We start from the raw sequence: 45,156 nt of genomic DNA on the forward strand, positions 1-45,156 counted from the left end.
CACGGACCTCATAGCCCCTGTCCTTGGGCTTCAAGCCATCTGCTTTGCTCTCGTTCAGTCGGAGTTTCATTTTTTTGTGCGTATTTTGTGCATTTTGTGCGTTAGGCAGGAATACTTCTCTATATACCGGGTTACACTAACCCCGCAATTCCATAAGCATAGATATGAGAGCGTATCAGCGGATATTAAAGAGCAGCGGAATCATAATCCGCGTGTCGGGGGTTCAAGTCCCTCCTCCGCTACCAAAACTTCCCTCTATTGCACTATCGCGGCCTAAAAGCAGACCCAGGCTACGCTCTTTGATCAGAATTGGGATAGACCGGGCGAGTATCGCACACAGGTGGCGCTAATATTCATGATTGGGTTTGGTGAACAGACTTTCGCCGTGGTCGCCGATAACACCATGCAGTGGTTTAAGCGTGGACTTCCCGGCACAATGTTCAAACGCATGAAAGTCTCGAGCAAACTTGCAGGGAAACGACCTTCGTCAAACTCTGCTTATTCAATGAAACGTTGGCTGTTGTTCAACAAAACCTTCGACTTTTCGCCAGTTAAATCTTGAGTTTGCCCCCTTGGGTACCTGTGCTGATCAAGACCAAGCGATACCGAAGGTCTGATACTCGGCTAGGGAGAGCAGCGAAGGAAGCACCAAGAATTGGGTTTTGCATGAAGTAATCTCTGAATACCACCTAGAAACGCGACTACTTGGGCCTTTTGGTTTCTGGAGAGATGGACACCGACGTCGGAGATGCGGCGACCCCTGTGGCGGCTTCGGCGTGAGGGACGCTCTCGCGCATTTTGAGGCGGGCAACGGAAATCAGACCAGCCACCAGCATCAGCACCCAACACATCCATTGGACCGCCCTGTCACTGCCAAGAAGCGACCCGATCCCGCCGACAATGGGTCCGACCACGCTGCCCACAGTGTAGACGAACAGCAAGGTAACGGCTGTTGCCCCAACATAGACGGGCACTGTGCGGTCCATAGCATGTGCAACAAGGACCGAATATAGCGGCATGATCAATCCGCCCAAAACCACGGAACCGATGAGCATGACGGCTTGAAGGACAGGCCCGCTATCCCCCGCGATTGTGAACCCCTCGTTACGCGAGGCAATGGACAGGATCATGATGGTCACGGCGGCGCTCAGTGACATAACCGCGATCATATAGCGGCGGTCCATTCGGTCCGACGCTTGGCCGATCGGGAATTGAAACAGGATGCGACCCAAGTAGAAGGCAGCGACGACAAAAGCGATCAAATTTGCGCTCATCCCGGCGACCGAGGCCTGATAAGGCAGAACGGTCAATAGCAGCGCCAACACGAAACCATTCACAAACACCCCGATGAACGCCGTCGGGGATTCCCGGAAGGACGCGATTAGGCGCAACTGAGCGTGTGCGGGCACACTAGGTGGCGAGGTTCGGGTCGGCACCAGAACGATGATCGCAACGGAATAAAGCGCAGACATCATCACAAACGCTTCGGACAGATCGCCCGAAAACAGAATGATGAAGGCTTGGCTTGCAACAGATGTCACCCCCAAAACGATATAATAGATGGACAGGATGCGCCCTCTGGCATTTGCGGGCGCAGAATCGTTAATCCACGCATCCCCAATGGAATACAGGCTTGCCGTCGCCAACCCGGTCGCAAATCGCGCGGCCGTCAGGACATAGGTGTTTTCTGTGATGGACAACAAAAGGGCGCACAGGCTGCAAAGCGCAGCCGACGCTGCAAAGGCCCGTATGTGACCGATCCGCGCCAAGGGTCGGAAGATGAAAAAACACCCAAGCAGGAACCCAAGCGAATAGCTTGCAGCGATGAAAGACGCGGCTTCTTGGCTGCCGCCGGTGTCCGCAATGCGCAACGACACAAGCGTGCCTAAAGCCGCCGTCGACAAGTGGATCATTCCAACGGACACAAACAACGAACGGAGTGATACAACGGATATTGTCACGGCAGCCTCCTATTGGTTTGCAACCATGATCCCAACGAAACTGGCCGCCGTCTACAGCTTGAATTTCACGCCAAGTAGCAAACCGTGCTGTTCAACATCATAGACGAACCCGTCTCCATCCTCGCGGTCGACAGAAAAGTACCGGTATCCGCCGACCACATCCACGGTGTCACTGATCTGGTAGCCGAAACCGCCGAACACATCCGAGGCGAAATCTGATCCCCCACCACCGACAAACGCCCAACCCGTCACATACCAGTCTTCTGAAACGTAGGATTGACCACGAAGACCAATGATGCCGTCAAACCAATCGTCCCCTCCGCTGACGTCACGGCTCGGCAGAGTTCCGGCGCGGAGCGAGCCATCAATCGATACGTCATAATACCGAAGGCCGGCCGCCAACCTCAATTCGGATGTTGGGGTCGCGCGCACCACATATTCCGGGCCAAGCGTTGCAATCAGAATATCGGTGTCAACAACGGCGGAACCAAAGGCCGGGCCCGGTGTTGAGGCCCCCGAATTAAAGTCGAAATACTGAAGATCGCCGAATATCCCGAACTGGTCCTTTGTCGCTGATCCTGCGATCAGGAAACCGATGTCCAACTCATCCAACAAGTCGCTGAAGGACGCATCGACCCCCAATGTCGGCGCCCGCGGCCCGGGAGACACATCGCCGTTAAGGCTCGGTGCCCAAAGATATGGGGTCAAAACGAAATCCCAGTCGGAAGCCGCCTCCTGAGCATGTACGGAATAAGGTACCAACGTAAGACCTAAGGCAACAGCGGACATGAACCCTGCGAATTTGATCCGTTTTCCCTGAGGGCAATTCCGGTCTGTCCCGGGCAAATGTTTTCGATGCATGTTTCTATATCTCCTGAACCTTAGCCGGTTTTTTGCGATTGACGGACTATTTGCGCCGTGGGCCGTCAGCGCCGCGTGCAGGTCGGGTTTGCGGCCTGTCGGGGCGCGCTTGCACCTGCGGTTTGCGTCCCTCAACCGGGCTGGCATTGTCGCGATTGGGCGCGCTGCCGCGCTCTGGCCCCTCGGGGGCGCGTATCTGATCAAGCGTGCCGCTGTTTTCCGGCCGCGTGATATCGGCAGCACCTGTACGAGCGGTCAGATCCCGGCGCAGTTCATCCCCTCGGTTGGGGCTGCGCGCAGGCAGGGTGGACGCGCCGCCCGGTGCACGCCGATCCTGAATGGTCTGGCGGGCCTGGGCCTGACTGCCGGGATCAGGTTGCCAACCGATATTCACATCGCCGGTATTGACCACCACGTTACGGTCATTGTCGATCACAACGCGATTTGGGTCGTGATGGATTGGGCGTCCGTTCCAGCCGCAACAGTTCCGACACCCCCAGTATCCGTACCAGTCATCGTCATCGTCAAATATTGCGTCTATCGCGATCGCGGTTCCAAAGAACAGCAATCCTGCGGCGACAACATCCCCAGCGCTGCTACTGGATTCGGTGGTTTCTTCTGTGACATAAACCGTCTCGGTGTTGTATTGGGGCACGTAGACGACCTGAGGGTCTGCAGGTTCGATGATGATTGTCTGATCACCATTGTCTTCCTGCGTGACGACAACGTTCTGCTCTTCTCCGCTCTCAAGATTGCCACTGGCCTTGGCCTCGGCGCGTTTGACCTGAACGGCGTCCAGCAAATCGTCGCTCTGAACCAGCATTGCGGCCCCGATCGTTTCGGTCCACTCAATATGCGTGGCCATTTTCTCAAGGGTTTCTGGGAACGCGGTTGCCAACACGGTGACGCTGTCATCCCATCCCTGCTCTTCGATCAACGCCTTGCGGGCTTCAGGTTCTTGGTCCGCGTGATCCTGAACAAACTGATCTGCTTTGGACACTTCTAGCGGATAGGTGGCCGCGACAAGTATCTGGATCAGCAGCGTATCTGGATAAAGCGCAACCGGGGCGGCGAGTTTCTGAAGTTCTTCCGCCGTAAACTGCGCCTCAGTCGCTGTTTCCGCCGCTTGTTCCGTCGTTGCGTCCTGTGCCGTCGCCCCAATGGGTAAAACAAACGTGGCAGCGCCCCATACGAAAGACAAAAGAATGGTCGACGTAATGCGCATGTCAGAGCTTCCTTTTCAGAAGTGTGTTAAACCAGACGACAGAGCAGTTCGTGGAAGGCTTGATCATCCGTCCACCCGCACCACTTGCAGCAACCCGTCGATACCGGTGCCGATTTTGCGACCGACAGGAAAATTGACATCCGATTCAAAGCTTGAGTTTTCAGTCAGGGCAGTGCCGATCAACTGCGCGATTTCCGGAGAGTCCTTGAATTTCGAATGCGCCAATGTGCCTGTGTTTTCGACCGTGCTCAGGTCGATTGCGTTTACACCCAGCTCGGCCAACTCCTCGGCCGGAATCTGACCCAGGCGCGAGACCCCGCCCGCGACCCGTTGGCTGGCCTTGAGGGCCTTATCATCCTGAGACACTAGCACGACAAACCGCCGATACTGTTCCGGGAACCTGCGTATCTGCGTCAAGAACAGGTCAATATCGATGTCGGGCGCCGCCAACACGACGTTCTGGGCTTTCCCGGTCGGGTTCAGCCCGGTGGTCATTGAGATTTGCCGCCCGGCCTCCATAACCAGAAATGTACCCATCGAATGGGCCACAAGATCGTACCCGTCAATGTCGCTGCTCTCCATGACCGAGAACATGCTGATCAGGTGGTCGCGCGCGATCAGGGCGCTGTTGATATCATAGACATATTTGACGGTCTGCCCGCTCGAAGCCCAGGTGAACAGGATTGGGACACCCTTGTATCCGGAATCTTCGACGAACTGCGCCATCTGCAAAACTGCGCTGGTCAGGTTCGTGTTATAGCCGTGGACGAACAACAGAACTTCGCGCTCATCGCGGGGCAAACTGCGCGCCGCGCGGCTGACCTGTTGCTTGAATTGGGCTCCGTCGTTGAACAGCTGAGGCTCTGTGATCACGAAATGCTCACGCGGGTCGGCTGGCAAGGACAAAGGCCGTTCAATGTCGCCTTTCTGGTGATCCGGGGGGATCGTGACATCGACGGCGGCGAAGTTCAGTTCAGAGGCGCGGTCGCCCGAAAAGAACTCGGACGGATCGTCAGACAAAGCACGTGGTGTCGCGATGTAGATCCTATGGCGGGTGAGTTCCCTAACGCTGGAAACCGGTATTGCGGTTTCGACGCCCACAAGGTTTTGGGGTCCGCCGCATCCCGCGCAAACACTTAGCAGCATGACGATCAAAAAACGCATTGAATCCAGTCCTGTTAAAGGTCTGTCGAGTGGGGCCGCAACATTGGGCGGCCCCCGGAGGTTTATTGGAACTGAATCTTTATGGATTGTTCGAGCGGCGCCGACAGCGTGACCCCGGTGGATTTATGGCGTGCAACGATCACGACGCACGCTGCGTTGGCCAGCGTGATATCGCCAGTTGATTGAACCGGGACAACACCGCCAGCCACTCCGAAATACTGCCCAACAAAGTCCAGAGGATCGGTCAGACCGTATACTTCGCCCTCGATCTCACCAATCCGCGCACCTGATTCCAGAGCCTTAACGCCATTGGCCGAGAAAGGGATCTCTTGCCCGTCATTCAGGGTTAAGACGCCTTTGCCCCAACGGACCCCAACAAGGACCGAAACGCTTTGGCCGTTGAAGGTGATCTTTCCAGAAAGCGGCAGATCTTCTCCGCAAGAGGCATTGGCTGTCTGCGCGCTGGCAGCTGGTATCTGGGTAAAGGAAAGCGCCAGGATGGCAGCTGTAATGAGTGCTGTTTTCTTTGAGAAAAACGGGATCATTGTGGTCTCCTACTTGGAATAAGAATTAAGAGATTGTGTTTCGGGGGGTCTATTGTTCGGGGGTCTGGCGCATGAAGAAGAACTCTTCGACAACAGCCTTGGTTTCGGGTCGCAGGTTTACGATCCCGTCATAGGGAACACCGGTGCCCGGAGGCGTATCGGGGTACTTCTTTTTGCGCAGGAAATGGCGCTGGATCATGTTGACGAATTTCGCGCTGCCCCAGGCACCGATCTCGGTCGAGACAGGGTATTTTTCCTGCGGGTCGCGGAACAGATCATAGAAATCCGCGAGGATAGCGTTTTCGATGTTTCCGCCGGGGATAGCGAGCTTGTATTGCTCTTTCACAACGGCTTCCAACTTGTCGATGTTGTAAAGGAACACGTAGTCCCGGCGGCCATGCGCCTCGCCGTTCAGCAACAGCGATGTCTGATCAATACCGTCGATGACGCGGTCACGGGGGATTGCATCGGTGGCCCCAGCCACGCGCGCCAGCGTTGTAAACAGATCGGTAACGTGGACCATATCGCCGACAACCGATCCGGGCTGGATCATCTCGGGCCAGCGAACAAAGGCATCGACGCGAACGCCACCTTCGGTCGTGGCACCCTTACCGCCCCGGAAGATCATGGGCGTGTAACCTGACTGAGGCGCATATTTCGTGAAATGACCGTTGTCGCCCATGATAATGACGATGGTGTTGTCTGCGACGCCTAAAGTCTCCATCTCGGCCAGAAGATCGCCGATCCAGCTGTCGACCAGCTTCATCTTCTCGACGTAGTGGCCGCCATTTGGCGTCGTGTATTCACTGGTTGTCGTGCGCGGTCCGGTCAACGGATAAAGCGGCCAGTATTGCAAGAAGAATGGCTCATCCTGCGCGGCTAGGTTACGCAGTTGCTCCATTGCCTGCTCTTGATAGCGCACGTTCATTTCATGGTACTTGGCCTCGTTCCAACGTTCGCCCGGTTCCATGTGGACTTCGCGCACGTCCTCGTTGCGGACGCCTTCCACACCGGTGGCCAAACGCGAAGCGTCGGTGCGCAGCCAGCGGTCCATAGTGTAGAGATCGTCGTAGTTGTTGTCGCCAATACCAATCGACACTTCCTCGTCGGCTGCATCGTCGTGATAGATCGTCAACTGACCCTGCTGATGGATCGGAAAGGCCGCGAAATCGAAACCCTGGTAATTCGGCCAGGACTCACGAATATCGCCCATGTGCCATTTACCGATATGGGCGGTGTTGTATCCGGCATCTGACAGAAGCTCGGCCAGTGTCACCTCATCTTCGGCCAGACCAAAGCCCGACAATTCAACCTGCGTGTTGCTCATACCATTCCGGTGCGGCTGTCGGCCCGTCATGAACGCCACACGGGTCGGTGTGCAGGAGGGTTCTGTGTACATCCGCGCCAGGCGCATACCTTCGGAGGCAAATTGATTGATCGAAGGGGTCTTGTAGCCCCGGATCATGTTCAGGGTTTCGCTGCCCAGATCGCCGAAGCCGATATCGTCAATCAGGATGTAAAGAACATTGGGCGGCTTGCCGCCATTGGCGTCTTGGAACTGGGCCAGTGCAGTGTCGATTTCCTGATCCTCGCGAGCCCACGTTTCGCCGTTTTGCGCTTCGAGAATGTAATATTCGGCATCCCGAACGATCGGCGCGCCCTGAGCCCCGCTTTGCGTGCCAGTGAATACCGAGATACCTGCAATCAGCGCAGTTAAAAGGGGGCGGCTATTGGGCGACTCTGCCATGCTATCATCCTGTTATCTGGTCCAAGAACCCTGATAGCGTGCCGATCCGAAGCGTCCGAAACGGCCCTGACTATCAGAATGTTGTGCGGCCAATTGGGTGATGCAAAACGCCACCGAACAATGTAACTTGGGGCGTGTAACCGTTACAGATTGTCTGTGAGGCGACCCGCCTATGGCTGAAACCGATATTGACAGAGAGGAAAAACAAGCCGCTCTGCATCGCGTTGTCGAAAGCGACGAATTCGGTGGAGCCGAACGCCTGCGGGCTTTCCTGACTTACGTTGTCGAACAGGAAATCGCCGGTCGGCAAGACATGATCTTGGGCAAAAGGATCCTGGAGGAGGTTTACCACAAAGGCCCATGTGCCGATGGTGCGCCAGAAACAGTTGTCAGGGTCGATGCAACAAGGTTGCGCCAACGGCTGGATCTTTACTATGGCGCCGAAGGTCAGGATGATCCGGTTCGCATATACATCGACAAGGGCGGCTATACCCCTCGTTTCGAACTCAGGTCAGTGACGACCGATCCCGCCCCTCAAGCTCAACCCGCACTCAGGGTAAGATGGGTTCTGGGTGGTGCGCTTGTGGCAGGGCTTGCGGCGGCAGTCTATTTCAACTTTCTGCGCACAGACCCAACCCCCGAGGCGCTTTCGCCAGAAGCACGCGCCGCCTTGTTCGAAAATAAGCCCACAAACCTGTTGGCCAGAAACATAACCCAAGAAGCGCGTGACTTGCTGTTCCCCGCGCCCGAATTGGTACGTGTATCGGCCGCACTGGACATGTTTGAAGAGGCGATGCGACTGGACCCGAACTACTACGGCAGCTACGCAGGCGCTTCGCAGGCTTCGACCATTCTTGCAGGGCTATCCCCCAACGCAGAGGTACGTCAGGCCTTTATGCAATCAGCCGATGATCTTGCGGAACGCGTGCTCGAACTGGATTCGACCAAATCCTGGAGCCATTCCGCCAGAGCCTTCGCGCAAATGGTGCGCCGCGATTTTTCCGCAGCGCAAGCGTCCAGTCGCCGTGCCTTGCAGCTTGAACCCAATGACCTGTACGCACTTGAAATCGATGCCGTAATATCAGTGTTTTCGGGTGATTTCGAACGTGCGATAGCCAGCGCAAACCCGAAACTGCATGAACATCGCCCCGGACGGGGATTGCCCTGGCGGAACGCTTTGGGCAGCGCTCATTTCCACACCGGCGACTACCAGATGTCGATCCAACACCTGACCGAAGACGTGCGCACCGGTGGTCCCATTAGCGAGATCAACACCGCCCATCTTATTGCGGCCTATCAGGCATCCGGTCAGCATGACAAAGCAAGAGAAATGGTTACAGCGTTCAAACTTCGTGGCCGGAAAGCCGTGTCTCGCAGGTCCTGCAAACGCTGTTCGAAGATCTAGCCGACGCGGAACGTGTCTTACGCCAGTTGGCGGCCGCCGGATGGGTCGATCCGGTCTCGCGGTGAGTCAATTTGGGTGCGGTGTGAGTTTTTTACTCGGGTGTAAAGGTTGGGCTGACGCGCGATGGGGGAGCTCACCCGGTTCCAGTCGGGCATGGTTCCCCTAAACATGCACCGGTTTAGTTCCGATTGCGCGAGCATGATTTGGGCAGCTATTCTACCAGCATCTAACACGCTTTTGCGTCAAAGAGCCTTTGGGATGAGCAAGCTAAGAGGATAACAAAAATCCACTGCAAACCCAAAGTTAAAACATGTTTCGGAAGTAGACTGGCTCTCTATGCACCGTTGGCTCAATACGCGACAGTTACCGAGTAGTGGACTGGCTTCATTCCTCCTTCACTTATCAATCTTGCTGATCTTTGTCCCCTTAAGACTTGTTCCTGCCATCAACCCTTCCTGACCGAACACCACTGGAACGATATCTCCTTGTAGGTCATTCGTTCCCATGGAAGCAGACCAGCCTTGGTCACCGCCAACCAGTGTCGGGCCTGTGCCCGCCTCCCAGCCGTGGTTGTTGCGGAAGTATTCGAGTGCGGCGTCATTCATAAAAAACATTGCGTATGAGAATTGCTGCACACCCGCCTGAAATCCGTACGAGGCGCCCGCAATGTTGTAGTATCCGATTGTCACTCCATTTTCTCGCATGGCACCTTCGCCGAACTGACCCCCTACGACCAAGCCACCTGAAGTGACTTTCGGAAACACCAGAACGGCTATCGCTTCTTCGGATAAGTCTCTGGCTTCAGGTGAACTGCTGTACAGTTTATCCAGTGCGGCGTTCGTTGCGCTGTCGATTTCGGACGCAGTCGAACCGCTGGTCGTGTCCAAAACAGCCTCGCCCGCAGACTCGGCGACATCACCTGCCTTTTTAGCTGCGTCGGAAACGCCCTTTGTCACCTTGTCCAGAAGGTTTTCTGCATATGCGGATTGCTCGTTGGAAAAACACCCTATGCCAACGATCGCAAATCCAACGAAAAATATGAAACGCAACATCTTATCCTCCATGATTATTTAACAAAAAGCACAATTAGTCCCGGATAGCACAGCTGGCTTCGGATTAGTTCAAGTATCTATTACGCAGCTTTTCCAGATCCTGATCTGTCAGCCCAAGGCCTTCATGCAGGTAGTTATCGACCGAGCCGTAAGTCTCGTTCACACTTTTATAGAAGTTATCCAAGTATCCCATTCGAACACCCAACGAAGGCCACACCGCTTCGGGAGGCATGCTTGTGCCGTGTTCAGCATTCACTTGATCAGCTATTTTCACAGACGCGTTGTCCGCATCCTTGAGAACGTTGCTCATCATGAAATCTGCCTTGATGTCCTCTTGGGTGACACCCAAGGCACTTAGCACCAATGCGGTGGCAACGCCGGTTCTGTCTTTTCCGCCTGAGCAGTGATACAGCACAGCTTCGCCTTCCGGTTGCTCGATCAGGACGTCAAACAAAGCGCGAAGCTCTGTTGTGTAGTCGGTGGGAATGTATCCGAAAGCCTCGAAAAAGAGAGTATCCGTCTGCGCCTCGGTCGCCGTTCCTGACTTGATACTTGCGCGCATGTCTTCGATCATTTGGGCCTCATTTTCCATAACTGGAAAATTGTAGCGTTCAGGGCCCTGCCCATCTGGCCACAGAACAGGGTTCGCAGTCGATTCCAGCGTGGTTCTGAGATCGACAATGGACGTGACCCCTAAATCCTCGACAAGAGCCATGCCGTCAGACCCCATGCCATCAATCTCGCCCGAGCGAAAAAGCTGACCGGTTTGAACCGTGCGCCCGTCTTTGGTCTGCAAACCGCCCAAGTCCCTGGTATTGGCCACACCTGCAATCGGGATGGCGCGATCTTCGGAGGCTTGTGTTTGATCAGCAACTCCCAACCAACATAGGGCGAGAGCTATGATTGCGGCTCGTGCGATAATCATTTGTGTTCTCCTTTCGGATGGTCTTCAGGCAACGATAGGAACGACCCACAAGGCTTTGGCGAAACTCAAGACAGGGTCGCGTTTCGACCTCAGAAATCAAACCGTGCGCCAACGAATGGGCCGTCAAAGGTCAAATCAGAAATGGCTTGTGAATTTCCGATATTCCAATCGAGATATCGATACCCCAACACAAGATCCCAATTGTTGATCCTGTAATTTGCAGCAAGGCTAAGCTGTGTAGTCAGGTCGCTTTCACCGCCGCCAATATCTGCGTAATAGGACATACCCCAACGATCACTGAACTGGCGTGTTCCACGCAGGCCGACCACGGCGTCCCAGTTGTTGATATTGCCGGACACGCGTTGCGAGCCCCCGGCGATGGCAAGATCAACAGTGTTGTCCAGATTAAGGTTCCGTGCGCCACCTAGGATCGCGAGGCGCGCGACTGACGTGTCGATAAGATCGTACCCAACCAACGCCGTAAATACCGTTCCCTCAACATCAACATCCGAGGATACAGGAATACCCGGACCGACAGCACTATCCTGGTCATTGCTCAGGTTAAGGTACAGCGCGTCGACAAAGACCGAGAATTTGCTGCGCCGTGCTTCAACAGCACCCATCAGCCCGAAATCCAGATTATCCAAAATCTCGCTGAAACTGACATCCACGCTGGAGCCGTTTGTTGTTTCGCCACCGAGGGCGGGTGCCCAGAGATAGAGGTAGGCGGTAAAGTCCCAGGTCGAGTTTTCGGCCCTGACGGATGGTGCAAACCCACCCCAAAGCGCGCATGCGATTGCGGTAAACCGCCATTTTTTTCCGGCGAAAAAGGTATTGTTCATTTCCGGGGCCTTTGTGACACTTCGAATTTGAATGCGGGCACAGAGGTACAAACTCTGCGCCCGGCTGAAGGGCTTATTGCCAGCTCATGAAAACCTCACGCGCCTCTTCACTTTCGGGACGCAGGTTTTCGATGCCGCCATAAGGGATGTCCTTGCCGATTTCCGTGTTTGGAAACTTGGCCATCATCTTTTGATGTCGCTTAACCATGTCCTGGAACGAGGCACCGGCCCAAAGGGAATACCCAACCAACGGGTGTTCTTCACGTGGGTCGCGGTAGATATTGTAGGTTGGCGCGGCAGCACCCGGCGCGCCCGGCGCAGGCAGATGCATCTTGAACTCCTGCTTGACGATAGACCGCAGAACAGGACCCTCATAGACATACACATAGTCGCGACGCCCGTTGCCCTCGCCCTCTATCAGCAATGCTGTTTGGTCGACGCCATCAATCACCCGGTCACGCGGGATGAAATCTGTCGCCCCGGCAATGCGCGCGATCGTGGTGTATATATCCGAGACGTGGAAGATGTCCCCGGCGGCACTGTCGGCTTCGATCACACCGGGCCAGCGAATGAATGCGTCCGTGCGCACCCCGCCTTCCAGATGCTGAGTTTTGCCGCCCCGATAGATCAACTGGTTCAGGCCAGAGGTTCCTTCGTAATGATACATCAGGCCATTGTCGGCCATGATCATGACAATGGTATTGTCGGCCTCGCCAGTCTCATCCAGTTTGGCCAGTACCTCTCCGATCCATTCATCCAAAAGCTGGAGCTTGTCCGCGTGGAAACCTCCGTTACGCGAAAGGGCCTGATCAGGATATACAAAGTTCAACGGATAGAGAGGCCAGTATTGCAGAAAGAACGGCTCTTCCAACGCGGCAACGCGCTCTAACTGTTCCAGCGTCTGCGCCTGATAGCGTTCATTCATCTCTTCGTATTTGGCTTGCGTCCATTCTTCGCCCGGGGCCATTTCAACCTCACGCGCGGGTCCGCCTGCTTCGGCCTCAACCCCGGTCACCAAGCCGTAGGGCTTGAATCGTTCATCCAGCAGAAACTGGTTGTTCTGACCCGATGGGTGATATCCCAACATATTGTTGGCCTGCATTGCTTCGCGGGTCATCAGGCTCAGCTGCACCTGCTGATGCAGCGGAAAGGCGGCGTAGTCAAAGCCCTGATTGTGAGGATAGGCCTCTTCGATATCGCCCTGATGCCATTTGCCAACGTGCGATGTGTTATAGCCCGCCTCTTTCAAAATCTCAGGAAGCGTCACCTCGCTAGCGGGCAGACCCTCACCAACCAGAGCGACTTTGACTTCTTCAACCCCGGCCCGAATGGGATGCCGACCGGTCAACATGGCTGTACGCGTGGGCGTGCATGACGGTTCGGTATACATTCGCATCAGCGACATACCTTCGCGGGCAAAGTCGTTGATATTGGGCGTCTCAATCCCCATCACATAGTTCATCTTACGCTCGCCCATCTGGCCGAAGCTGATGTCATCAATCAGAATATACAAAAAATTCGGGGGCTTACCCCCATTGGCCTCGCGAATCTCAGCCAGTTTGGCGTCGATCTCGGCATCCTGCGCGTCCCATTGCTCGCCAAACTGAGCACGTAAAAAGCTGAACTCGCCGTCATGAACAATTGGATCGCTTTGCGCTAGAACCTGCGCCCCGGTCAGGAAAGTAAACATGGTTGTAGCTGCCGCTACATATCTCAAACTAATCGTCACTGCGGGTTCTCCTGTTGCTGGTTACGACTTGCAACGCCTCAACAAGAAGGTCGTGGCATTGGGCCGACAAGGATTGTTCGGACTTATGTGCCAGTTCTGTAAGGCGTCGGTACTCGGGCGGGGTGACAAAGGTCACAACCCTCTCGGAACGGGCGTCGGCATTTGGCAGGCGCGGTCGGCCCATGCGCGACTTGGAAGCTTGGCGCGACACTTGACTTAGCCCCCCTCCAGTTTGTTTTCTTTACCGGTAAACTGTCAGGATGCTGAAATGGACCACATCAAAAATCGGCCAAATCCGCAGAAATACGAGGCCAGCCCTGCTGAAACGGCCTCGCCTGCGATGGTGCTTGACCTGATGCATCCCAATGATCTTGCAGCAATGACGCCTTGGGAAATGGATTTTCGGCAGTTGGACCCCGGCCCTTTGTCTACGCAGATCGCAGTGCGCTCTAGCCCGACATGTTCTGTTTTGAACATCTCGCTCAGCGGCGCGGTTCACCAACGCGGCGTCTCGCCCGACGGGTGGAGCACATTCGGCATTTCGCGAACCGGCACAATCGCCTCGTGGCAGGGGTGCGATATAGTCAGCGACGCCTTTCTGACTTTTGGGAACAAAGATGGCTTCGACGGCGTGTCGACGGGGCGTTTCTTTGGCAATGTTGTTTCTTTCGACACCCGACGCTTTGAGAAGCTTGCCCAGTCTTGTGGGTACTCAATCGCAAGCGAAAGCCCAGCGGTGCGACTAAAGATTTCTGATGGCAATGCGCGCAGAATGGACTGGCTGGAACAAGAAATCGCAAACCTGTTGAAGCACTCGGAAGAGCCTTGGAGCGAAGACGTTGAAGAAGCGTTGATGCTCAGAGTGCTAACCATCCTGACCAGCAGCACAATTCATCAGGACAAGAGTTCAGCCCAAACCAGACGTCGCGCCCTTAACCGGGCCTTGGAGATGATGAACGAAAATGCGCTGGAGCCCGTTTCCATCGAAGACCTGTGTGCCGCAACCGGCGCGTCGCTGCGCACGCTGAATCGCGCTTTCAACGAACGCTTCGGCTATGGCCCAAAGGCATACTATATCCGGCTGCGATTGGATGGCGTTCGCGAAGACCTGCTGAACGGGGCGCGCACGACATCAATCGCCGACATTGCCAACAAACATGGATTCTGGCACATGGGCCAATTCGCCCGAGACTATCGCCTGTTTTTTGGCGAATTGCCGACAGAAACGTTGATAAAGCGCGACGCGTAAAAAATTTCGCTGTTTCGGACTATTCGCCAGACGCCAGATTAAGACGCGACCAATAGTCCGGACGTGGCCTTTGCCGAAATCGCTTCGGCCAAGTAGCGCGCATCTTCGTCGATTCCCAAAAAGCGCCCAGACCCCCATGTGTTGAGCCAGCCAAGCCCGATGAAATAAAACCCGTCTGCGCGACAAATCCCGCGCTCATAGACCGGTCGTCCGCGGGGATCAAAAACGTCGACATCAATCCAGTCGTAGTCCGGCCGGAAACCGATAGCCCACAAGATGGAGGTGATCCCTTCTGCCTCGCAGTCAATCTCGGTGATCTCCTGCGCAGGGTGCCAGACTTTCTCGAACGCAGCCTCTGAGGGCGCGTCGATGCCGTTTTTCTCAATATGAGCATCAATCGCCTGTCGAATACCGCAATAGCTGTCATCCGCGTCGTCAAGATTTTCCCCGAGATCCGGCAGAAATTGGATTGTCTTCCCCTCCATACCAGCGACTGATCCGTAGAGAGAGACACCCTCAAGCGCGAACTTACGCAGGTCGATTTCATGACCACCATCGCGGCCGGTCATATAATGGTTGGTTTTGGTTAAGGCGTGTTCCGGATCGGGATGCCGGTCGATTGTGATTTGGTAATGACCCATATCATGCAACCAGTCGGTCGCGTCCCGTCCCCGGTATTTGCGGGGTGAGCGTGGCGCCGGGCCAACGGCCAGGTGCACCTTGCGCCCTTGAAGATGCATGTCTTCCATTAACTGAACACCGGACTGGCCGGTTCCGACAACAAGGGTTGAACCTTCGGGCATCTGTTCAGGGTTGCGATAGTCGACCGAATGCATCTGAACAATTGAGGGATCAAGATTTGCGGCGTAAGGCGGGACAATCGGATTGTCGTATCCACCTGTTGCAATCACCACTTGATCGGTCGTGTAGTTGCCTTTGCTGGTGTCCACCAGATACCCGCCGCCGGGGCGTTTTGTGATCCGGGTGACAGAACAATTCTCGACTATGGGTGGATTGAAGGTGTCCGCGAATGCGTCAAGGTAATCGGTGATCTCATCTTTGACCATGAACCCGTCTGGATCGTTGCCCTGATACGGGAAATCCGGCAGCCTGCATTGCCAATTCGGCGTGACCAGACAAAAGCTGTCCCAACGGTTGACGCGCCACGAATGGAACTTGTTGTGCCGCTCGAGCACAACATGATCCACGTCCCTTTGGCACAGGTAATAGCTGACAGACAGACCGGCCTGACCACCTCCGACGATGACAACAGATTTTTGCTCACGATGTGCCACGTTATACTCCTTAGGAAATCGAAAGGCAGACGACATCTGCCGGTGCTTCGAAAGTGCTTGCCTTGCGTTCAATTCGGGCCAATTGGGCATCGGCGCTAGAGCAGCGATAGCCGTGTTTCGCCTCGACCCTGGTGCTTGCCAGTTCTAGGGACTCGCGGCAGCGCGCCAGAAAGTCATCCAACGGATAAGCCGAACCAGCGGATAGGAAATCACGTACGACAGTCGACGGTGAATAGCATTCCTCGGTCTGCTCGTCGGGCCAGCGAATGGTGAAACGTGTCTCAGGCATTCGGGGCCTCTTTCGCGTACAGGTTCAGATAAGGCGCGCGGGCATAGTCCCAGAACAGGGCGGATCCCTCACGACCGGTCAGGTGAACTGTACTGCCCTCGTTGACATCACCGCAGATCGTGGCGGCGACACCCCGGTTCTGAAATGCCTCGCAGACTGCTTCGGCATGATCACCACGGGCGCTCAGCAAGAAGCCGAAGCTGGGAAAGCTGCGCAGCCAGCGGTGCAGATCGACATGATCCGGGCGCGGCAATGCTTCGACCTGAATATCGATGCCAACACCGGAAGCCTCAGCAAGCATCAGCGCGGTGCCCACGATACCCCCCTGGCTGATGTCCTTACCTGCCGTAACATGCCCGGCTTCGGCCAAAGCGGGCAGAATTTCCATGTTCTCGCGCAGCATTGCAGGTGGTGTTGTCAGGGCCGCATTCCAGTTGTCGAAAGGCTCGCGGTAACTGCCACGCAGATCGACAGCACAGATCAGAACATCGCCGGGCTTGGCCGCAAAGCTGGAAATAACGCGTTTTGCGTGGCCCAGGATCGACACAGACAGTTGCAGCTCACTCGTCCGCAGGTTCGTATGGCCACCCACAATCGGAACATCATATGCTTGGGCAGCGGCCTTCATACCAGCGAGAACCGGTTGTGCCTGCTCGGCGCTCGGAGCCCAGATCGCGTTGGTAACACAACGTGGGCGCCCACCCATCGACAGGATATCCGAGATGTTGACCATGACACCGCACCAGCCTGCAAACCATGGATCCGCCTGAACGAAGGCATTGATGAAACCTTCACAAGCAAACAGATCGTAGCCCTCGCCATTGGGCAGCACGGCACAGTCATCTCCGGGTTGGCCTTTGCTGGACGGGCTCAGACCAAGTGTTGCGGTGCTTTGGGCAATGTCCAACTTGCCCCGAACCGAAGGGTGTTCGCGCAGCTCGCGCACGATTTGGCGTAAGGGTAGATGTGGCGTCATTGCTGATACCCCCTTCACAGGCGCGCCTGACGGGGCGCGAGTGTTTTCCACCCGGCAAAAGGGTCCGGGATTGGTGGGTAAGCGTTCAGATCCGCCTGCATCTCCATATGCGGCACGCCATGGATTTCGACCTCGCGCAGTGAACACCAATGCAACCTTTCGAACAGCGCCACGTTTTGCATTTGAATATGCGCCAGAAAGCGATCGCATCCGCGCCCATGCGCCGTGCAGACCGCCAACTGAATCAACTCTGATCCGAGGCGGCTCAGGCGGCGATGGCTGGGCGAAACGGCAAGACGGGATCCGCGCCAGACGCGCGAACTGTCTTCGTGAATTCGCACAGTACCCACCACTTGATGCGCTTCAGCTGCAAAAGTGCTTATGGCAACCAGAGGCATTGCAATGTCATCTACCTCATCCCGGTCGTGCCCTGTGAAAATGCCCTGCTCATCGACAAAGACCTGCTGACGCAGATCACGCGCACCGTCCAGCTCCCACGAAAGCGCTGCGGCGCGTATGATATAGTCAGGCGACAGGAAAGTGTGGGCGTTCTGAAAACTCATGACGCCCTCAGCTTTTCGTATGTGGACAGGGCAGAACATGCCCCGCATTTGGCGCAGCCTGCTTTGACGGTTTCCGCGCTCATTCCCGCGTTCAGTATCATTTGTGAGAGGGGCCGAAGAAGGCCAGCCATGAAGTCTGAGCCCGGTGCGGGATGGCTTTCCAATGGCGTTCCCGACACGGGAACGAACGGCACCACAAAGGGGTAAACTCCGATCCGGCACAGCTCGGCTGAGGTTTCAAGGATCGCTTCACGCGTATCGCCGAGCCCCGCCAGGATATAGGTTGAAACCTGTCCCCGGCCAAAGACCTGCACGGCGGCTCGGAAGCTGTCAAAGTACTTCTCAACGCTGACCTGCGCCTTGCCGGGCATGATACGTTCACGCACCTCGGGTGTGACGGCCTCAAGGTGCATACCCAAAGCATCCACCCCGGCCGCATGCATGCGTTCGTGCCAGATATCGTCTTCAGGCGGTTCGCATTGGCCCTGGATCGGTAGATCGACGGCGGCTTTGACGGCTGCTGCGCTTTCTGCCATCACGGCGGCCCCGCGATCTTTCCCTGCGGGCGTGCCCGTGGTCATTACCATGTGCCGCACGCCGTCAAGTTCAACTGCAGCTTTTGCAACTTCGGCCAATTGCTGAGGCGTCTTGTGTGCAATCGTCCGTCCTGCCGCCAGCGACTGACCGATCGAACAGAACTTGCAGGTTTTCTTACGGCTCTCGTACCGGATACAAGTCTGCAGAACCGTGGTCGCCAAAACGTCGCGCGAATGCAAGGTAGCGATTTTGCTGTATTCGATGCCATCCGCAGTTTTCAGGTCGTAGAATTTCGGTCTGCCCGGAAACCGGATTTTACCCATCGGCGTTCCGGACTTGGTCACCTCGGCCAGCCCGTCGGCACCAGGTGCCTGAACGACATATGGGCTGTCAAAGGCAGGGGCCGTGTGAACGGGCACCATCACCGTGGTATCGCCCACGGTCACAGCCTTATGGTCGGTTGGCCCTGCGCCTCCGCGGCGGCTTTCAAGTCCTGCGGTCGGATCGACCAGACGCATACCACGCGTTTGCAATTCATTGATCAGTTCGGCGTCAGACATCTTCGGCCTCCATGTCTGGTGTTGCATTCAGGTCCTGGACTTCTTCGATCCGTCGTACTGGCTGCGACGATCGCGCATCGTGCACCAGATGCAGCAGTTCGGGCCGGGCATAGTGGCCAACACTGTCCATCATCCGTTTGCGTTTGGTGATCAGCTTCATATCCAGATCGGCGATCAGGATGCCCTCGCCTTCGGTCAAAGGGGGAACCACATGACGACCCTCGGGTGAGACGATGCAGGTCATACACCCATCGCGCAGACCCTTTTGCAACTTGGGGTCATCCGAGATGCTGGCGATCTGCTCTTCGGTCAGCCAGCCAGTGGAATTGACGACAAAACACCCCGATTCCAACGCATGATGGCGCATCGTCACTTCGATCTGTTCCCCGAAAATGGGGCCCACAAGACTGCCGGGGAAATGGCCCACATGAATTTCTTCGTGCTGAGACATCAGCGCATAGCGGGCGAGCGGATTGTAATGTTCCCAACAGGCCAGCGCACCAACGCGTCCCACCTTTGTGTCAACCACTTTGAGGCCGGCACCATCGCCCTGACCCCAGATCATGCGCTCATGATAGGTCGGGGTGATCTTGCGGCGTTTCAGTGCCAGTGATCCATCCGCATCGAAAACCAGTTGCGTATTAAAAAGCGAGCCATTGTCGCGCTCATTCACGCCCAGCACGACTACGACGCCTCGTTTGCGCGCAGCATCTGCCACAGCCTGCGTTTCCGGTGAGGGGACAACAACGGCCTCGTTATACAGGCGCAGATGTTCGGGCCCCTGCTGAATTGGCGGTAGCACGAATGAAAAATAGGGGTAGTAGGGCACAAATGTTTCCGGAAAGACGATCAGCTCAGCCCCCTTCTCGGCAGCTTCGGCAATCGCGTTCAGGACACGTTCGATAGTTCCGGAACGACCGGTCAAATCCGGTGCGATCTGGACCGCGGCAGCGCGGACTATGTGGTCTGACATTGGCCCATCCTTTTTCGGGAATTGAGCAGCGGTGTCGCCGCCCGGATCGAATTGGATCGAAACCACCGAGGCCGCGCGATCACCGCCTCGGTGGAGCTTTGGATCAGAGGGTCCAGGTGTCCACGATCACCGCGTTGTCCCGTACGTGCAGCAGCTTGAGGTCCAGCACATCCTGCGGTGCGATCGGTGTGATACCTGGCAGCAGAGAAGGCTCGCCATGGCCCATCAGCATTTGCAGTGCGAACCGGCAGGCATAAACTTTGCCGCCCTCATTCATGAATTTCACCAGGTTTGCCGCGTAGTTCTGCGCACCGGGAAACGCTTCGTCACCCAAAGTAGGGAAACCACGCTGGACACCCAGCGAAACTCCGGGCCCGTATAACAAAACCGAGGTTTCGAAACCTTTGCGCTGAAGGCGGATCGCCTGAAGAATGTTGACCAGCCCGATCGAGCCTTCGAAGGCTACCGTATGGAAGGTCACAAGGGCTTTCTGACCTTCTTCTGCCTGTACGTCTTCAAAGACCTTTTCTTCGTAGTTTACGAAAAAATCACCGTCCTTGTGGGCTGCTGTTGTTACTTCGGGCATTGCGTTCTCCTGTCGCTCGCTTGGGTGTTGCCCTTAGCTAGACAGGTGCTCGGCAGGGTCGCCACAAATGCATACAATATTGCAATCAATGTAATTGTATTGATTGTATGAATATGCTTACCAGATAGGCAAAATCATGGGTTTTGCATGAATTTATGGGCTGTCTTGGGCTAATTCACTTGGAATCGGGCCAGGAAGCACGGCAAATATTGTCTGCAATTTATGCATACAATATTACGAAACTACAGCAATTCTGCAGGCGGATGATGGAAAACTGGTCGCAAAGAATCGAACAATCCGGCAAACCTCGCTATCTGGCGATTGCAGATTGCATCGCACAAGACATGAAAGACCGGGTGCTTTTGCCCGGTGATCGACTTCCGCCACAACGGCGGTTGGCCGACTTAATCGGCGTCGACTTCACGACCGTGTCCCGCGGGTATACCGAAGCGATCAGTCGGGGCCTTGTCGAGTCTCATGTCGGTCGAGGCACGTTCGTTCTGCCGCAGCTTAGCGTGAGCAATACCAGCGACGAAAGGCGGGCGCTGGCCAATGACCTGACCATGAACGCGCCGCCTGAACCTACCGACCCGGAACTTCTGGAGCGCATGCGGGCCGGTCTGTCGGCTGTGTCCGACGATCTTGTCCATCTGTTACGCTATCAGAACCCGATCGGCGGTGAGATCGACAAAGAGGCAGCGTCGATCTGGTTGTCGATGCGCGGTCTGGTACCCAATCTCGATCGGATTGCAGTCACACCGGGTGCGCATGCGACCATGTTGGCCATTCTGACCGTTCTGGCCCGCGCCGGAGACTGTGTGCTGTGCGAAGACATCACCTATGCGGGGTTCAAAAAAATAGCCGCGCAGCTTGGTCTGAAACTTGTGGGTTTGCCCATGGATCAGGACGGCATCCTGCCTGAAGCGTTAGAGGATGCAATTGTTCGACACGCCCCAAAGGCGCTTTATCTGAACCCCACACTGCACAATCCCACGACGATTACCGTTCCGCAGGATCGCCGGCTCGAGATCGCCAGTGTCATCAAACGACACAACTTACCCCTTATCGAAGACGACGCATATGGGTTTGTCCTGCCCGACGCTCCTCCTCCTATGGCTGCCAGCGCGCCGGAATTGACATGGTATATCGGTGGGCTGGCCAAATGCATCGGCGCGGGCCTACGGCTGGCTTATTCGGTCGCCCCCAATGCGCGTGCAGGGTTTGCGATGGAAAATGGCATTCGGGCTGTATCCGTAATGTCGTCACCGGTTTCGATGGCGCTTGCCACAAGGTGGGTTCTGGATGGCACCGCAGACCAAATCCGGCGATTTATCCGCAAGGAAAGCGCAGTCCGTCAGGACATCGCCGCGCAGACCATAACCGAGACCGAATTTCTGTCTCATCCGCACGCATTCAACATCTGGTTACGGCTACCCGACGGTGTGACTTGCGCAACATTGATGTCCCATATGTCCAACCACGAGATTGGCATCTCACCCGAAAGTGCCTTTCGGACGGTTGGCACGCAGGAACAGTATGTGCGTGTCTGTCTGGGGGGACGTATCCGGCGCGAAGCACTGCCGCTGACGCTTGCTCATTTGAACAACCAGATTTGGCAACTGGCCAGACAGGGATAGACAGCGATACTTGGGCGACAAACATGCCCCGAAACGTGTCACGATCCTTTCGCCAACGAAGATGGCGGCGGTTGCGGTGATTGAACCGCTGAAAGACCACATCCTTCGCTTAAGTTCTGGGTCAAATTCAAGGGGCAACAGGGCAGTTCACACCTCAATCTTTTCTGATGAAGCGCCGGAGCCGTGCCAACCAAACAAAGACGAATTTCGCGACGATGCAGTACGGCTCGGAACGCTAAGGCAAAAAATAGGCCATTTTCAAAGCCGTGCTTTCTGCACAAAGTTTCGCAAACCTGATTTTCGTTTAAGGTCTCTGCCCCCTTTCAGGTTTCGACTTGGCTTTCGACAACGAAACCCAGTTAGGACGGGAGGTCGAACTTACAGCGGCGTTTTCAATCAAAACCTTTTGTTGCGCGCAGATAAGCCTCTAACAATGCGTTAATCACCATCAGTTTTGACGCAATCACATTTCAATCGTACTCTGGCGGCAGCCAAAAAACTGACTTTCGGGAACGATGTCTGATCCGCAGGACCCAAAGAGCACCGTACAAAAATCTGCGCCTAACGCCGCAACAAATGGGCTTGGCGTGGCAACGGAAGAGTTCAGAATTTCCATGCCAATCGGAATCGGCGCTGTCTTGGCTGCTTTGGCTTCGCTGGCCACGTGCTATTCGGGGATTCTGTCGTCTTATCTGTTTGGCTACACCGCGCTTTCCATAAACCCCCATGCTCAGGCTGTGCTCATGTGGGTATTTGCCGTGTTGGCGGTCAGTTTTTTGTGGAGAGATAGGAAGCGGCACGCAAACGAGTTGCCGCTTGCTCTTGGCGCAATGGCCGCGCTCATCCTGATTGTTACGCTGTATTTCGGCGACGACGAACGGGTCGAGGCACTTGCCTATGTGCTTTTGGTGATTGCGGCACTGCTCAATCAGAATTTCATTCTGGATGCGTTAAACCACACGGTGCGCAACCAAACGCATGAAATCGAAGCACTGAACGATAAGCTTACCCAGAAAGTAAAGCACCAGGAAGGTGAGATTGACCGGCTTGGTCGGCTTAAGCAATTCCTGGCCCCTCAGGTTGCAGAACTTGTCGTCGAAAAAGACAATGAAGAGCTTCTTAAAACGCATCGTCGCTACATTGCCTGTCTATTTTGCGACATTCGCAACTTCACCGCGATTTCCGAAGCGATCGAGCCCGAAGACGTCATTACTCTGCTGCAACAGTTTCACGACGAGGTCGGTCGCCTTGTCGCTCAACACAAAGGGACCATTGGCTACCGTGCAGGTGATGGTTTGATGGTGTTTTTCAACGACCCGGTTCCATGCGACCACCCCGTATCAGAAGCTGTCCGGCTGGGGCAGGCAATCAGCGAGGCTTTCGACGGTATTCGCGCGCGTTGGCAAAAGCTGGGTCACGAGATGGGCTTGGGTATCGGTATCAGCAGCGGATATGCCACCCTGGGCCTTATCGGCTTTCATGGCCGCGCCGATTACACCGCAATCGGCGGCGTTGTTAATACTGCTTCCAGGCTGTGTGACTTTGCAAATGACGGGCAAATTCTCATAAACAAACGCGCTCTTCTGGACATTGAAGACGAAGCCAAGACGGAAGACTTGGGTCAAATGGAGCTCAAGGGCATCGGTAGCCCGGTACAGGTCTTTCGAATATTAGATCTGGTGGATCGGGTAGACTAGCAGTCCGAGCGGCACCAGTAATGCCACCTGCCCTTGATCACGAAGCTTGGCGAAAACGTGATTTTGCATGCATGCCCGGATACTCCAACCTTTCCCGGAATCTCACGACGGTCGGTATTGCCTGAAACAACGCAATTTGGGCGCAGCCGTGTTCCAACTAAAGGTATGAAAATGGAGGCGACTGATATGAAAGCTTCGTTGATGATGCGTGTGAGTAATGCCTGCCGATACTTTGTTTTATCAGCGTCAATTTTCATGCTGACCCTGGCCCATTCTGGGCCACTACAAGCGCAAACGGCGAACCCACTGCCGGACTACGTGATTGAAGAGTTCGGGCACCCACCGGATGTACCAAATGGTCCGCTCAGCCCTGAAATTCAGGCTGCTCTGAAAGTTGCGTTTGTCGACAGTGTGGTCAGCTCGACCTGGGGTGAAAATCAACGGCTCGCCTTGGCGGATATCGCGGCATCTGATGACCCCCGTTTGGCATGGATCATAAGCGACTTGATGCGATTTGTGCCTTCGCAACAGTTGAGCACAGAATTAACAAACGCTGCCGCCGCGCTTTTGGAAACAGAGATTGGGTTGGAAAATGGCTGGGGCCTCGTCACAGACCACCTTATTGCGTGGGATATTCCCGCGCCGCCTGACTATCTTGATGTCAAACGGTCGATTTTCACCAATGTCGTGCCCGGGTGGGAGCGCATTTTTGTCGAAGGCGACATAGACTGGCGTTTGGTCTCCTGGGGCGGCGTTCTGATCGATGATCGCCCCTATGACACGACCGACAATGGGTGCAATTGCATCCCTGCTGCCGACAACCCGCAAGTCAGCAGCGCCGAGGACGCAACTTGGCTAAAAGACGACGACGTCGTTTTTGGTATTTCGATAAACGGTGAACACCGCGCCTACCCGCGACGCATTATGGAAGTGCGCGAGATGGTCAACGACACATTGGGCGGCCGCGACCTTGGCATCCCCTATTGCACGCTGTGTGGCGCGGCGCAGGCATATTTTACCGACCGTATGCCGGAAGGGGTCGATCGTCCGATTTTGCGGACTTCGGGACTGCTGAGCAGGTCCAACAAAGTCATGTATGACCACAACACGTTCTCAGTATTTGATACGTTCTTGGGCCATGCTGTTACCGGCCCTCTGGCCGATAAAGGTTTGCAGCTGGAACAGGCAACAGTCGTCACGACGGACTGGGGAACTTGGAAGGCACTGTATCCGGACACCACGGTTTTACTTGAGCGTTATGCACTGGGTCGCGACCCCGATTTCCGCAACGGACGAGACGCGAACGGACCTATTTTCCCAATCGGCGATGTCGACCCGCGCCTGCCGGTCCATGAAGACGTCATTGGTGTTGTCACGGCATCCGGTACACCCGTTGCTTTCCAAAGAAGTACCGCGCTTGTGGCCTTGTCACGCGGAGATGAGATCGTTGTCGAAAACGTGCGGCTGGAACTTGAGGCCGGGGGGATAAAGGCTGTGGGAGTAGACGGATCAGACCTTGGAAGCCACCAAGCGTTTTGGTTTGCCTGGTCCCAATTCCATCCCAACACAGAGCTTTGGCAGCAATAGCGGGTTTTTTGGCTTCTGCTTGCTTGTTCCGGTTGTTAACCGCAGCATCGTCCAGTCCAGCGCGGGACGTTAGCCTGCGTCATCCATGTAGCGCGTCGTATAGAAGCCTGACAGCGCGCCGGTCGTCGTGTTTCCTCAACTCTTAATCAAATAGCGGGAGATGCCGCACGCTATTCCGATGCCCTCAACTCACGCACGAGTTCGGCGTTTTCAGCCTCCCAAGTCTTGAAGCGCTGATAGGCCAAGATGTTTTGCTGTGCTGTCAATCGGCTTTCCGTGCCGTCCAAGCTGTCCTCAATGAAAATCCGCTTGGCTGCTTGATAAGAGTTATTGCACGCAAAGCGTTGGTCCTGAGACAGTTTGTCATCAACAGCAAGAGCCGCACACTTGTAGTAGATACTTAGAAGAGCCACCAGTTCGATCATAGTCGTTACCGTAACACAATGATCGCTGAAACGAACTTCAAGATATCGCGTGCTTCAGAGGAAACCCGGCTTTGCGAGTTTTCGGCGAGACTTAGTTTCACGAAATTTCGGCCCAAACCTCACGGATGACATCTGCAGCCATCAACACATCATCTCGGGTTGTTTCAAACTGACCAACTTGAAAGCGGATAATCTTGCGGCCTTCAAAAATTGCTTGTGTCAGGTAAATCCGGCCATCGTCGTTTAATGCATCAACCAGTTTTTGCTGCATGTCATCGTCTCCGGGACATCGAAATGAAAACAGGCTGAGGATCGGATCTGTCGTGATTTCGAACCCATCCATCGCGCCAATAATCTCGGCCAGTTCATGCGCCCAGTTGACGTGATTGCGGATGCGCATCCGCAACCCCTCAAGGCCATAAGACCGGATCAAGAACCAAATTTTCAAAGCGCGGAAGCGACGACCCAGTGGGATCGTCCACTCGGAATAGTTCGTAACCTCGGCACCTGTGGTTTTCAGATATTCCGGCTCAATTTTCAGGGTGTTGAGCTGGGGCAACGGGTCTTTCAGGAACTGAACTGCGCAATCGAACTGTGCCCCAAGCCATTTATGCGGGTTGAAAACGATACTGTCATAACGATCAGAGCCCGACCAGAACGATTGTCGGAATTCCGGACAGATCATCGCCGACCCCGCCCAAGCTGCATCCAAATGAGAATAGAGGTCGTATTCCTGCGCGACGTCAGCAACAGCGTTGAGATCATCACATGCCCCGATCCCCGTTCCTCCTGTAATCGCAACTATTCCCGCCGGTTTGTGGCCAGCCGCAAGATCCGATTGTATTGCCGTCTTCAAAGCACTGGCATCGACTGAAAACGTCGTGCCGCGCCCTGGTAACTTGATCAGGTTTTCCTGACCGATCCCGGCCACCCAGCAAGCCCGGTCAATAGACGAATGCGCCTGTTCCGAGCAATAGACACGCAGCGCACCTTTTGCGTTTAGGCCGTCTCGATTACCGGTATATCCCGTGGCCCTTTCGCGCATCGTCAGAACAGCCGACAACGTCGCTGAAGACGCACTGTCCTGAATCACACCCGTCATATCTGCGGGCAGGCCAAGCGCCTGTCGCAACCAGTCAACCATCGCGCCTTCAAGCTCGGTTGCGGCGGGCGAAGTCTGCCAAAGCATGCATTGCGCCGCGATCGTGCTTACCAACATTTCCGCCAGAATGGATGGGGGGGCTGCATTGGCCGGGAAATACGCGAAAAACCGCGGGTGCTGCCAATGGGTCATACCAGGCATAACGATCTGATCGAAATCGGTCAGGATAGTTTCCATCGCCTGACCGCTTTCCGGCGGAATCGCATCGATCTGTTGAAATATCTCACCGGGCGCGGTTTGCGCCCTTACGGGACGGTCGGGCAGAGTCTTGTGGTACTCAGACGCCCACCTGGCAATGTGTTGACCCCAGTGTGAAAACTCATCCCAGTTCATCCGACTTTCCTTCGATGCCAATTGTTTGCCGGTACAGTACCTTCGCCCTGAGTTTCCGCTAGTCAAAGTTATTCGGCAGCAAAAAAACGACGCCCTTATCTGGGCGCCGTTTTTCACTCATCCATTGCGATCGACCTGAGTTAAAGGTCAGTTCGATCAGAACCTGAAGGTCGCTCGGAATTCTGCGGTTACACCATAGCCACCATCGAATGTGGATTGAACCTCGGTGTTGAAGCCGACACTGCGCAGCCCATCCTCTGAGGAATACGCAACATCCAGCCCAAGGAAGCCAGCGGCCGCATCGTCAAAATCTGCGACAAAGGCAAAAGGCGTGGATGCAGCAATCGCTTCAACATCGTCCGAGCCCGCATCAAATGTGGCGTCCACACCAACTGAGAGATTCAGGTCCGTTTTCCCGCCTTCAGCGCCTGCGAATGTCTTTGGCAGATTGACCTGCGCACGCGTGTTGAACAGAGACACATCGCGATCCTCGACGGTTAACGGGGTGCCCGTTCCGGTTTCGGTGTAATCGTCCAATCGCAGATAAACGTAGTTAGCGCGTGCACTGAAGGTCAGCGGTGTCTCCCATTGGGTGATAGGTGCATCAAAGGCCAGTGACGGTGACACGAACGTACCGTCGAAATCGCCTTCTGCTTCTCCGGTGCCGACGGTCCGCGAAGTCTCATTGTCGGTGAAACCAGCAACCAGAGCCGCATTCAAACGGAAGCCATCAAAGCCCCGCTCCCAGTAGACACCACCAAAATAAGACGTCACGTCGGTCTCACCGGCGTTATCATCCAGATTAACCGAACTATTTGTAAGACCTGCCAGGAACCCAAGACTGCCATTCTGAACAATCTCGGTAGATTCCGCGCCTCCGATCAAACCGCCGTAGCTGTGCTCGAAACCTACGTTCGAGCCTTCGGCCTCTACATCTCGATCACCGCCCAAAAGAGAAATCCAGACATGCGGGCCTTGGGTCGAAGCAATATCGCCGAAACCGCGGCTAACTTCGGACGCTGGCGTATCCGAGGGCACACGATTGGCTGCTTCCAACGAATTGAAAATTGCGTCGGTAATATCGCTGATGACAGTGGCCTGTGCAGTGAACCCGGTCGTATCAACGGCAATGGCAGTCAACCCGCCATTCACAACCGCGCCTGCGCCACCGAAGTTGATAATTTCAGGTGCCGAAGCAAGGTCATTGTCGCCACCGGACGCATCGGCAAAATCAACTACGGCATTCAGGCCGCTGGAAAAGTTCAGTGTATCAACGTCATTTGGGTTGGTTCCACCCAAGCCGTCGTTGCCGTTACCAAAATCGATGGCTCCGTTCAGTAGCGAACCCGACATCAACGTCACCGTGTCGTTACTGTCCCCTTCAAGGTTGATGGAAAAGCCATTACCCCCCGTCAAAACACCTGAGTTGGTAATTGTTACGGGCGACGTGCCAGTAGTGTTGGAGCCCGCTCGGATTGCTTCCTCCACCGCGGTTATTTCGCCAGTATTCGTGATCGCGACTTGGCCATTGCCACTATGTTGAACAGTTAATCCAGTTCCCTGCGCATCTACCGTACCAGTGTTTACGATCGTGATATTACCCGTTCCGCCTTCACCAGCGACTTCACCAAAGAGGCCATCAAATCCCGACGTAACGCTGCCGGAATTGGTCAGGGAAACGTTACCGCTGCCGCCAACAAAAGCAGAGAGGCCAGTGTCTGCAGCCTCGACTTCTGCCGAATTGTTAACGACGATATTGCCGTCCCCATCTAGGTTAACCTGAACCGCATCCTCTTCCGACAATATTGCGCCGGCCGCAGAGACCGTCACATTCCCGTCACCCTCAATGAGGGCAAAAATCCCATCTTCAATGGCGTCAACACTACCGTCGCTCGTAATAGAGATGTCGCCACTACCGTCGATGCTGGCGTCAAAACCTGACCCATCAGTCGACGTTACGTCGCCCATGCTCTGCAAAACAATGTTACCATCGCCTTCGACGTCAGCTTCAAATCCATTGTCCTCTGCTGACACGTTCCCGATAGACGAGATCGAAACGTTACCGTTTGTAGTGTCGCCTTCCAAACCGTCGTTGCTGTTTGCCGTGACGTTGCCAACCGAGATGATCGTGATGTTGCCATCGCCATCAATATCCAACTCGATCCCGTCTTGATCAGCCGTGATATCTCCAGTCGATCTGACAAAAATATTTCCGTCCCCATCAATGTCTAACTCGATGGCTTCGGATCCATCGCCATCTGCAGTCGTCAGATTGCCAACGGACGTAACGGTGATATCTCCGTCATCGACGTCAACCTCAATAGCCTCGCCGTTCGTTACCGAAATATCACCCTGCGAAAAGATCGTGACGGATCCCGTACCCGACGAAAGGTCAATGCCGTCGCCATCCGCGATGATGTTCCCAATGGAATTCAAAACGACGTCGCCGGTTCCGTCTACATCCAAGATAATCCCGTCACCGTCGTCAGCGGTCACGTTTCCGGTGTTGCTCGCAGTGATATTGCCGCTTCCGTCAACAATCGCCTGAATCGCGTTCTCATTTTCAGAGGATGTATTGCCATTGAAGGTCAGGTTGATGTCTCCATCATCCGCAATTCGTGTAAAAACCGCGACACCACCAGCCGAGATATTCCCAGTCGAACTAACCGTAATGTTGCCGTCTCCACTATTTTTGGCAGCATTGATGCCCTCGGCGTCGCTGGCCTGGGTCGTAATGTTACCAACAGAGTTGACGGTGATGTCACCGGCGTCATTGTTCTGAATTGCAAAGATGCCATCAGCGTTGGCACCCTGCGTACTCAGATTGCCGTTTGAATTGACTGTGATGGACCCGTCCGCGCCGTTGTGCTGTGCGACGATCGCCCTGGAATCTGCGTCGGTCGTCGCAATATTGCCAGTTGATTGGACTGTGATATCGCCCGACTCACCATTGTGCTGCGCAAGTATGCCGTTTGCGCTTTCACCTTGCGTCGTGATCGATCCGTTTGACGTTACGGCAACATTTCCGATCAGCCCATTATGTTGCGCCTGAATGCCCGTGCTTTGATCACCAGTAGTCGAAATACTGCCAGTGAAGCCAACCTGGATATTTCCATTGCCGTTGTTTTGTTGGGCGCGAACAGCAATCGAATTATCGCCCAGCGTCGTAAACTGGCCCGCGGCATCAACCGTAACATCACCATCCGTTCCGGCTTGGACTGCGAAAATACCTTCTGAGGCATTGCCGTCCGTGCTGATGTCGCCAACCGAAGTAACGCTGACGTCACCAGAGCCTTGGGTATTCGCTGCAATCCCCTGCGCGGCGTCGCCAGTGGTCGCAATGCCGGACGTACCGCTGGTATCTGCATTGATATTCACGTCACCCGAGGGCGTAAGGAATATTACCCCGGGAACACCCGCTGCAGGCGCGATGCCCGGCGCTGTGACGGAATTGATGTTCAAAGTATCAATCGTTGGTCCGTTGGCCTCAACACCCGCCGAAAGATCGCCTGTACAGATTGCGGTGGTTCCAGCAACGTCGCAAGGCCCATTCGCAGGCGGCACAACCGTTTGCGCAACCGACGCTTGCGGCACGCCAATCGCGGCACCCAGACTTATGGCACCTGCTGTCAGAAAACTTCGAGAAGAAGCGTTTTTGGATTTGAGAGAAATTGCTCGTTTACTCCGAGCCAGAGCATCATTCCGACGACGCGCTTTGCGGTTCATATATTTTTTGTCCGACATATACCTTGCTCAACTAATTCGTTACTCATCTGTACGCATCCGACCGTGCGCGGATTTTCGCGCATCAGTAAGACCGGCTCGACAGAGATGACAAAGTTACGATTCGGTTAAAATCGAAAAAATTTTTCTCTTGGCGCATGTCGGCAACAAAAGTGTATCGCATTGACACACATCGCAATTTTTACGTGCTGGTGCGAAGTCTCTCTTAGCTCTTATTGCAATGGCTTATGTGCAAGAACCCAACGAAATTCGGGCCGTTGAACCCTACTTTTCAAGTTTACGTCAACGCGAAATAGCGGCTTACACGTTGTCAAGGAGGGACGACCAATTACCCGCATTCGTCTCGATTGTTTATGGCGCGATCTATGGATTAAACGCGGGAACCTATCCCAGATTGAGAGCGTTTCAGAACGCTGACAAACCAGCGTTGGTATCCAGAAGAAACTGCCGAAAGATCGGACTGCTCGCAGCGCCAATACCTCTGGCGTTTTCTCCAATCGAACCAGCCTCAACTCTCGGCGGAATAAGGCCGCGTTTGTCCTGATTAGTCAAATATCGCCTCACACGAAGGACAAGCTCCTCTCGGACACCTGCGGGAAAGGCTCCGTCGATAAAAATAGCCTCGAAATCAATGACTGCGCAGATCGACAGGGCAGCCTTTGCCAATTCCTGCGCTGTACTCCCGATCCACGGTTCGACATAACGCGCGATACTGCTCCAGTCCTGCGGTTTGGACCACAGGATTCCCGGATCAACATTGGCCTCAATCAGACGGTCCTCTAGCAGATGCAGAGAAGCCACATCTATTAATTGCTGACTTTCACCCAATGGCCCCGTCGTCCGCATGGCGCCCAGCGCACCCGCGTTACCCTGATTGCCCTCGAAGACTGTTCCATTGAGCGCGACACCTCCCCCGATCATCGAGCCTATGAAGAAATAGAAATAGTCCCTGTATTCGCCGCCGCGACCATACAGGTGTTCCGCGTGGCAAGCAGCGGTCGCATCATTTACGACAAAAACGGGCAGATCGCTGAACTTGGCGACCTCGGAAAAAAAGTTCACATCCTTCCAGGTACGAAACCTTTCGGCGGCAATGCCGCTAAGATCGTGCCATTTCCAAAGCTCGAACGGAGTACCTATTCCGATCCCACATACCCTGCTACGCAGCTTGTCGGGCTCTGGCGCCAGAAGCTCGGTCAAACCATCTTCGAGAAAACCAAACACAGTTTCAGGAAACGGGTAGTCGTAGGATATTGAAAGCTGGCGGCGCGGCCTTCCCAAGAAGTCGATCAAAAGCAAATCCGCACTCCGGCGTCCAACCTTCATTCCCACAGACAATATGCCTTCGGGGTTAAGCTCCATGGGGATTGAGGGCTTGCCAACTTTGCCGCGTTTCGGCGTGCCGCGACGAATAATTTCGTCTTTTTCCAACTTCCTGAGAATGATCGAAACGGTCTGCGGTGACAGCCCCGTAAGCCGCGCCACATCGGCACCTGGTGTAGGTCCATGCCTTTGTAGAATCGTGAGAATCAGGCGTTCATTGTGGTTGCGCACCCCACTTTGGTTGACCCCACCGGTCAATTTTATCAGCGCCTCTTTCTCCATGTGCCCGACCATAAACGCACCGTATCCCTTTGGAAAGATGGGAATCTAAATTAATAAATCAAGTTTATTTATTTATTGACAGAAAAACGAGAATCACCTTTCCTATGCGGAGACCCGCAATGGAGGTTAGATGTGGGTCATCACCGGAAATTCGGTGCAATCAAAGATATTACCCGGGAGGAAACTATGAAGAAGCTTCTTTATTTTGCCGCATCCGCCGCAGCCCTTACCATCGGGGCGACATCTGCGCAGGCCGCAGGCGAGACTGTTTGTCTGATCACTAAAACAGATACGAACCCGTTCTTCGTGAAAATGAAAGAGGGTGCGACCGCGAAAGCCGAAGAACTGGGCATGACCCTGAAGGCATTCGCCGGCAAGATCGACGGTGACCATGAAACGCAAGTTCAAGCCATTGAAACCTGCATTCTGGATGGCGCGAAAGGCATACTGCTGACCGCATCCGACACCAGTTCGATTGTTCCAGCCGTACAGCAAGCTCGAGATGCAGGCGTACTCGTCATCGCGTTGGACACACCCCTAAGCCCGATCGACTCGGCGGATGCAACATTTGCAACCGACAACTACAAAGCCGGGCTTTTGATCGGGCAATGGGCAAAGGCCAAGATGGGTGACGCCGCCTCAGATGCCAAGATCGCAACACTGGACCTGAACGTCAGTCAGCCAACGGTGGATGTTCTTCGCAACCAGGGTTTCCTTGATGGTTTTGGCGTCGAATTGGCTGACCCCAACGTCATTGGTGACGAAGACGACCCACGTTTGGTTGGCAGTGACGTCACAGACGGCAACGAAGAAGGGGGGCGTCGGGCCATGGAAAACCTGTTGGCCAAGGACCCGTCAATCAACGTCGTTCACACGATCAACGAACCTGCAGCAGCAGGGGCTTATGAAGCCCTAAAATCCATCGGTCGAGAAAACGATGTTTTGATCGTATCGGTTGATGGCGGTTGCCCCGGCGTTCAAAACGTAGAAGCCGGTGTGATTGGTGCCACTAGCCAGCAATACCCGCTGCTAATGGCGTCGCTGGGCGTTGAAGCTGTGAAAAAATGGGCCGATGAAGGCGTAAAGCCTGAAAACACACCTGGAAAAGACTTCTATGACACCGGGGTCGCACTGATTACCGACCAGCCAGTGGATGGTGTCGAATCCATTTCGGTGGCCGAGGGATTGAACCTCTGCTGGGGATAAACCCCACTCGCACAGGCGGGGCGCAAAACTGCGCCTCGTCGTTTTCACTGCACCAGCCATCATAGATTTTTCATCGACACATGCCGGCTATCGGTTCCGCCACCAAAAGGGGGAGACATGTCTGACGCAAACCAAGGCGCACAAGAGTATGAAACCGCTGCTGCGCGCGCCGAGAAAGTCGCCGAATTCGAAGACCCGCGAACCGGAATAATCGGTCGGATACAACACATTCTTCACGCGAACCCGTCTTTTGTACCGCTGATAGTCTTGGTCGGCGCAATTTTGATTTTCGGATTACTTCTAGGATCAAAGTTCTTCTCACCTTTTGCGATGACTTTGATCCTACAGCAGGTTCAGATCGTGGGTATCGTTGCCGCTGCCCAAAGTTTAGTCATTCTTACGGCAGGAATCGACCTGAGCGTCGGCGCGATCATGGTTTTTTCTTCCGTGATCATGGGCCAGTTCACCTTTCGCTACGGGATACCGGTACCGGTCGCCGTCTTTTGCGGGCTTGCAATCGGAACGGCCATAGGCGCGATCAATGGATGGCTCGTCAGCCGCGTAAAACTACCCCCTTTTATTGTCACGCTTGGGATGTGGCAGATTATCCTTGCCACTAACTTCTTATACTCTGCCAACGAAACAATCCGTAGTCAGGACATTGAAGCGAATGCGCCTTTCCTTCAGTTCTTTGGCACGAAGTTCAGCGTTGGGGGTGCGACCTTCACCATTGGTGTCATCTTTATGTTGGTTTTGGTTGCGGTGCTTGCCTATGCGCTTAAGCACACGGCATGGGGACGACATGTTTACGCGGTAGGGGACGACCCCGAAGCAGCGGAACTGTCTGGTGTGGATGTCCACAAAACGCTCATGTCGGTCTACATGCTGTCCGGTCTGATTTGTGCTTTTGCGGGCTGGGCGTTGATTGGGCGTATCGGTTCAGTCTCCCCGACGTCAGGACAGCTTGCCAATATCGAAAGTATCACCGCCGTTGTGATTGGAGGAATTTCATTGTTTGGCGGGCGAGGATCAATCTTAGGCTCGCTATTCGGCGCGCTTATTGTCGGCGTATTCACGCTTGGGCTCAGATTGCTTGGTGCAGACGCCCAATGGACGTTCCTGCTGATCGGACTTCTCATCATTACCGCCGTCGCAGTGGACCAGTGGATCAGAAAGGTATCGGGCTAATGTCAGATCAAACTCCTGTCGTACAAGGTCGCGGAATCGTAAAACGATATGGCCATGTCACTGCTATCGACCATTCTGACTTCGAACTGCGCCAGGGCGAAATACTGGCAGTCATCGGAGACAACGGAGCCGGTAAATCCTCGATCGTCAAGGCGATCTGCGGCGCGACGATCCCGGATGAAGGAGAGATCCTCATTGAAGGCAAAAAGGTAAATTTCACGTCGCCCATCGACGCGCGGAACATGGGGATTGAGATTGTCTACCAGCAACTAGCCATGTCACCGGCCTTGTCGATTGCAGACAACATGTTCATGGGCCGGGAAATTCGAAAATCCGGTTTCATGGGAAAGTATCTGCGGCAATTGGATCGCCCAGCTATGGAGAAATTCGCCCGGGATAAGTTGACAGAGTTGGGTCTGATGACGGTCCAGTCCATCAATCAGGCGGTTGAGACCCTCTCGGGCGGGCAGCGTCAGGGCGTGGCAGTTGCCCGGGCTGCCGCATTTGCCTCAAAATTCATTATCATGGACGAGCCAACTGCAGCTTTGGGCGTCAAGGAAAGTCGCAAGGTGTTAGAGCTTATTCAGGACGTTCGTGCGCGTGGAATCCCGATCATCCTGATCAGTCATAACATGCCCCATGTGTTCGAAGTTGCCGATCGCATTCACGTTCATCGCTTGGGGCGACGGTTATGCACCATTGACCCCAAGGATTACACGATGTCTGACGCCGTCGCCTTTATGACAGGTGCGAAGGAACCTCCGGAAGAGGACGCTGCCTAATCGGCTTCCACGATTCTGCAGTTTGAGGTCATGATAAGCATGACCAAACTCTGGGACGGTTCCAAAAACGGATATGGCCAAGGCTGCATAGAATGTGTGCGCCTTGGCCAAACTTCGTTTTCTAACCAACTAGTAGCCCCTTCTTACAACTTGGGACCACGGTAGATTTGCCTTGCACGCATGGCACCAGATATACCTGACTATAAAACTCGGGTTGACATAGTCGACTAATTCACTCAGTTATCATGCACAAGGCGCCGTGACTGTGTGCCTGACCTGATTTTTGAAATGAAAGACCCGATCCCAATGACAAGATTTCTTGCCGCTACAAGCGCACTGACCCTTTGTGCCGCATCATCAGCTATCGCTGCTGACGGCCCGGCAAAGGCCGATGTACTGGCGACCTATGCCAATATTGCCGAAGCCAAATACGAAGACAGCCTGATCGCCGCAAAAACTCTGCAAACCGCCGTAAACGCCCTGATCGCCGAACCATCAGACGCGACTTTGAACGCCGCACGCGCCGCTTGGATCGCAGCGCGCGTCCCCTATCAGCAGACCGAGGTTTATCGCTTTGGCAACGCGGTTGTGGATGACTGGGAAGGTAAGGTAAACGCCTGGCCACTGGACGAAGGCCTTATCGACTACGTGGACGCCTCGTATGGTGAGCCGTCCGATGAAAACGAGTTCGCCGCATTGAATGTCATCGCGAACCCCAGCTTCACTTTGTCAGGTGAGACAATCGACGCGGCCGATATCACGCCTGAATTGCTGGCCGAAACACTGCACGAAGCGGATGGCATCGAGGCAAATGTGGCGACCGGCTACCATGCCATCGAATTCCTGCTGTGGGGGCAGGATTTGAACGGCCACGATGCGGGTGCAGGCAACCGTCCTTATACCGACTACGTCCAGGGTGACGATTGCACACACGGCAACTGTGATCGCCGGGGCCAGTATCTGAGCGCTGCGACCGAGCTGTTGGTTAGCGATCTTGCCTGGATGGCGGATCAATGGAAGCAAGGTGGAGAGGCGCGCGCCGCCCTGACAGCCAATGAGGCCGCAGGCGTTTCCGCCATTCTGACCGGTATGGGGTCGCTGTCCTACGGGGAACAGGCGGGTGAGCGGATGCGCCTAGGCCTGATGCTGAACGATCCAGAGGAAGAGCACGATTGCTTCTCGGACAACACGCACAACAGCCACTACTATGACGGCCTTGGCATCCAGAATGTTTATCTGGGCAGCTACACCCGCATCGACGGCACGCCGGTCACCGGGGCTTCGTTGTCGGATCTGGTGATTGCCTCTGATCCTGCGCTGGACGCTGAGATGAAAGTGAAACTGGCGAACACCATGCAGGCTTTGGGCCGGATTAAGTCCACTGCCGAAGCCGGATTCGCATATGACCAAATGCTCGAGCGCGGAAACGCAGGTGGTGAGGCATTGATTATGGGCGGCGTGAACGGCCTGGTTGATCAGACCAAAACGATCGAACGTATCGTGACCACGCTGGATCTGGATCAGATCGAATTTGAAGGCTCGGACAGCCTGGACAACCCCGACGCGGTTTTCCACTGAACCGATCTGATTGCGAGGTGGCGGGAAACCGCCGCCTCGCAGCCATTTGAAGACCCGCAAACAGCTTGATAGATGACTTACGGCAATTAACTGACTAATATAGTCAGAATACAGATCCAGAGTGTATCGCCATGATCATATGCCACTGCACAAACATCTCGGACGCGGATATTCTTGCCGCAATAGGCTGGATGCGCCTATCGGATCCTCATGCAGTGATCACGCCTGGAAAAATCTATCATGCCCTTGGAAAATCAGCGGATTGTGGCGGGTGCATGCCACTTTTCCTAGACACCATGCGCTCAAGCGATAAGCTGGAAGTCCCCATGCAACTTCGTGCGTTACGCAGCGAAGTATCACAGGAGAATGCAGATGAAGGGCGACCCCAAAGTAATCGAATACCTCAACAAATCCCTGCGGCATGAGCTGACAGCGGTCAGCCAGTATTGGCTACATTATCGCCTGCAGGAAGATTGGGGCTTGGTCCACATGGCCAAGAAAAGCCGCGAGGAAAGCATCGAAGAGATGGGCCATGCGGACAAGCTGATCGAGCGGATCATCTTTCTGGAAGGCCACCCGAATCTTCAGAAGTTGGATCCCTTGCGGATCGGACAGAACCCGAAAGAAACACTGGAATGTGATCTGGCCGCCGAACACGACGCGCGCGCTTTGTATATAGAGGCCCGCGAATACTGCCGCGAAGCAGGGGACTATGTCAGCATGTCGCTGTTCGAGGAATTGATCAGCGACGAAGAAGGACATATCGACTTCCTCGAAACGCAGCTTGATCTGTACGAAAGGATTGGCGAAGCCAATTATGCGCATCTCAACGCAGCAAAAATGGACGAAGGCGACTAGCCTTGCCGTTCTGTCGGTGGCCGCTCTTGCGGCCACCCCTTCGCAGTCTACGGAACTGCAAGACCTTCACCTAAACTATCAACCCAGAACTGAAGACGAGCGTGCGCGCATCGACGCGGTCACCGCGCCGCCAACAGACTACAGCGCGCCCCAACGATTCGAAGACCTGTCCGCCGGGGCCGCAACGGTTCGGGTACGCAGCGACGCGGATGCCTTTTCCCAACCTTCCGGCAATCTGGAATTCGAACAAGAGCTGGACTTTAAGGTTGGCAACGGGTTGTTCAAAAAGATCTGGGTCTCGTCACCCTCTTCAACCTTGGCGTCCGACGGACTTGGCCCTTTGTACAACGCCCGATCCTGCCAACGCTGTCACATCAAAGACGGGCGCGGCCATACGCCGTCAGGCCCCAAGGACAACGCGATTTCCATGTTTTTGCGCGTCTCGATCCCCGGTGGCGTCAGTTACGGCCAGATAGAAGACTACATCGCAACCCAACCCGAACCCAACTACGGCGGTCAGATGCAAGACCTCGCCCTACCCGGCCACGCGGCCGAGTACCGGCTGGACATAACGTATGAGGACGTAATCGTAGAACTCTCGGGCGGCGAAACGGTCACTCTGCGCCAACCGACATACGAAGCTGGTGATCTGGGTTACGGCCCGTTGCATCCCGAGGCAATGATCAGCCCTCGTGTCGCTCCGCAGATGATCGGCCTTGGACTGCTCGAAGCGATTCCAGCAGAGGATTTGCTGGCCAATGCAGACCCTGATGACATGGATGGCGACGGGATTTCCGGACGCCCCAACATCGTCTGGTCGGTGGAGCATAACAAGCCGATGTTGGGTCGGTTTGGTCACAAAGCCGGGATGCCGACAATTCCCGAGCAATCGGCAGCCGCCTTTGCTGGCGATATCGGGATCTCCAGCCCGCTATATCCGGCTGCGCACGGCGACTGCACGGAACTGCAGGAAAAATGCGTGAACGCCCCGCATGGTGATGGCGATGATCGTGTTTTCGAAGTCGACCAACAGGGTATGGACTTGATTGTCTTCTACAGCCGCAATCTTGGTGTCCCGGCACGGCGGAATGTGGATGACCCAGTGGTATTGCAGGGCAAGAAGGTGTTCAACGAAACAGGTTGCGTCGCCTGTCACACGCCGTCCTATGTGACCCATCGCATGTCGGATCGGCCTGAGCATAGTTTTCAACTGATCTGGCCATACACTGATTTGCTTTTGCATGACATGGGTGAGGCCCTTGCTGACAACCGCCCCGAGGCTCGGGCGACGGGTCGCGAATGGCGAACACCGCCCTTGTGGGGTATCGGCTTGACGGAACAGGTCTCGGGCCACACCCAATTCCTGCATGATGGCCGCGCGCGTTCATTGCTCGAGGCGGTTCTCTGGCATGGTGGTGAAGCCCAAACCGCCCGGGACGCGGTTGTGTCGATGCCTAAATCCGACCGAGATGCCCTTATCCGCTTTTTGGAGAGCCTTTGATGCGCCCCCTACTCCTCGTCTTTGCGCTTGCCCTGCCGATTACAGCAATGGCACAGGATCGCGCGCCGATCCTGACGGATGCCGTACAAAACCATATCCGCCCCGGTTATGCCGCGCTCACAAGCACGACGCAGGCCCTTGAGACAACGGCGTTGCGGGATTGCGACCCGGCATCCAGCGATTTGCGCGGGGCATATCATACGGCTTTCGACAGCTGGATCTCGGTCAGTCACCTAAGGTTTGGCCCGTCCGAAACCGATGATCGCGCCTTTGCATTGGCTTTTTGGCCAGATACCAAAGGCTTCACACCCAAGGCACTATCCAGCCTGATCGCCGTGCAGGATACAGCGGTTGAAAACCCTGATGAATACGCCGAAACATCCGTCGCGGGTCGTGGGTTCTTTGCCCTGGAATTGATGCTGTATGATCCAGCCTTTTCTGATCAGGGTGAAGCCGATTACAGGTGCGCGCTGATCCGCGCAATCGCAACGGACATTCACCGCAACGCAAACGCCATTCAAGTAGGATGGAATAGCTACGCGCCGGCCTTGATGAAGCCGGGCGAAGACGGCAGCCCGTACCGTTCTGGTGACGAAGCCATGCAGGAGCTGTTCAAATCCCTTGTCACAGGCTTGGAATTCACGGCTGAAACACGTCTGGGCCGACCATTGGGCACATTTGATCGCCCCCGTCCAAAACGGGCCGAGGCCCGCCGATCCGCGCGTTCGCTTAGACATATCGAGCTGTCATTGATGGCGTTGCGGGACCTTTCGAACCGGTTATCCTCGGATCATCCTCAGATTGCCGCCGACCTTGATCGCGCGTTCGACAAGGCAATTAGCCGCGCAAGTAAGCTGGAGTACCCGGACCTGTCCGGAGTTGCCACGCCTCAGGGCCGATTGCGGATCGAGGCTTTGCAACAGTCGATCAACGACATCCGCGCAATCGCGTCCGTTGAACTTGGCCCGACACTCGGCATCAGCGCCGGGTTCAATTCGCTGGACGGAGATTGAAGCATGGCCAGCCGTCGACGTTTTCTTGCCGGTCTTGCCGCCGCCAGCCTGTCTCCGATACGTGGTTGGTCGATGGCCGGGGCACCAGACTTTCTCGCCGCAGCACTCTTTCCCGATGGGACGTACCGGCTGGCGGGTTTGACGGAATCCGGTGACATCCTTTTCACACTCCCCCTGCCCGCGCGAGGCCATGCCGCCGCCGCGCATCCCTATCTGGCACAAGCGGTGGCATTCGCACGCCGCCCAGGCAGATTTGCGGTAGTTATCGACTGTGTAACTGGTCGGGAAATCCAGCGCCTAAAGGCACCCGATGGGCGCCATTTCTACGGGCACGGCACGTTTTCGTCGGATGGCACAACGCTTTTCACCACCGAAAATGACTTTGAGGCCGGAGAAGGCATCATCGGGGTCTGGTATACGGACAACTATACAAGACTAGGCGAATTTTCGTCGGGCGGAACGGGTCCGCATGACGTGCGCCTCATGCCCGACGGCCAATCGCTGGTGGTTGCCAATGGAGGGATCGAAACTCATCCCGACACGGGCCGAACCAAGTTGAACCTGCCGGTGATGCAACCCAACCTGACCTATCTTAATCAATCCGGCGCGGTGTTAGAGCAGGTAGAGCTTCCCCGGACGCTCCATAAAAACTCGATCCGCCATCTGGCCGTGCGGCCCGATGGATTGGTCGGTTTTGCCATGCAATGGCAAGGCGACACCGCAAAGTCACCCGCACTGCTTGGCCTTCACAGACGGGGTGAAGCTCCACGGTTACTGAAAGCCCCGGAAGCTGAACAAAGCACTTTGCAAGGATACGCTGGCAGTATCGCGTTTTCCGGGGATGGCAAAACAGTTGCAATCACCTGCCCGCGGGGGAATTCTCTGCATCGTTTTGACGTTGCAACTGGTCAGCTACAAGACGCATTTACGTTGGAAGATGTCTGTGGCCTTGGCACCGGCAAGAACGGTTTTTTCTTTACCACCGGAACGGGGCTGGTCGGCGCTGTGTCGGCGACCCCGCAAGTATCTGCCCGCCCTGACTGCCAGTGGGACAACCATTTGATCCCAATCAGCCACGTAACATAAATTCGGCAATTCCCGTCACATAGATTACACTTGGAAGAATCAAATAGCTGCCGTATTGGCGGGCGCAAAACCGGCACCCTTTGAGTAAGGACTGACTTGATTGAAACAGACGCCCGACGCACCGCATTCCATCTACGGGGTTGAGAAATGGGGCAAGGGCCTCATCGAGGTGACGGAGCAGGGCGAGATCGGTCTGCGCAATCCAATGAGGCCCGAGGCCGATGCGATCAGCCTGCCGGGTATTCTTTCCGATTTGGACGACCGGGGCATCAAGGCCCCGATGCTGTTGCGCGTCACATCTTATCTGGAACATGAAATCGCGCATCTGAACGAAAGCTTCCGCAGCGCCATCGCGCGCGTGAATTACAAGGGCAGCTATCGCGGTGTTTTCCCGATCAAGGTGAACCAGCAAGCACAGGTAGTCGACCGGATCGTCGAGTTCGGCAAGAAATACAACTACGGTCTGGAAGCGGGTTCAAAGCCCGAATTGGTCGTGGCGCTGGCCCATCGTCTGGCCCCTGAGGCGCTGATCGTCTGCAACGGCGTCAAGGATGCCGAGTTCATCCAACTGGCCATCCTGTCCCGCAAGATCGGCTTCAACACGGTCATCGTTCTGGAAAGCCCGAAAGAGGCGGATACGGTGATCGAGGTCTATAAGGAACTCGGCATTGAACCCCTGATCGGCGTGCGGGTGAAGCTGACCAACCAGATCAGCGGTAAATGGGAAGAAAGCTCGGGCGACCGGTCCGCTTTTGGCATGAACACCGATCAGCTTGTCGCCACGGTGGACAAGCTGCGGGACGCGGGCCTGCTACACTGTCTCAAGCTGCAGCACTCGCATCTGGGCAGCCAGGTGCAGGACGTCAACGATGTGCGCCGCGCCGTGGGCGAGGCGTGCCGCTACTATACCGAACTCACGCGTGAAGGCGTGCCGCTGACCCATCTGGACCTCGGCGGCGGCATGGGCGTGGACTATACCGGCGAAAAGAAAGCCGCTGAGAATTCAATCAACTACACGGTCGAGGAATACTGCGCCAACGTCGTCGAAACCGTTGCCTACGCGATGGACGAGGCGGAAATCGCCCACCCCACGCTGGTCACCGAAAGCGGCCGTGCGGTGGTCGCGACCTCTTCGATGCTGGTGTTCAACGTACTGGAAAGCACGCTCTACGATGCGCCCACCGCGCCGGATGTAGAACCCGACGACAACCATCTGGTCTCGGACCTGGCCGCGATCAACGGCTATCTCAGCACGGAGCGGTTACAGGAATGCTGGAACGACGCCAATTTCTACCGCAACGAGCTGCGCGCCCTGTTCCGCCGCGGCTATGTCGATCTGCGCCAGATGGCCCGGGCCGAGCGTATCTATCTGTCGCTGATGGCCCGCCTCAAGGCGCTGGCGGCCAGTGACGAACTGGACACGGATGTGGACGATCAGCTTGAGAAAGTGGCCGATATCTATCACTGCAACTTCTCGCTGTTCCAATCCCTGCCCGATGTCTGGGCCATCGACCAGCTGCACCCGATCGTGCCCTTGCAAGGGCTGAACACAACCCCCGACCGGCGCGCAGTGCTGTCTGACATCACCTGTGATAGCGACGGCAAGATCGACCAGTTCATTCTGGCCGACGGTGTCTCACCTAGCCTGCCGGTGCATTCGCTACCAGATCAGGGCGAGTACTTCATGGGCGTCTTCTTTGTCGGGGCCTATCAGGAAACGCTGGGCGATCTGCACAACCTCTTCGGCGATACCAACGTCGTCACCATCGACCTGCGCGCCGATGGCGGCTTCGACCTGCTGCACGAACAAGAGGGCGACACGATCAGTCAGGTCCTGTCCTACGTTGAATTCGACCCACAAGACTGTGTCGCCGCCTTCCGCAAAATGGTGGACGAGGCGATCTCGACCGGTACTCTGCAAGCCAAGGACCGCAAAACCCTGATGAGCGCCTATCGCGACTCAATCAACGGCTACACCTATTACGAATAAGAAGGAGACAGACCATGGGCAAAACACTGGTTGTCGGCGCGGGCGGCGTATCCCACGCAGCCGTGCACAAGATGGCGATGAACTCGGATATCTTTACCGAGATCACTCTGGCCAGCCGTACGAAATCGAAATGCGACGCCATCGCGGCGGCTGTTAAGGACCGCGTTGGTGTGGACATCAAAACCGCCGAGCTGGACGCCTACAAGGTCGAAGACACGGTCAAACTGATCAAGGAAACCGGCGCCGAGATTCTGGTGAACCTTGCCCTGCCCTATCAGGACCTAGTGCTGATGGATGCCTGCCTTGAGGCCGGCATCCACTATCTCGACACCGCGAATTATGAGCCCGAGGATGAAGCAAAGTTCGAATATCACTGGCAATGGGCCTATCAGGAACGCTTCAAAGCGGCAGGCCTGACCGCCATCCTCGGCTCGGGCTTTGATCCGGGTGTGACCAGCGTCTTCGCCAAATGGTTGAAAAAACACAAACTGGACACGATCCGCCAGATCGACGTGTTGGACGCCAATGGCGGCAGCAACGATCAGGAATTCGCCACCAACTTCAACCCCGAAATCAACCTGCGCGAAGTGCTGGCCGAAGTCCGCCACTGGGAAGACGGCGCGTGGCAACACTCCCCCGCCATGACTCACAAGGTCGAGTTCGACTTTCCCGCCATCGGCCCCAAGAACATGTACCTGATGTATCACGAGGAACTGGAGAGCCTCAGCACCCACTTCCCCGAGATCGAGCGCGCGCGCTTCTGGATGACCTTCGGCGACGCCTATATCACCCACGCCAAGGTGCTGGAAAACGTCGGTATGACCCGCATCGACCCGGTGATGCATGACGGCAAGGAGATCATCCCGATCCAATTCCTAAAAACCCTGCTGCCCGACCCCGGCGATCTGGGCGCGGAAACCAAAGGCAAGGCCTGCATCGGCGACATCGCAACGGGTCAGGCCAAGGACGGCTCAGGCGAAAAGACCTTCTACATCTACAACATCTGCGACCACGAGGAATGCTACGCCGAGGTCGGCTCACAAGCCGTCAGCTACACCACCGGCGTCCCTGCGATGATTGGCGCAGCACAGGTGCTGAAAGGCAACTGGTCCCAGCCCGGCGTCTGGAACATGGAACAGCTCGACCCGGATGATTTCATGGACATGCTGAACAATCACGGCCTGCCGTGGCATGTCCACGAACTCGACGGCCCCGTAGAATTCTAGATCCAGAACTTCATCTGGCCAAAAATATCCGGGGGGGTCCGGGGGGCTGGCCCC

General features: G+C 55.4%; 38 protein-coding genes and 1 pseudogene (1 of these 39 only partly in view). 16 read left to right on the forward strand and 23 right to left on the reverse strand.

Annotated elements, in window-relative coordinates:
- The 7 genes from ACR0BD_RS17970 to ACR0BD_RS18000 all read right to left on the reverse strand — a co-directional run.
- Positions 1–70 carry the 5' portion of a tyrosine-type recombinase/integrase gene (locus ACR0BD_RS17970; RefSeq protein WP_480832492.1) on the reverse strand. 1,097 nt of this gene lie to the left of the window's left edge, so the window shows 70 of its 1,167 coding nt (coding positions 1–70); the start codon lies at positions 68–70; its stop codon lies beyond the left edge, outside the window.
- A gap of 631 nt (positions 71–701) precedes the next feature.
- Positions 702–1,961 carry an MFS transporter gene (locus ACR0BD_RS17975; protein ID WP_480832494.1) on the reverse strand — a complete coding sequence of 420 codons (1,260 nt, stop codon included), beginning with the start codon at positions 1,959–1,961 and terminating at the stop codon, positions 702–704.
- Positions 1,962–2,012: 51 nt separating this feature from the next.
- The gene (locus tag ACR0BD_RS17980; protein WP_480832496.1) at positions 2,013–2,822 is read right to left on the reverse strand and encodes a hypothetical protein; all 810 of its coding nucleotides are present in this window, start codon (positions 2,820–2,822) and stop codon (positions 2,013–2,015) included.
- A 46-nt stretch (positions 2,823–2,868) separates the two neighbouring features.
- A complete protein-coding gene (locus ACR0BD_RS17985) occupies positions 2,869–4,047 on the reverse strand; it encodes a DUF3300 domain-containing protein (RefSeq protein ID WP_480832498.1) in 1,179 nt (392 codons plus the stop codon).
- A gap of 63 nt (positions 4,048–4,110) precedes the next feature.
- Positions 4,111–5,211, reverse strand: coding sequence for an alpha/beta hydrolase (locus ACR0BD_RS17990; protein ID WP_480832500.1), 1,101 nt, complete (start codon positions 5,209–5,211; stop codon positions 4,111–4,113).
- A 62-nt stretch (positions 5,212–5,273) separates the two neighbouring features.
- Complete coding sequence (locus ACR0BD_RS17995) at positions 5,274–5,756, reverse strand: hypothetical protein (protein ID WP_480832502.1); 483 nt, start codon at positions 5,754–5,756, stop codon at positions 5,274–5,276.
- Positions 5,757–5,805: 49 nt separating this feature from the next.
- A complete protein-coding gene (locus ACR0BD_RS18000) occupies positions 5,806–7,503 on the reverse strand; it encodes a sulfatase-like hydrolase/transferase (RefSeq protein WP_480832504.1) in 1,698 nt (565 codons plus the stop codon).
- 172 nt (positions 7,504–7,675) lie between these two features.
- Here ACR0BD_RS18000 and ACR0BD_RS18005 point away from each other — a divergent pair, with 172 nt between their 5' ends.
- The gene (locus tag ACR0BD_RS18005; protein ID WP_480832506.1) at positions 7,676–8,908 is read left to right on the forward strand and encodes a tetratricopeptide repeat protein; all 1,233 of its coding nucleotides are present in this window, start codon (positions 7,676–7,678) and stop codon (positions 8,906–8,908) included.
- A 395-nt stretch (positions 8,909–9,303) separates the two neighbouring features.
- Here ACR0BD_RS18005 and ACR0BD_RS18010 read toward each other — a convergent pair whose 3' ends face one another.
- The 5 genes from ACR0BD_RS18010 to ACR0BD_RS18030 all read right to left on the reverse strand — a co-directional run bounded on the left by ACR0BD_RS18010 (position 9,304) and on the right by ACR0BD_RS18030 (position 13,667).
- Complete coding sequence (locus tag ACR0BD_RS18010; protein ID WP_480832508.1) at positions 9,304–9,960, reverse strand: lipid-binding SYLF domain-containing protein; 657 nt, start codon at positions 9,958–9,960, stop codon at positions 9,304–9,306.
- Between the two features lie 64 nt (positions 9,961–10,024).
- Positions 10,025–10,885, reverse strand: a complete 861-nt coding sequence (locus ACR0BD_RS18015; RefSeq protein ID WP_480832510.1) for a tyrosine-protein phosphatase — start codon at positions 10,883–10,885, stop codon at positions 10,025–10,027.
- 89 nt (positions 10,886–10,974) lie between these two features.
- Positions 10,975–11,727, reverse strand: coding sequence for a porin family protein (locus ACR0BD_RS18020; RefSeq protein WP_480832512.1), 753 nt, complete (start codon positions 11,725–11,727; stop codon positions 10,975–10,977).
- Between the two features lie 73 nt (positions 11,728–11,800).
- Entirely contained in the window at positions 11,801–13,456 is a 1,656-nt protein-coding gene (locus ACR0BD_RS18025) for a sulfatase-like hydrolase/transferase (RefSeq protein ID WP_480832514.1), read from the reverse strand.
- Complete coding sequence (locus tag ACR0BD_RS18030; RefSeq protein WP_480832516.1) at positions 13,446–13,667, reverse strand: hypothetical protein; 222 nt, start codon at positions 13,665–13,667, stop codon at positions 13,446–13,448. Before ACR0BD_RS18030 ends, ACR0BD_RS18025 begins: the two co-directional genes overlap by 11 nt.
- Before the next feature lie 57 nt (positions 13,668–13,724).
- On the opposite strand from ACR0BD_RS18030, the gene ACR0BD_RS18035 reads away from it, so the two are divergent.
- Positions 13,725–14,705 carry a helix-turn-helix domain-containing protein gene (locus ACR0BD_RS18035; protein WP_480832517.1) on the forward strand — a complete coding sequence of 327 codons (981 nt, stop codon included), beginning with the start codon at positions 13,725–13,727 and terminating at the stop codon, positions 14,703–14,705.
- 38 nt (positions 14,706–14,743) lie between these two features.
- Here the strand turns inward: ACR0BD_RS18035 and ACR0BD_RS18040 are convergent, their stop codons facing one another.
- The 7 genes from ACR0BD_RS18040 to ACR0BD_RS18070 form a co-directional block, all read right to left on the reverse strand.
- A complete protein-coding gene (locus tag ACR0BD_RS18040) occupies positions 14,744–16,000 on the reverse strand; it encodes an MSMEG_0569 family flavin-dependent oxidoreductase (protein WP_480832519.1) in 1,257 nt (418 codons plus the stop codon).
- Between the two features lie 10 nt (positions 16,001–16,010).
- Positions 16,011–16,289 (reverse strand): MSMEG_0570 family nitrogen starvation response protein, encoded by a 279-nt coding sequence (locus ACR0BD_RS18045; protein ID WP_480832521.1) that lies wholly within the window; start codon positions 16,287–16,289, stop codon positions 16,011–16,013.
- Positions 16,282–17,265: a sll0787 family AIR synthase-like protein gene (locus tag ACR0BD_RS18050; RefSeq protein ID WP_480832522.1), complete on the reverse strand. Its 984-nt coding sequence runs from the start codon at positions 17,263–17,265 to the stop codon at positions 16,282–16,284. Before ACR0BD_RS18050 ends, ACR0BD_RS18045 begins: the two co-directional genes overlap by 8 nt.
- Positions 17,266–17,279: 14 nt before the next feature.
- A complete protein-coding gene (locus tag ACR0BD_RS18055; protein ID WP_480832524.1) occupies positions 17,280–17,828 on the reverse strand; it encodes an MSMEG_0567/Sll0786 family nitrogen starvation N-acetyltransferase in 549 nt (182 codons plus the stop codon).
- Positions 17,825–18,925, reverse strand: a complete 1,101-nt coding sequence (locus ACR0BD_RS18060) for an MSMEG_0568 family radical SAM protein (protein WP_480832526.1) — start codon at positions 18,923–18,925, stop codon at positions 17,825–17,827. The genes ACR0BD_RS18055 and ACR0BD_RS18060 overlap by 4 nt, the downstream gene beginning before the upstream one ends.
- Positions 18,918–19,898 (reverse strand): Nit6803 family nitrilase, encoded by a 981-nt coding sequence (locus tag ACR0BD_RS18065; protein ID WP_480832528.1) that lies wholly within the window; start codon positions 19,896–19,898, stop codon positions 18,918–18,920. Before ACR0BD_RS18065 ends, ACR0BD_RS18060 begins: the two co-directional genes overlap by 8 nt.
- A 103-nt stretch (positions 19,899–20,001) precedes the next feature.
- A complete protein-coding gene (locus ACR0BD_RS18070; RefSeq protein WP_480700490.1) occupies positions 20,002–20,484 on the reverse strand; it encodes an MSMEG_0572/Sll0783 family nitrogen starvation response protein in 483 nt (160 codons plus the stop codon).
- A 263-nt stretch (positions 20,485–20,747) separates the two neighbouring features.
- Between ACR0BD_RS18070 and ACR0BD_RS18075 the strand changes: the two genes are divergently transcribed.
- From ACR0BD_RS18075 to ACR0BD_RS18085, 3 genes are all read left to right on the forward strand, one after another.
- On the forward strand, positions 20,748–22,121 hold the full coding sequence (locus ACR0BD_RS18075; RefSeq protein WP_480832531.1) for an aminotransferase-like domain-containing protein: 1,374 nt from the start codon (positions 20,748–20,750) through the stop codon (positions 22,119–22,121).
- 515 nt (positions 22,122–22,636) lie between these two features.
- A complete protein-coding gene (locus ACR0BD_RS18080) occupies positions 22,637–23,818 on the forward strand; it encodes an adenylate/guanylate cyclase domain-containing protein (RefSeq protein WP_480832532.1) in 1,182 nt (393 codons plus the stop codon).
- A 255-nt stretch (positions 23,819–24,073) separates the two neighbouring features.
- Positions 24,074–25,405 (forward strand): DUF3179 domain-containing (seleno)protein, encoded by a 1,332-nt coding sequence (locus ACR0BD_RS18085; RefSeq protein ID WP_480832534.1) that lies wholly within the window; start codon positions 24,074–24,076, stop codon positions 25,403–25,405.
- Between the two features lie 170 nt (positions 25,406–25,575).
- Here the strand turns inward: ACR0BD_RS18085 and ACR0BD_RS18090 are convergent.
- The 4 genes and pseudogenes from ACR0BD_RS18090 to ACR0BD_RS18105 form a co-directional block, all read right to left on the reverse strand.
- Positions 25,576–25,866: pseudogene (locus tag ACR0BD_RS18090) on the reverse strand (hypothetical protein); the annotation flags it as partial.
- Positions 25,867–25,927: 61 nt separating this feature from the next.
- Positions 25,928–27,325 carry a pyridoxal phosphate-dependent decarboxylase family protein gene (locus ACR0BD_RS18095; RefSeq protein WP_480832536.1) on the reverse strand — a complete coding sequence of 466 codons (1,398 nt, stop codon included), beginning with the start codon at positions 27,323–27,325 and terminating at the stop codon, positions 25,928–25,930.
- Between the two features lie 156 nt (positions 27,326–27,481).
- Positions 27,482–31,069 (reverse strand): beta strand repeat-containing protein, encoded by a 3,588-nt coding sequence (locus ACR0BD_RS18100; RefSeq protein ID WP_480832538.1) that lies wholly within the window; start codon positions 31,067–31,069, stop codon positions 27,482–27,484.
- Positions 31,070–31,474: 405 nt separating this feature from the next.
- Complete coding sequence (locus ACR0BD_RS18105; protein ID WP_480832540.1) at positions 31,475–32,674, reverse strand: ROK family protein; 1,200 nt, start codon at positions 32,672–32,674, stop codon at positions 31,475–31,477.
- A gap of 186 nt (positions 32,675–32,860) precedes the next feature.
- Between ACR0BD_RS18105 and ACR0BD_RS18110 the strand changes: the two genes are divergently transcribed.
- The 11 genes from ACR0BD_RS18110 (at position 32,861) to ACR0BD_RS18160 (ending at position 45,102) form a co-directional block, all read left to right on the forward strand.
- Positions 32,861–33,880: a substrate-binding domain-containing protein gene (locus ACR0BD_RS18110; protein WP_480832541.1), complete on the forward strand. Its 1,020-nt coding sequence runs from the start codon at positions 32,861–32,863 to the stop codon at positions 33,878–33,880.
- A gap of 117 nt (positions 33,881–33,997) precedes the next feature.
- Positions 33,998–35,068: an ABC transporter permease gene (locus ACR0BD_RS18115; RefSeq protein ID WP_480699529.1), complete on the forward strand. Its 1,071-nt coding sequence runs from the start codon at positions 33,998–34,000 to the stop codon at positions 35,066–35,068.
- Positions 35,068–35,850 (forward strand): ATP-binding cassette domain-containing protein, encoded by a 783-nt coding sequence (locus ACR0BD_RS18120; protein ID WP_480699531.1) that lies wholly within the window; start codon positions 35,068–35,070, stop codon positions 35,848–35,850. The genes ACR0BD_RS18115 and ACR0BD_RS18120 overlap by 1 nt, the downstream gene beginning before the upstream one ends.
- Positions 35,851–36,156: 306 nt before the next feature.
- On the forward strand, positions 36,157–37,428 hold the full coding sequence (locus tag ACR0BD_RS18125) for an imelysin family protein (protein ID WP_480832543.1): 1,272 nt from the start codon (positions 36,157–36,159) through the stop codon (positions 37,426–37,428).
- A 131-nt stretch (positions 37,429–37,559) separates the two neighbouring features.
- Positions 37,560–37,853, forward strand: coding sequence for a (2Fe-2S)-binding protein (locus ACR0BD_RS18130; protein ID WP_480832545.1), 294 nt, complete (start codon positions 37,560–37,562; stop codon positions 37,851–37,853).
- Positions 37,801–38,286, forward strand: a complete 486-nt coding sequence (bfr, locus tag ACR0BD_RS18135) for a bacterioferritin (RefSeq protein ID WP_480699537.1) — start codon at positions 37,801–37,803, stop codon at positions 38,284–38,286. Before ACR0BD_RS18130 ends, bfr begins: the two co-directional genes overlap by 53 nt.
- Entirely contained in the window at positions 38,246–39,787 is a 1,542-nt protein-coding gene (locus ACR0BD_RS18140) for a di-heme oxidoreductase family protein (protein WP_480832546.1), read from the forward strand. Before bfr ends, ACR0BD_RS18140 begins: the two co-directional genes overlap by 41 nt.
- On the forward strand, positions 39,787–40,800 hold the full coding sequence (locus ACR0BD_RS18145; protein WP_480832548.1) for an imelysin family protein: 1,014 nt from the start codon (positions 39,787–39,789) through the stop codon (positions 40,798–40,800). Before ACR0BD_RS18140 ends, ACR0BD_RS18145 begins: the two co-directional genes overlap by 1 nt.
- Before the next feature lie 3 nt (positions 40,801–40,803).
- Positions 40,804–41,886 carry a DUF1513 domain-containing protein gene (locus tag ACR0BD_RS18150; RefSeq protein WP_480832550.1) on the forward strand — a complete coding sequence of 361 codons (1,083 nt, stop codon included), beginning with the start codon at positions 40,804–40,806 and terminating at the stop codon, positions 41,884–41,886.
- 100 nt (positions 41,887–41,986) lie between these two features.
- Positions 41,987–43,876 carry a biosynthetic arginine decarboxylase gene (gene speA / locus ACR0BD_RS18155; protein WP_480832552.1) on the forward strand — a complete coding sequence of 630 codons (1,890 nt, stop codon included), beginning with the start codon at positions 41,987–41,989 and terminating at the stop codon, positions 43,874–43,876.
- A 14-nt stretch (positions 43,877–43,890) separates the two neighbouring features.
- A complete protein-coding gene (locus ACR0BD_RS18160) occupies positions 43,891–45,102 on the forward strand; it encodes a saccharopine dehydrogenase family protein (RefSeq protein WP_480832554.1) in 1,212 nt (403 codons plus the stop codon).
- Positions 45,103–45,156: the final 54 nt, after the last annotated feature.

This window comes from Ruegeria sp. G5 (assembly GCF_056533365.1).

Coding starts and splice junctions, on each gene's coding strand:
- ACR0BD_RS18115 (WP_480699529.1), top strand. CDS start 33,998: ATGTCTGACGCAAACCAAGGCGCACAAGAGTATGAAACCGCTGCTGCG.
- bfr (WP_480699537.1), top strand. CDS start 37,801: ATGAAGGGCGACCCCAAAGTAATCGAATACCTCAACAAATCCCTGCGG.
- ACR0BD_RS18125 (WP_480832543.1), top strand. CDS start 36,157: ATGACAAGATTTCTTGCCGCTACAAGCGCACTGACCCTTTGTGCCGCA.
- ACR0BD_RS18120 (WP_480699531.1), top strand. CDS start 35,068: ATGTCAGATCAAACTCCTGTCGTACAAGGTCGCGGAATCGTAAAACGA.
- ACR0BD_RS18045 (WP_480832521.1), bottom strand. CDS start 16,289: ATGCCTGAGACACGTTTCACCATTCGCTGGCCCGACGAGCAGACCGAG.
- ACR0BD_RS17990 (WP_480832500.1), bottom strand. CDS start 5,211: ATGCGTTTTTTGATCGTCATGCTGCTAAGTGTTTGCGCGGGATGCGGC.
- ACR0BD_RS18080 (WP_480832532.1), top strand. CDS start 22,637: ATGTCTGATCCGCAGGACCCAAAGAGCACCGTACAAAAATCTGCGCCT.
- ACR0BD_RS17995 (WP_480832502.1), bottom strand. CDS start 5,756: ATGATCCCGTTTTTCTCAAAGAAAACAGCACTCATTACAGCTGCCATC.
- ACR0BD_RS18035 (WP_480832517.1), top strand. CDS start 13,725: ATGGACCACATCAAAAATCGGCCAAATCCGCAGAAATACGAGGCCAGC.
- ACR0BD_RS18020 (WP_480832512.1), bottom strand. CDS start 11,727: ATGAACAATACCTTTTTCGCCGGAAAAAAATGGCGGTTTACCGCAATC.
- ACR0BD_RS17985 (WP_480832498.1), bottom strand. CDS start 4,047: ATGCGCATTACGTCGACCATTCTTTTGTCTTTCGTATGGGGCGCTGCC.
- ACR0BD_RS18060 (WP_480832526.1), bottom strand. CDS start 18,925: ATGTCTGACGCCGAACTGATCAATGAATTGCAAACGCGTGGTATGCGT.
- ACR0BD_RS18105 (WP_480832540.1), bottom strand. CDS start 32,674: ATGGAGAAAGAGGCGCTGATAAAATTGACCGGTGGGGTCAACCAAAGT.
- ACR0BD_RS18050 (WP_480832522.1), bottom strand. CDS start 17,265: ATGACGCCACATCTACCCTTACGCCAAATCGTGCGCGAGCTGCGCGAA.
- ACR0BD_RS18130 (WP_480832545.1), top strand. CDS start 37,560: ATGATCATATGCCACTGCACAAACATCTCGGACGCGGATATTCTTGCC.
- ACR0BD_RS18085 (WP_480832534.1), top strand. CDS start 24,074: ATGCTGACCCTGGCCCATTCTGGGCCACTACAAGCGCAAACGGCGAAC.
- ACR0BD_RS18000 (WP_480832504.1), bottom strand. CDS start 7,503: ATGGCAGAGTCGCCCAATAGCCGCCCCCTTTTAACTGCGCTGATTGCA.
- ACR0BD_RS18145 (WP_480832548.1), top strand. CDS start 39,787: ATGCGCCCCCTACTCCTCGTCTTTGCGCTTGCCCTGCCGATTACAGCA.
- ACR0BD_RS18070 (WP_480700490.1), bottom strand. CDS start 20,484: ATGCCCGAAGTAACAACAGCAGCCCACAAGGACGGTGATTTTTTCGTA.
- ACR0BD_RS18110 (WP_480832541.1), top strand. CDS start 32,861: ATGAAGAAGCTTCTTTATTTTGCCGCATCCGCCGCAGCCCTTACCATC.
- ACR0BD_RS17980 (WP_480832496.1), bottom strand. CDS start 2,822: ATGCATCGAAAACATTTGCCCGGGACAGACCGGAATTGCCCTCAGGGA.
- ACR0BD_RS18005 (WP_480832506.1), top strand. CDS start 7,676: ATGGCTGAAACCGATATTGACAGAGAGGAAAAACAAGCCGCTCTGCAT.
- ACR0BD_RS18095 (WP_480832536.1), bottom strand. CDS start 27,325: ATGAACTGGGATGAGTTTTCACACTGGGGTCAACACATTGCCAGGTGG.
- ACR0BD_RS18150 (WP_480832550.1), top strand. CDS start 40,804: ATGGCCAGCCGTCGACGTTTTCTTGCCGGTCTTGCCGCCGCCAGCCTG.
- ACR0BD_RS18015 (WP_480832510.1), bottom strand. CDS start 10,885: ATGATTATCGCACGAGCCGCAATCATAGCTCTCGCCCTATGTTGGTTG.
- ACR0BD_RS18075 (WP_480832531.1), top strand. CDS start 20,748: ATGATGGAAAACTGGTCGCAAAGAATCGAACAATCCGGCAAACCTCGC.
- ACR0BD_RS18055 (WP_480832524.1), bottom strand. CDS start 17,828: ATGAGTTTTCAGAACGCCCACACTTTCCTGTCGCCTGACTATATCATA.
- ACR0BD_RS18140 (WP_480832546.1), top strand. CDS start 38,246: ATGCGCATCTCAACGCAGCAAAAATGGACGAAGGCGACTAGCCTTGCC.
- ACR0BD_RS18100 (WP_480832538.1), bottom strand. CDS start 31,069: ATGTCGGACAAAAAATATATGAACCGCAAAGCGCGTCGTCGGAATGAT.
- ACR0BD_RS18065 (WP_480832528.1), bottom strand. CDS start 19,898: ATGTCAGACCACATAGTCCGCGCTGCCGCGGTCCAGATCGCACCGGAT.
- ACR0BD_RS18010 (WP_480832508.1), bottom strand. CDS start 9,960: ATGTTGCGTTTCATATTTTTCGTTGGATTTGCGATCGTTGGCATAGGG.
- ACR0BD_RS18160 (WP_480832554.1), top strand. CDS start 43,891: ATGGGCAAAACACTGGTTGTCGGCGCGGGCGGCGTATCCCACGCAGCC.